Source organism: Embleya sp. NPDC050154, assembly GCF_044460165.1.
In the GTDB taxonomy this organism is placed as follows: Bacteria; Actinomycetota; Actinomycetes; order Streptomycetales; family Streptomycetaceae; genus Embleya.
This window is the reverse complement of the sequence record NZ_JBITJP010000031.1, coordinates 61266-118936: the sequence shown is the minus strand read 5'-3', so window position 1 is coordinate 118936 and position 57671 is coordinate 61266. Positions and strand designations below refer to the sequence as shown.

Here is a 57671-nt window from a genome sequence, read left to right as displayed (position 1 = left end):
GGGACGCGGCACCGTCCGGCGGTCGAACTCCGCGTCGAGTCGCCCCACAACCCTCCCGAGATCGGCCTTCGCGCCCGCATGAAGCCACAGCAACACCGCCTGCAGGAGGTCGCGCGCAAGGGCGCGTCGGTCGGGTGTGTCGCCGCAGGCGGTGTCGACGTGGCATCGCGCGTGGGTGGACGGCGGGGCGGACTCGTTGCGCTCCGCCGGCCCGCCGGGTGCCCGCCGGCGGGTGTCGGACGAGGGATTCGCCGAGGTGGCGACAGTGCTGGAGGCCGGTCCGGAGGCGGCGGGTTTCACCGGGCGGATCTGAACGCTCGCGCGGGTCGGGCGGGTGATCACGCAGGTCACGGGGGTGGTGTACGCGTCCCTGTCAAGCGTGTGGCGGCTGTTGGGAGCGCACGGTTGGTCGCGGCATCGACGACAACGGCCACCAACGCGCCCAGGCATGGAGCCCTACGGGACGTACGCCATGGCGGTGTCCGACCCCGACGGCGACCACCCTGCCTGGACCTGGGGACCCCACGACCTGTGGACACGCCTCGAGGCCGCCACCACCTGGTGGCACGGCGCCGGATGCCCCGCGCCCACCGACTTCGTCTACGCCGTCTCGAGGGAACGACAATTCGTCACCTGCACCACCGCGGACAGCCGGCAATGGGACGTGCCCAACCCTTCGGCAATGTGAACCCCGCCGCCCCACACCGGCATTCGCCGCCGGAACGCCTCCCGTTCAGCCACCGGTGGCCGGCGCGCAAGGACGATCCGTGCCGCTTCGACGCCGAACTGCGGGCCCCGGCACAGATCCCGACATGGGTGACGAGGGAGCGGAGCGGACGGATCCTGTTCCACCGGCTCGCCGGAACCCTGTGCGTCGGCCGGCCGCGATGTTCAATCGGTCTGCGGCCGGCTCCAGGCGCGCAGGGTTCGGGCGACGTCGGTGAGGGTGTGTTTGCGTTCGCGGATGTCGCGGGTGAGCTGTACCCAGCCGCCGGGAGGGACGGTGAGGGGTTCGTCGGAGCCGGCCATGTAGCGGTCGGCGCAGGCGCAGCCGACGACGGCGTTGTAGTCGGCGAAGGGTTCCAGGACGATCATGGAGTGGACGAACGTCGCGGCGCGCGCGGCGGTCTCCTCGTAGTAGAGCTCGCCGCGGAAGCGTTCGTAGCGGTGGCGCTCGACGCAGAACGCGAACGATCCCCAGTCGGTGAGAGGTAGGTTCACCGGGGTGTTCGCGGTCTGGATGTCCAGGACCCAGCCGGCGTCGACGCGCAGGATCAACGCTGCCCCTCGGGGAAGGCGTCCTGGAACTCGGCCAAGTGGTCGGTGACGAACGTGGCGGCGCCGGTGACGAAGTTGCGGCGGGCGGCCTCGGACACGCTCAGGTCGTGCACATGGGCCTTCACCGACTTGCCCCCCAGCTGCGCGGCCTTGCGCACTGCGGCGAGTTCCTCGTCCGTGTACTCGATGTTCAAAGCTGGCATGCCCACCAAGGTACCAGGCAGGTACCACCGGCGGTACCGGACCGGTACCAAAACCGCTGGGGCCCCTGGGAGCCGTCGCCGTCGGCGAACCGAGCAGGGCGCGACCGGACCCCCGGGTGGGTGGCTCCGGCAGGTGAACAGGCCGGCTCGGGCAGGCGGTCGTGGCGAACACTGCGCCGGCCTGCCACGGCGGTCGGTGGAACGCTGCCTCCGGCGTGAACGGACGGCGGGGGCGGAGTGGATTGCCCACGTGGAGGCGGATCCGATCCGGGCGCTGGAGGAATTCGTCACGAGTTGGCGCCCCGTCGGGCACACATCGACCGGCGCGGGCCCGGTTTGGCAGCAGGCTTTACCATCGCCACAAACTGCGGGTTCGAGTCCGGGCGCAGCAGACCGGGGACCAAGTCGTCGAGGCCGACGTGGTGTCCGGGAGTGTGCGGGGCCTCAGGATGTTTCCGCAGGATGTGATCGTGACTGGCGAGCACGTCGTTCTCGTTGGCCTTCGGTCGGGTCAGGGTGCCGGTGTAGGCGGTGCACTCGAGACCGGAGCCGCCGATCAGCTCGACGGCGGCGGGCCCAGGGGTCGCATTCTCGGGGAGCGTGACGGACACGGTGACGGTGGCGATCCGTTCGGGCGCGATCTGCGCGTCATGATGGTCCGGCCACGCCCTTACCTCGTCCGCCTCGATCAGGTTCGGGCCTGCTCGCCACCCGGACCATCCAGGCGGCGGTGTCGTGCCCAGGCGGGACGCGCGCCGTGCATACACCGACGCGCGAGTATCACACCTCTACCCACCGAACCCACCGCCCCTCCGGCAACAGTCGACCAGCAGCGCACCATCGACTTCGGCCTTGTATCTTTCGCATGACAATCGACTCGCCGATCATCTTTGTTGCAGGAGAGCCATGGCATCTGTAGAGGCACGGTCAATCACCACTATAGAAATGCCGCATCATGCCAAATCCCGAGTGCTGCGGTGGGCAGGAAGACGCATACTCGCCTTTCGCACGGACGCGGTTCTACGGGCCCGGGTCATTGTCGACTCGGTTTCCGGCGATGCCACGGAGGCAGACTTCCCGGCGCCGTGGTCCAGGGACAAGAGTGGACAGGACGCGGTGAGCCCGGATCTCACGTATGCCGTATTCGTGGGCCCGCATTCTGTTCGCGTGGTGGAATCGAACGGAAAAACCCGATGGGAGTTTTTCCATCAATGCCGCACCGTTTTCGGACGGGCATTCATCCCGAGCGGTGATATGGAATGTTCCTGTATGCGAACGTCGGATAGCGTAGAGACCGGCTCGTGCCACGTCACTCCCGACAGCCGCCTGATCTGGGCACACGTGGCAACACCGACTGCCCTGGACACACCGGGAACACCACAGGGCGAAGCATGGCTACTCCTGGACGCCTCCGATGGAAGAATCGTGCACCGTATCGACCTCCACGATCTCTATGCGACCAACTCGCGTCACATCCCTCACCCTGATGGACAGGGCATCGCCCTCTGCCTCGGCAGTGATCCAGACGACATCACCATAATCTGGGGTTCCTGGGACGGCCGAGAGGCGAACACTCGACGCGCAGAGACGGAGCCGGGAATCATTCTGTGCGACATCTCACCCGCAGGAAACGAGTATGTCACCCTCACCCCCTCGACTGACGTTCTGACCAGGTATCGGTCGGCTGATGACAGCCCAATCATCGAAATCGACTACGAGGCGCTCACGACCCATCCCGACGCCGACGATCCCAACGACCTCCCCGTTTGGGATCAGATGTGCGGCTATATCGATGGTGACACCATCATTGCCTCGACCTCGGATCTCGACGACCAATGGGGTCGGCATCGTCATTGGACCCTCCACTCCGCCGAACCGTCCGTGCCTGTCGAGATCGCTTACCCGGTTCCTGTGACCGGAGTGCCTACCGCGTTGGGCGACGGTACATGGATCGCACGCTCCGACGCCGAGCCGAATCGCGTTCATCTGTGGGCGAGGAGGATGCCGTGAGTCAAGTGGACATCAAGGTCGCCATGGACTGAAAGGCCGCGGCAGGGAGCTTCGCGATACAAGGTCGCCGCATCCCGCCCACCGCATCGCGCCGCCCCACCGCCCTCGTCGTCACAGAGCACACCCACAGGGACGACGTACTCAACCGAGCGCGTCCACGTACTCAACCGACCGCGCTCACCCCGGCCGTCGTCAGGACCCGCGCGAGGCGCGGCACACGCCGGATGCCGGGCCCGCGCGCGTGAACGCCGGGAGTCGGGGCGGGTGGTCGGCAGGCGGTCTCACGCTGTCGTGCCGGTCGAGAGGGGCTGCCCGGGGAACCTGAGGGGAACGGAGAAGCTGATCGGCGTGCTCAAGGCGACAGTGTTCGGCCCCTCGGACGGCATCCCCGCGTCCCGTGCACACCCAGCACCGTCGTCACGACAGATCGCCTCCGTAGTCCACGGCAATGACGTCCCGTCCGCATCCGACGACGAGCACGCCTGGCGCGGCCAATGTCAGTGCCCCCACAACTTCCGGCATGAGGTAAGTGGCGGCCAGACGGCGGGTCCGCAGGTCCCAGATTCGCACCGTGCGGTCGGTGCTGCCGGTGACCGCGACGGGTCGGCCGTCGAACTGCGTGCACAGGACTGCTCGGACCGGGGACGTGTGGCCGGTGAGCGGTTCGCCGAGTTGTCGGCGGTCGGCCAAGTCCCAGATCCGCACGGTCTTGTCGTAGCTGCCGGTGACCGCGACGGGTCGACCGCCGAGCCGCGTGCACGCCACCGCCCACACTGTGTGTCGGTGGCCGGCGCGGGGCGGGCTGAGGTAGGGGCCACCGGGCGGGCTCCGGTACGGCATTGGGTGGTCCGTGAGTAGTTCGCCGGGGAAGCGAATATCGGCCCAGTCCAGGGCCCCCATGGCATGGCCACGGAGGGGTTCGCCGAGTTGTCGCCCGTCGGCCAGGTCCCAGATCCGCACGGTGTGGTCGGTGCTGCCGGTGACGGCGACGGGTCGGCCGTCGAGCCTGGTGCACACCGCTGAAGCCACCGCGCTCCGGTGGCCGGCAGGGGCTACGCCGAGTTGTCGGCGGTCGGCCAGGTCCCAGATCCGCACGGTCTTGTCGTAGCTGCCGGTGATCGCGATGGGTCGGCCGTCCAGCTCCGTGCACGCCATCGCCCACACTATGTTCTGGTGGCCGCGAAGGGGTTCGCCGAGTTGTCGCCCGTCGGCCAGGTCCCAGATCCGTACCGTGTGGTCGTCGCTGCTGGTGACCGCGATGGGTCGGCCGTCAAGCCGCGTGCACGCCACCGCCCGCACCGCGTACTCGTGGCCGCAGAGGGGTTCGCCGAGTTGTCGGCCGTCGGCCAGGTCCCAGATCCGCACCGTGTGGTCGTCGCTGCCGGTGACCGCCACGGGTCGGCCGTCAAGCCGCGTGCACGCCACGGAAGTCACCGTGTTCCGGTGGCCGGTGGTGAGCGGTTCGTCGCGCGGGCGGCTGTCGGCGAGGTCCCAGATCCGTACCGTGTGGTCGTCGCTGCCGGTGACCGCGACGGGTCGGCCGTCAAGCCGCGTGCACGCCACCGCCCGCACCGCGTACTCGTGGCCACGGAGGGGTTCGCCGAGTTGTCGGCCGTCGGCCAGGTCCCAGATCCGCACCGTGTGGTCGGTGCTGCCGGTGACCGCGACGGGTCGGCCGTCAAGCCGCGTGCACGCCACGGAGGTCACCGGGAATCCGTGGCCGACGAACGGCCGGCCGAGTCGTCGGCCGTCGGCCAGGTCCCAAATCCGCACCTTCTGGTCGGTGCCGCCGGTGACCGCGACCGGTCGGCCGTCCAGTAGCGTGCACGCCACCGCCGGCACCGCGTATTTGTGGCCGCGCAGGGGTTCGCCGAGTTGCCGGCCGTCGGCCAGGTCCCAGATCCGCACGGTCTTGTCGTCGCTGCCGGTGACCGCCACGGGTCGGCCGTCCAGTAGCGTGCACGCCACCGCCAGCACCGCGTATTTGTGGCCACGGAGGGGTTCGCCGAGTTGCCGGCCGTCGGCCAGGTCCCAGATCCGCACGGTGTTGTCGTAGCCGGCGCTGACCGCGACGGGTCGGCCGTCGAGAAGCGTGCACGCCACCGAACTCACCAGGTTCTGGTGGCCGGTGAGCGGTTCACCGAGTTGCCGGCGGTCGGCCAGGTCCCAGATCCGCACGGTGTTGTCGTAGCCGGCGCTGACCGCGACGGGTCGGCCGTCCAGCAGCGTGCACGCCACCGAACTCACCACGTCCTGGTGACCGGTGAGCGGTTCACCGAGTTGCCGGCCGTCGGCCAGGTCCCAGATCCGCACCGGGTGGCCCGTGCCGACGCCGCTGCCGATGCCGGTGCCGGTGACCGCTACGAGGCGGCCGTTGAGCTCCGCGCACGCCACCGAAGTCACCATGCCCCGCTGTTCGGTGAGGGTGTCGCGGAGCGCGGGGTGGAAGGCGTCGCCGTTGGTGGCCCAGCGGGGACGCCAGGGCTGGTCGCGGATGAGGGCGTCGCGGATCGCCCGGTGTCGGTGGCGGCAGGCGTCGACGGCGAGGACCGGACGCCGGTCCTGGGGGGTGGCGGCGCGGTGGCGGTCGATGGAGGCGAGGTACACCGTGCGCGCCCGCCGTGCCTGCTCACTGCCTGCGTGGCGGAAGGCGGCGACCAGGGCGTGGGGTTCGGCGTGGAGGAGGTAGTCGGCGTCGGTGAGCAGCTCGTCGAGGCGGTCGGCGTCGCGGGCGTGGGCGGTGGCGTGGCGCAGCAAGTAGCCGGGCGCGGTGCCCCAGTGGCGGCGGCCGCTGGGGTCAGCGGGCACGTGGGTGGCCAGCAGGTGGTCCAGGACCGCGATCGGCGCGGGTGACGCGGAGCGCGCCCTGGTGTGGGGCTGGCGGGTCAGGTGGTCGGCGAGGCCTTGGTGGAAGAGGCGGTGGTGCAGGACACCGGAGGTGTCGGGGGTGGCGCGCAGGTAGGGCAGCGCGTCGCCGTCGAGGACGTCGCCGGCCTGGCCGACGGTGAGGCCCGGGTCGAACAGGCGGGCCAACGGGAGGGCGACCTCGCGGGGCATGCCGTCGCCGCGGGTCAGCGCGAGGGCGGCCAGGACCGCGCGGATGCGGCTCCCATCGGGGCGGGCGGCCAGGTCCAGGTCCAGCACCCCCGGCAGCCCGACCGGGACCGACCCGCCCAACCGCTCCGCGGTGGGCGGGTCGGCGGGCGGCGGGATGGTCTTGAGGTAGCGGGCGAACACCGCAGCCACCAAGTGCGCGCCCCACTCGGGCCGCACCCGATCGCGCGGACCCGCACCGGTGGCCGGCGGAGCGGGCACGAGGCGGGCGGCGGCCGCGGCGGCGAGGGCGGCGCGGACCGGGCGCATCGCGGGCATGCGGTAGGCGGGCTCCTCACCGAGCACCGTCTCCAGGTAGACGGCCAGGTCCCGGCGCAGGCCGTCCGGGTCGGCGTCGTCCAGGTCCACCACCCCGCCACCGTCGCCGACCGAGCGTGCCTGATCCCACAACGCGCGGAACATCGGCCACGGCCGCGCGCCGACCAGCAGCCGCACCGCCGGCCGCCCGTCGGTCCGGCGCACCGCGGCCAGCGCCACCAGCAAGGCGCACACCCCCGCCGGATCGGCGGCCTCGTCGACGGCATCCACCACCACCGCGGGCACCTCCAGCTCGTCGGCCAGCCGCGCCGCGAGCGCCGCCCCGTCCCACTGCCCGCCGCCGTCGGGCGATGTCGGGTCCAGCTGGCGGGCGACGGCGGCGGCGACATCGGCGGCGGTGCGGCCGCGCGCGTGCACAGCGGCCAAGCGGTCGTTCACCGACGGACACACCCCCGGCCCGGCCGCTGACAACCGCGCCCGCACCTCGGGCACCACACCGGCGAGTTCCGGGTGGGCCGCGCACACCAGCACCCCCAGCAGCGCGGACTTCCCCGCTCCCGGCGCGCCCGTGACCACCCGCAGCCCCCCGGAGTCCACCGCGTCCAACCACGGCCCCAGCAACTCCAGTTCCGCTGTGCGCCCGGTGAACCGTGACCCGGCCTTGTCCCGGAAGTGCGCGGCGTCGCCCGCGTCCAGGAACCCGCGCAGGCTCGGCGCCACGCGCGCGAGCGCGGCGGCGTCCCGGTCGTAATTGCCGTTGGGGAAGAACGGCAGCTCGGGCTCGTCCGCGGCGGCGTCCATCGCCGAGCACACCACGTCCTGCACGAACCACGACCGCGCCTGGACGCGCCGGCGGACCTGCCGGGCCACCTCGGAGAACCGCACGAACGGCTGTCCCGGGTCGGTACCCAGCCCATCGGCGGCGACCTCCTCGAATACCTCCGCCAGCACCGTGCTGAACACCCCGTCGTACGCGAGCTGCTCCGCGCTGCACGCCGCCATCACCCACGCCCCCAGCGGACTGCCCGCCCGGTGCACCAGATGCTCCACCGCCCGCCCCGCGTGGCACAGGTCGAACAGGAACAACGTCGGCGTTTCCAGCTCCTGGGCGTCCCCCACCCACTGCGACGCGCTCGTCCCCGAACCCGGCAACCCGCACGACGGCACCACATCCACCCGGTCGCCCCGCACACCGCGCCGACCGTGCGAAGCCACGAACACCACCGGGGCCGTGCCGACCGCGTCCTGGACCACCGTACGCAGCCCCCGCGCATCCGGGTTCCAACGCAGGTCCGGCGTAAAGCCCAACCGCTCCAGAGCCGCGGCGACCGGAGGAACCACCGCGTCGACGAACGGCAGGTCGTCCCACCCCGCATCCCCGACCGGGACCTCCTCGCCCTCCGGCATCCGCGTACCGAACCGGCTGATCCCCACCACCAACGCACGCCCCGAACCCATCCCACCCCCCGGCGAGCCATCCGCGCCCAGCATCCCACCGCCTGCACGCTGCCGCAGCACATATGGCAACTCTCAACCGCATGCCACGCTGTACGCGCCTGTGCACACCATTGCGCCGACACCGCGAACACAGCGCTGCCGAAGGGGCGTTCGGAAGATCGAGCGCGCGCATCAGGGAGGGGCGCGGGCCTCTCGTCGGGGTGCTCGTGGTGGGTCAACAGTTGTGCGAATACGGCGACGTGGGCGGTCACGCGGTCATCTCAGGGCAGGCCGCGGCGAGTTTGTCTGCCTGGTGGCTGGACGTCTGCGGCCCGGCTCTGAGATCGTCGACGGCCGCGGTCCGCAGCGGCGGGTGGCCCCGCTCGTCCAGCTTGACCTCGGCGCCGAGCCTGTCATCGACCTGCGGGTATCGTGCTCTCGACGGCAGCAGAGAGAGTGTTGGCGTGACGGCCGGGACAGAGGACTTCGATCGCCTGGTCGAGCCGTTCCGTTCGGAGTTGCCGGCGTATGGCTACCGGATGCTCGGCTCGGCTCACGACGCCGAGGACTTGGTCCAGGACACGTAGGACTCGCGACCACCTGATCGCCGCCGAGGTCGACCCGCTGGTGAGACATGCCGATGGCGCGCGGGAAGCCGTGGTCGGACTGCGGCGTGCCGGGTACGGCGCGGAGGCGATGTCGGCACGGCGACCGTTCTGTATCGGGCACGCCGTCGACGGCTTTTGCCGTGGGCGCGATGAGTTCCGACCCCGCCGCCGGTATGTAGTGACGAGTTCGCCGGACTCCCCCGGCGAACCGATCACGAGGGAGATCCGATGTCCGACAGTCGTGCGGAAGACAGGGCCGCCATCCGGGCCGTCCTGGTTGACTCCTACAAGGCGTGGGAGGACGGCGACGCCGAGGGCATGGTCGCCGACTACACCGCGGACGCGACCGCCATCATGACCGGCTCGCTCCGCGACGGCCGTGAGGTGATCCGCGAGAACATGGCCCTGGCGTTCGCCGGGCCGCTCAAGGACAGTTCGACCTACAACAGGCAGCTCAGCTCCGCTTCGTCGGCAGGGACGCCGCGATCGTCGTCAGCGAATCCGGCATCCTGTTCCCCGGCCAGACCGAGGTTCCGGAGGCGGGCAAGGTGAACGCGACCCGGGTCTTCGAGAAGCGGGACGGCCGGTGGCTCATCGCCGCCTATCACAACAGCCCGGTGCCGGCGCCCGGACAGTGACCGCTGCCCTGTAGCCGGCACCGACCGCGCGTCGCGCCGCCATGAACACCATCGCCGGCCGACATGCCGAACACCGGGGCCATCCCCCGGGCGCCTGAGCCGGTCTGGCGTACACCCACGAGGCGCCCGGCCGTAGGGCGGATCCGCAGCCACCGTGGACCATACGCAGCTCGTGCACGCGCTGCGTATGGTCCACGGGCCCAATCCGGTTGCGGCGGCGTCTGCTCACTCCGGCCGGGCCCGGAACTCGTATTGCCACGACGACGTCCCCGGTAGCAAACCTCGTGAGGTTCATGACCGAGCACGCCCCCGCGCTCATCGACGACTTCGTCAAACTCAGGGTCATCGACCCCGAACGCCGGGACCGGCGCCGCGGCTACCTCGCCGCCCGTCGCCGGCACGCGGTCTGCGGCGACCTGCGCGTGCCGCTGGAGGCCATCGACTACGACGCCGAGACCGGCACCAGCCACCCCGTCGGGGCGTGGATCAACGAACAGCGCAGGGCCTGGTCGGCGGGAGATCACGGTGCCGGGTGCGGGCGAGCATGGCTCTGCGCGGTCTCGTCCCGGTGCGATCGTCTCGACGTTTTGCGCGCGTTGGTCCGCCGGATTCGTGTCGGGGGCGCGGAGTCGGCGACGTCGCGTGGGCGATCACGAGGATGCATCCGGGCGAAGCGCAGGCGTGGGAGGTGTCGATCGTGGGCGCGGTCGGGCGATCACCATTCGCCCGGCACCGGTGGTGCCGGGTCCGGTCGCCGTGTCTCACTCGGGGGTGTAGTCGGCGCAGGCGAGTAGAAAGCCCTTGGGGGCTTGGGCGTTGGGGACGGCGGCGGCGATGACGCATCCGCGCGGCAGGACGGGCCGGGTGGGCGGTCGCGGTCGGGTGTCGGCAGGGTCGTCCCGAGTGGTCGCCGCGGCGTACGCCCGGCCGAGTTCGCGTGCCGCCAGGTATTCCGAGCAACTCGGTTGTGACTCGTGGGCGAAGCAGCCGTGATCGGCGGCCTTGACCACTCGGTCGGATCGTGGGTCGAGGCCGCGAGCGCGCAGTATGCGGGCCTTCTCCAAGGCGGCGTTGGTCTCGGCGATGGAGGGTTGGGCGGGCATGCGCGGGATTACCGGTCCGGCAGGGGCGCGGGTCGCACCGGCCGGCGTCTGGGCGTCCTCGACGGCGGGCAATGCGGGCGGCGGCTCGCCTTGCGCGGGAGCACCCGTGCCGGCCGTCGGGGAACCGGGAGTCGTCGCCCCGGACGGTGGGGGGCCGACCGCGTCGGGCCCCGATGTCGGCGGTGTCGTCCCGGTCTCCCGTGCCGCTTCCGCGCGGGCGTGGTGGTCCTGGGTCTGCGTGCACGCGGCCGTCACCAGGACCGCGCTTGTCGCGACGACAACGGCGACGATGCGTCCGGTCACGGCATCGGCGCCGATACGGCCGATGCGTCGCGCCCGGTTCATGCTGTGACTCCTCGATGGATGAACTCGGCGTGTCCGCCGAGGAGATCATGCCGGGTAGGAGCCGAGGAAGCGACCGGGAATCCGCTCCCCACTGTTCATCCGGCTTCCGAAGGCCCCTGCTCGCCGTCGCCGTCGGAATCGACGTCCTTGATCGGGAAGAGCGACGCGCCGTCCGGTGCGAGGGCCTCGGCGGCCGCCGGCCGGCCCGACGACGTCGCGGCGATGACGATCTGAGCTTGTGCGATCGGAGTTGCCTTGCCGGCGGGGCGCGGCCGAGGGCTGGGGGCCGGGATCGGCGGTGCGTGGTCCACGCCAGGGGGCCGCCGTGCGGTGGAGGGAGCGAGGGGAGGCGTGGCCGACGGGCGGCTCAGGGGCGGGGCGGCCGGGGCCTTCGGGTCGGGCGCCGAAGGGGCGGGCGGTGCTTCCGCGGCCGGGTTCGGCTCGCCCGACGCGGTGTCGTCGGGCGCGTCCCGGGTGAACAGGTGCAAGGGAAACGGCGGCGGGAGCGACTCGGCCGGCGCTGGTGGTACGACACCGAGCCCGGGCCAGGTATCGCGGACCTCGTCCAGGAAGTCCCGGTGGTCGGTGCCGTGGGCCGACGCGACGGCGTACAGGGCGTCGAGGGCGGCCTGCAGGGAGTCCGACTCCGCGGCACCGAGCAACGCCGGCAGGGCAAAGGCCTGTTGGAACGCCTTGTGGGTGGTGCCGTCCGGGAGGGTGATCGTGATAAGTGGAGCATTCGGGTCCTCGAACAGGCGCCGCCACGCTGCGCCCGGTTCGTCGAACGGCGCGGGCAGCGGCAGGACCGCGTCCAGGGCCGCCAACGCCGGGGCGATCCAGTCGACGTCGGTCAGCCCCGCCAGGGCGCAGGCGCGGTGCGCCGCCCAGCGGGCGATCTCGCGTTGCGTCCCGTCGTCGACCCGCGCGATCGCGTGGACCAGGTGCACATCCAGCATGCGCATCCCGTGCACGTTCCCGCCCACGCTCCGCAGCCGCTCGGTCGGCAACCGGCCCGCCCACATGCGGAGTTCATAATTCCGGACGGTTTCCGCGCTTGCGCGGGCCTCTTCGGCGCGGGCCGCGCGTGCTGCCGCGGCCCGCTCGCCGGGCGTCGGCGGCGCCGGCAGGTCCCGAGCGATCTTGTGCCAGTAGGCCGCCTGGTCGCTGGTCTGGCGCACCACGCGGTCCGGTTCCGCGGGTGCGGGCCAGAACTGCAGGAGGTAGCGGTCGACCGGCGGCTCGCCGTCGAACACCACGCCGTGGGCGTTGGCCTCGTCCATCCCCACGGCGCAGTAGCGCACGCGATGGTCGACCGGGTCGAGTTCGAACTCGCACGCGATTCCGCCCTCCCACTGCGTGAGCCACACGGTCCGGGTCTGTGGGGTGAACGGTGCCTCGACCACGTCCTCCCACCGCCCGTCCACTACGGGTGCGGTGTCGTGGACCTCGATGGTCAGCCCCACGCAGCCGGTGTGCATGCCGGTGGTCAGCGACAGATACCCCTCCACGGCAGCGGCGCACAGGCCGTTGACCTGTCCCGCCCGGGGGTCGTCCCGGATCGGCACGCAGTTGGCGCGGCTGTCGATGTACATCTGCATGTACGCCACGTGCACGCAACCCTCGAACACCGTCCGCACGAACACTCCCCCGAAACGTCACCGGCCCCGCGTCCTCGACCCGGGCGGCCAGGCGTCATGCTGCCGCACGGCACAGACAACACGAACCCGGGAACGTCCACCCACAGCCGACGAGTTCGCGACTGTGGGGTGTACGACACCGCGGATCCGGCGGAGAACACCCGATCACGACGCCGCCGACAACAGCGGACCGTCCCGCTTCACCGCGTGTCCACGCTCTTCGACGGATCGTTCGACACGCCGGCCTCGCGCGCCAGGACGTCACGGCACATGCGCTGGAGTTCCTCGTCGTCGGCGAGGTTGGCGTAGCGGCCGCTGCGGCGGGGCAGCGCGAGTTCCGCCCGGATGCGGGGCAGGGCCGGAGCGGCTGCCGATCCCATCCGGTTCAGGCAGGTCAGGACGAGGTTCGAGGTCGCGTCGTTTCTCTCCCAGGCGGCCAGCAGGGCAGGTAGGACGAGGTCGGCCTCGGTCTCGCCTGCGATGTCCCACAGCGCCGCCGCGGCGTGGACGCGGGTCCACTCGTGCCCGTCTCGCGACATGGCTCGCAGACGCGGCAGTACGGCTCGGGCGGGCGGGCCGATCCGGCCGAGGACGTCGATCGTCGCGTGGTTTCGTTCGCTGTCGATCAGCTTCTCCAGTCGGGGCACGACGTCGGCCGGGTCGCGTTCGAGCGCCCACAGGGCGGCCGTCGCGGCCGCGCGCACGTTCACGTCCGCTGCGTCGGCCAGGGGACGAACCACCCCCAGGGCCGGTGCGGCAGCGGTGCCGAAGGACGCGAGCGCGTCCACGGCCGAGGCGGCGGTGTTCCACCGCTCATGGCGAACCGCGGCACCGGCGAACGCGGTGATCGCATCGACGGCCGCCGGGTCGCCCAGCTCGGCCAGAGCGTGGACGACGGCGCCCGCGCTCATGGCCGACCGTTGCCGCGCGAGGTCGATGTCGACGAGGCGGCGGGACAGCCGCGGCACCAGTTCGTCGGCGACCGCGCGCAGATGTCCGGCGACCTGTTCGGCGCGCCAGGCGTCCACGTCGTCGTCCAGAGCCGTCAGCAGCGAGGGCACCGCTCGTACGTCCCCCAGGCGTGCGAGTGCCATGACGGCTTCCTGATGGGCGCGGCGCAGCAGTGGGTGCGGATGCGCCCAGGCGGCGGGACCGTGGGTGGTGCGTTGTGCGGTGACGTATGCGGCGAGGGCTTCGCGGGCGGGTTCGGCGACCGGTGCCAGGGCTGCGAGGGTCTCGGCAGCTGCGGCGGCGGTGTACGCGTCGTGGGGCAGCAGGCAGTTCGCGAGCAGCAGGACGAGTTCGCGGTGGTCGCCTCGCCAGGACACGATCAGTTCCCGGGTCATGCGGATCGCGTCGTGGCGGGTGGCGGGATCCGGGCTGCGGAGTTGTTCGGTGAGCAGGGTCGTGCGTTCGCGAACGCGCGCGTCGAGGACATCATGGAAGGTGCGCAGCAGGGTTGTGGTGGGCGCGTGAACGCGATTGTGCCGTTCGAGGTCGGCAAACACGGCGGCGATCTGCGGTGGGACGTCCTCGGCCGTCGGGGTGTTGGCGTCGGTGGTGCACGCGCACGTTCCGGAACGGCCTTGGCATCCCTGGTCGTCGGCGTCGTAGCGCGGTGCGGGGGTGAGTTCGCGCAGGAGGTTCATCGCCGTGGGCACGACGGTGTCGCCGATGTCCGCAGGGGCGCAGCGGGCTCGGTGGACGAGGGCCGCGAGGCGGATGTCGGGGTCTGCGGTCGTGTCGTCCGCGAGGGTGTCGAGCCATGCCATGGCGGGGGTTCGCGCGAGCGGCAGTCGCAGCGCGAGGTCGGCCGTGGTCCCTATGATCCGCAGTCGTTCCTCGATCCCGTTCTCGGCGGGCAACCGTTCCCGCAGGATCGTGAGTGCCCGGTCGGTGTCGTCCAGGAAGAGGCCGAGTGCCTCGATCGCCGCGCCCCGTACCCGGACGTCCGGGTCCGTGGCGTAGGCGACGAAGGTGTCGGCGTGTGCGCGCATCAGCGCGGCGCTGTCGGCGGTCGCCGTCGACAGGGTGCCGTCGGGGGCGATGTAGACGGTGTCGCCGCGGTCGACGGCGGCGCGGCCGATGCTGAGGAGCAGTGCGACGATCGAGGCGCGGTCGGGCGTCGCGGGATCGTCGGCCATGTCGAACAGGAACGGAAGGCTCGCCGCGGTACACGGGTACACGTCGCCCTGATGATGGGCCGCGCCGTAGAAGTCGTCCAGCGCCCTCCCGCGAATCTCGGCGTCCGGCGAGGTCATCGCCCGCAACCACACCGGGACGTCGTCGGCGGGGCCGTAGGCGTGGCCCATAGACGACCAGGCGATGCCGTCCAAGTCGTTGATCATGCGCGGCACCATGCCGCAGGGCACCGACACCGCCCCCACACCCGGACGAACCACGCGGCGTATTCGCGCGGGGACGCGGCGAGTGTCGAATGTCGGTCCTACGGTGTGTGCATGGGCTCCGGGGACTGTATCGCGCGACCGTGTGAGGCTCGTGAGGCTGAGAAGGAGGCCGTCAGCTGCCCCCGGCTCCCCCCGCAGCGGCAGCCCTCCAAGCGGAAGTGACACACCCTTCTTCCCAGTGCCACCACTCCTTGGCCGCCCCGTGCTCCAATAGCTTCCGAATGCGCGGGATGTCCGCCTCCGGCGGGACGTCCAGCGCGACCATGCGGAACTGCTCGATGCCCTCGCCCGTCGTGCCGAGCCGGTGGAACGTCTCCAGCACGGTTTGCCGGGCTGCGGCCGATCCCCCGTCCTTCAGCACGATCAAGCGGATGGTGCAGTTATCCGACGAACGGACCGTTTCCCCGGCCCAACGCAGCCCGTCCTCCTCGATCCCCACCTTGACGATGTCGCCGCTGGCAATCCCGCGCACGAACCACGGGGTGTTGTCGAGTCGCACTGTCCCATCGCCCAGGTCCACCGCCCACAGGCTCTCGACACTCGCTGGAGGCCAACCGTCATCGTCCACGTCCATACGGAAGTGGACCTTCACGTGATCTTCGCTGATATCCGTCACCGCGCCATCATCCTCGCGGGCCGAAACACGGCAGTCGCCGGACCGCCGCAGGTGGCGTCACCGCCTCAACGAGCTGCTCACGATCCGACTGCCCGTTCGGTGTCTCGGGCGGCAGCAAAGAAACAGCCCGTATGTCAGGCCCCGCATCCACGAACACTGACACGCACGTTCCGGCGCTTCCGGGCCCAAGATTCCGCGAACCCGCCCACTTTGTCGACGGGCGGGCAGGTCCAGCACCTCATCAGCGGCTGGAACCACGGCACGCCGCCCTACCCCTACATCGCGGTGATCGACGAGTCGGCCCCGACACGTGAGAAGGGGCGGTTCGGGGCGGACCGTCCGAAGCGCCGGCTCGCTCCGCATTCCGATCCGCGTCGGTTCGAGACGGCCCGGGAGATGCACCGCCTGAGACGGGAAGAACACCTGAAGGGCGGGGACATCATCGCGATTCTGGCGGCAGAGCCCGACCTTTAACCGATCCAGGGCGGCCGGTGGACGTAGGGCCTGGTGGAGGGCCTGCTTGCGAACCCGATTCTGTGGAATCCGAGTCGTCAAACGAGACTCTCCGGGCCTGATCATAAATGAATGGCTGTGTCCCTGAAAGTTCTGGAGAATCCGGGGTTGTGAGTATGGGCATCTCCGGCTTCGAGCCAACCTTCCTCGTCGGACTCGAAGCCGTCCGCGAGAATCACCGACCACGGTTGGCGGAGCTGGGCGGGCGGCGCCTGACCGGGTTCGCGCTGGTGCGCTTTGTTGAGGACGGGGAGTGGTTCGCTGAATGCCCGGTGGTGTTGGACTTTGAGGGCGTGCGAGTCGAGATCTGCCACTGGAAGTTCGATGAGCTGTCGATCGGCTGGAACACCATCGACACCACCGCGGCGATCACCGGCTGGGAGTGGTCAGAGTTCACGCCTGTATGGTCCAGCGCCGACGAACGGCTCGAGCCGTTCGTCGGCCAGGAACTCCGCGAAGCTTCCCTGCTCGAATGGCGTCCGTCAGGACAGGACCTGGCCGATGGCACCATCGCTGTGGAGTTCGCCTTCGATGCGGATCGCTTCCGCATCGGCAACGGCCTCGACGAGAACACCATCGAAGTGGGGGATCCGCATCCAGACTTCGTGAGGCATCGGCTGGGCTGATGCGGGTCGGCTGATCACGTTGGCTTCCGATTGCTCTCGACGACCGGCAGCACGGTTGCCGGGCCGGGACGCGCATGCCTCACCAGCTCCTCGCGCACATCCAGCCACCGTCGTATTGCGGCCAGGGTCGACGCGGACAACGGCAGCACCTCGACGACCGCGGGGTTCACCGAACGCGCCCGGGGGACGGCGGACGACCCGAACCGTACCCGCGTCCTCGTCCAGGTCGTCCAGGCGCAGCGCGCACAACTCGCCCACCCTGGCCCCCGTCTCCAGGACGACGCCGATCAGTGCGAACAGCCGGACCCGGCCCGCGTCGGCCGCCGGGACGGTCGGCGTGCGCGGTCAGCCAGGTCCGGGGCAGCGAGCGTTGGCGGGCGCCCACCGGCGCCTTGAGGTCGGAAATCTGCGGGCGTTCGGGCAGGACGGCCGGGACCGATCCGGCGCGGGCCAGGATCCCGAGGCAGTCGAAGCGGATGCGCACGCTCGCGGCGGTGGAGGCGCCGTTGCCCGCCACCGCGCGGGCGCGAAGTCGGCCCTTTCGCGCAAGGTCCAGGGATCGGCGCACCGGTTCGGCCGACAGCAGCCTCGCGAGCGACGCGCGGGCCTCGGTCGGGCAGTCGTCCAGGGCCAAGGCGCGCCGCATCGCCCGCGACCCCCCGGTGTACGTGCCCCGCGCCCACGACCTGGTGCTGCGCGAGGAGGTCGACCGTGCGGTCGGCGGGGAGAACGTGATGGTCACGTTGGTGGCCGGGTCCTCCACCGGCAAGACCCGCGCCTGCTGGGAGGCGCTCCGGGCTGTGCCGGACGGGTGGCGGTTGTGGCATCCCCTCGCCCCCGGACGGCCTGAGGCCGCCTTGGCCGAGCTGTCGGCCGTCGGGCCGCGCACGGTCGTGTGGTTGAACGAGGCCCAGTTCTATCTGGGAGCTGTCGGGGTCGGCGAACGTGTCGCAGCCGAGGTGCGTGAACTGTTACGCGACCGGTCCCGCGGCCCGGTGCTGGTGCTGGCGACGCTGTGGCCCGACCCCCATTGGACGACCCTGACTGCCATCCCCGCGGCTGGGAAGCCGGATCCGCACGCCCGGGCCCGGGCCCTGCTGACGGGCACCGATCTGCGGGTTCCGGAGGTGTTCACCGGTACCGACCTGGACGCCGTCCGAGCACGCGCCGTGGAGGATCCGCGGTTGGCAAACGCCCTGGCGGCCGGTGACGACGGGTGGGTCACGCAGTATCTGGCGGGGGCGCTCCGCTGCTCAAACGCCTCGAGTGGGCGCCGGCCGCCGCCCGGGCGGTACTCGAAGCGGCGATGGACGCCCGACGTCTCGGCCACGGACCCGTCCTGCGAAAGGCGTTCCTCGAGGACGCCGCCGACGCCTACCTCACGGACCACGAATCCGACACCCTCGACGACGACTGGTTCGAACAAGCCCTCGCCCACACCAGATCGCACCCCTGCCCCGCATCCGACCCCGCAGACGCACCCGCGACGCCACCAGCGACGGACCCACCCACCACCTCGCCGACTACCTCGAACAACACGCACGGCGCACCCGCAGCACCTCGTGCCCTGATACCTCGTTCTGGATCGCCGCCCACGACCACGCCCGCACCACCGACGACACTGTCACTGGGGCGGGCCTCCCACACCGCGTCCGACTCCTTCTTGCTGCGCTTGCGCAACAACTCCGGCAACGGCGGATACCACGTGTGCTCGTACCGAGATCCGGCGCGGGACAGGCGCAGAAGCTCCATCACGTCGGGGATCGCCCGGCGGGCCAAGGCCTCGCTCGCGGCGGTGATGTCTCCCTCGGCGGCCGCGAGTTCCTCGGCGACCGCGCCGGCGATCGCCCCGGGCAGGGGGTCCTCGTCGGTGTCCACCACAACCCTGCGCACCGGCTTCGACGCGGCCTGGGCCTTCGACGCGGTCGACGCCGGGCGGGCGGTTCCGCGTGCGGGCGCGGTCGACGTGCGGGGGGGGGTCGCCGGTGAGCCGGCCGCGGGCCGGTCCTGTCGGGTCTCGGCTCGTTCGCGAGGAGCGGGGATCGGGGCTCGGCGGTGTAGGCGGGCGCCGCGCCCGCGGGCCCGGCAGGGCCAGTCCCGTTCGAGGCGGTCGACGCCGGTGGGAGGTCGGTGAAGCGGACGTGTGCCAGGTCGGCGTGCAGGGTCGCCTGGGCGATTGGGCCCAGGTCGCGTTCGGCGACGATCGCGAACGCCTGCTCGCCTTCGCGGGTCAGATGGATCACCGTGTCGGCCTGGGCGAACGCCGCGCCGACCTCGAGCGGTTCGTCCGCACTCGTCTCCCACACGGCCACCACCGGCACGTCCAGATCCGCCGCCAACCGGCGCAACGCGGCCACACCATGGCGGACATCGGGACCGGCAAGGCCGGTCGTGCCGGGGAGGAGCTGGTTGAGCGGGTCCACGGTGACCAGGCGCAGGCCCGCGATGTCGGCGGCGGTCTCGCGGAGCAAGTCCAGGGTGAGGTCGGCGCCGTCGTCCAGGAGCAGTCCCCCGGCGGCCAGGCGGAGACGCGGCCGTTTCTGCGCCGGCCCTCGCAATTTCGGCCCGACGGGTGGACCATCGCCTGACACAGGGCCGCCAACGAGGTACGACTGCGCCTCGAATGCGGCGGCACCCTCGAGGAGCCTGCCCCCGGATGCGCCGTCGGCGACGACATCGGAGCCCGGACGCAGCGCCCCCGGGGTGCGGCCGTGGGGGCCAAGCTGAAGCCCGGACAGTACGAGCAACTCGACGAACTCGGTATCGAATCCGAACCCGGCTCAGCGGCGGCCGATATCACGGGCCCCGAAAGGACGCGGTCTGCTACCAAGTTGCGACAGCAGACGGCGTTGCCACCACACCTTCGGCCGTTCGGCGCGGATCGAAGGCCGGCCCTCGGCGCCGAGCGGCGGGCCCCGACGAGGTCGTGGTCGAGGGCCTACCAAGCCGGGCGGGGATCGCGCAGTTCCTCCGGGGTCTGCTCGGGCAGGTCCGCGCCCGGGTCGGTCCGCAGCAGCATCCCCGGGGCGGGCTCGAACCGCTCGTCGGGCGGCGCGGGTCGGTGAAACCGCTCCGTGCGCTCGATGGCGACCTCCACGAGCCTGCCGTCCCGGAACATCCACAACCCGAAACAGTCGTCGTCCTGGTCGCGGAGCAGCACCTGCACCGTTCCCGGATACGGCCGCGGCAGCGACTCCAGATGCCTGAGCAGGCCGTGGCGGGCCCGGACCTTGTCGAACTCCAGGGCCCACCCGAAGTCGAAGCCCCACTGGCCCGAGATCGGCACGAAATGGCCATGCCAGGTGCGTTCGGTGTCCTGCCGGGTCAGCGGCTCCATGACCTCGTCCGCATGGCGGGCCAGCACGATGACCTCGGCGTCTCTACTCATGCAGGAGTATCACCGCATCCGCACGACCTGCCGCAACCACATTCTCCGACCGGAGAACACACCGCGGCGGCCCGGTGCACGCGTCGCGCGGAGCGCGTGACGCCACGGGCCCGGGTGGACCTCCGGCGAGCAACCCTCGAGGCGCCCCTGCAGGGGCGCGCCGCCCGCTCGCAGTGGCCGTGCCCGCCCGGGTCCGTGGCTCCGGGCGGGGTCGAGAGCCCACCATGGAGCCTCAAGCAGCGTGAAGTGTACAGTTCCTTACATGAGTGAGACTCTGCCGATCACCGAGGCCCGCGCCAGGTTCGGATCGCTGGTGCGCCGGGCCTCGCACGCCCGCGAACGCATCACCATCACCGACCACGGCCAGGCCGCCGCCGTGCTCATCAACCCCCAGGAACTCGCCGACCTCGAGGACGCCCTCGCCCTCGCCCAGTACCGCGCCCGCCAGGCCGAGCGGGCGACGACGGGCGTACCGCACGACGAGGTGCGTTCGCGGCTCGGGCTGGACCGCGCTTGAGGTACGTGATCGTCTGGGACGAGGCGGCGATCGACACGGCCGCCCGCTTCCTCAAGGACGACCCCGACGGCCTGCGCCAACTCATGGACGCCGTCGACCTCCTCGCCGACGACCCGCGCCCCCACGGCACGTTCGAGTACGGCTCCCCCGACCTGCGGCGCATGCAGGTGGGCCGGTATCGGGTGATGTACGAGATCACCGACACCACCTTGACCATCGTCGTCATCCACATCGGCCGCCTCAGCTGATCGAGCCACACCCCACATGTGTGCCCGAGCGCTCCACTTGGCGAATGTCGCCAGGTGAAACGCTCGGATTCTGCCGCCCTGACGAACTTGGAATGGCGCGAGATCAGCCGAGGTCACCGACCAGTGCACCGTGACGTTGCATGAGCACGTTCGACACCGGAGAGTCCGGGACCGGTACGGGCTCCCCGACGGGCCGGTCCGGTCGGGTTGTGCCTACCCGAGGTACGCCACCAGGGCCGGGAAACTGACCAAGGCCACGACCACCCCCCATGCGGAAGCGGCCTCGGTCGACATCAAGAGCCGAAAGACGCCCTTGAGGGCCCGCAGTCCAAGACCAAACCTCCGCCTCGGCCTCCGCCTCCGCCTCCGCCTCCGCCAGGACGACCTTCCCTGCGGGTTTCAACCTGTCGTCGAAGAACTCGTGGCACCCAGGAGCATGAACGCCGCCCCGAGCAGCACCTCGACGACTCCCACCCCACCTCGGCGGAGGTCGCCTTCAAGGGAGAGGCGACCCGCGGCCTTCGGCACGCTTGATCGCGAGGCGCTGACGCCACTGGGCGCGCACCCGTTCCCGTGGTCGCGCTTCGACGGGTGAGACACGCTCCACGAGCTGCGGTGGGTCGCGCGCCGATCAGGGATCCGCTGCGGCACGGTGGTGGCCGAGGCTCGGGGTCGGGGGCAGGTTCTTTGTCCGCGTGTGGACGGTCACGTAATTCCCCATGGGTGTTGGTCAGGGAATTCCCCATGCGCTGGCCTGGTCTACTCGTCTGAGTTCGCGCCGTCGGACGGGAGATGAGCGACCACGAGGGCGGCGGCTTCCTCTGGTGTGTCTGCTTCGCCGAGCAGGGTGGTGTATCCGGTCGAGTAGACCTTGTAGGGCGGCCCACCGCAGACAATGAACGGCAGGTCGTCGGGGTCCGAGCGATCCCAGGACGGGGCGGATCGCAGGAATTTCAGGGTGCCGTGGCTCGGCCATGGGTAGAGGCTGCGGAGCCTTGGCTCGACATGCGCGGCTTCGACGACCAGCGGGTCGCCTTGCCGGGTTCCCGGAGTGCGCTCCAGTAACTGTCGCCAGGCGGTGGGGATGTCAGGAGCTTCAGGCATGAGGTGATCGTCCAAGATCACGGGGCTGCGGACAAGTAGCGCTGCCGCAGCCCCGTGCCGGCAGGCGGGTGCTATCCGATCGGCGACGTGTCGATCTTGCCGGCGGGGTTCTTCGGCCTCTTGTTGGGCCGGTAGCTGGGTCCGTTCATGACCTGATGGCTGGTGTTGATCAGCCGGTCCAGCAGAGACTCGGCGACGGGGTTGGGGAAGGCCCGAACCTCCCTTCCCCGACCCGAAAGCCGCTCCCACACGCGACCACCCCCGCCACCCCGGTGGGGTGGCGCTCCCCCTGGAGCGGAAAGCCGCGTACCTGCACCCGCTCAACCCGGTCGCGGCGCAGGAGGCCCTGGCCCACACCTTGAAGGAGAACGGATTCGTGATTCGTCCTCTGCCGGGGGTGCGGCCCGCGTCGGACGCGGCCGGTTGGCATGCACCGGCCGTAGGGCACGACGGTAACACCGGAACCTGAACGCGCACCCAGCCCCCGACGCTCCCGCCTCGAGGACGAGATGAGCCCCGATCGTGCTCGGGCGCAAGTCGTTCCGTCACCCCTCGGTCGCGTTCCTGCTGCGGCGCACCGGGACGTCGTGGACGCAACCGAGTGCGCGTACGACAGGGCAATGCCGACATCATCCACCTGCGAACGCCCAGAGCGGCCTTCGAGAGGCCGACGAGACCGTGAGTAGCTGTTTGCAATCCCCGAAGCAGTCGCTGCGGGTCCAACCCACGAGAGGGCGCGTGGTAGGCCGCCGAGCACAGGCCCGATCCGCCCGCACCGAGATGATCACGCGAAAGTAACCCAACGCTGCGCGCCAGGGCGATCGCGTCGCGCCCCCGCGCGAATGGAGCGACGCCACCGGGCCGCCGCAGTTGGCGGGTAGGGTCGGCGATCATGCGACGCCACATACCGTTTCGACGCCTGCACAACTTTCGCGACCTCGGTGGCTACGCCGCAGCCGACGGACGAACCGTCGCCTGGGGACGCCTGTACCGCTCCGATTCGTTGGGCAACCTCGGCGGCGACGACGCGGAACAGTTCTTCGCGCTCGGTGTACGCACTGTCGTCGACCTGCGGTATCCCCACGAGGCCGACCGGCACGGTCGTATCCCCGCACATGCCAGTTTCGTCTACCACAACGTATGCACCGAGCACCGGCCGTGGGACCAGGCGTCACTCGGGCCCGATACCGACGTCGCTCGCTTCCTCGCCGACCGTTACGCCGAGTTGGCCCTCGACGGTGTGGCGCAGATTCGCGAAGTGCTGGACATCCTCGCGGCCGCCGACGCCCCGCCGGCGGTGTTCCACTGCGCGGCGGGGAAGGACCGCACAGGCGTCATCGCGGCACTGGTACTGGCTCTGCTGGGCGTGGACGAGGAGGACATCGTCGCCGACTACGTCCTGACCGAACTCGCCAGGGACCGCCTCGTCGCCGATCGACGGGCCGACCATCCCGACCGGCCGATCACCTGGCCCGGATGGGGCCGCGCACCGGAGGCCGCGATGCGACTGTTCCTGGCGGAGAACGCCGCCGCATACGGGTCGCTCACCCGCTATGCCGCCGAACGACTCGGCGTCGACCATGCGCTCGTCGAGGCGCTCCACCACCGGTACTTGGCCGGCTGAGCACCGGTTGGTCAACTCCGGACGCTGGTTGAAAATCAGGTTCTGGCGTCGCCGGGTTCGTGGGAGGGTCGACGGCATGGCCATTGCGAAAAAAGGCACACGGATCATCGTGGTCGGCGGGGAGCGCTATCGCTGGGTGGTTTCACCCGATAGTGGATACATGGTCCTCCTCATCGAACGCGCGGAAGGGGATGGGCGGCGCGTGTCGACGGTCTTCGAGCAGTCGGCTGTGGTCACGCCGGGAGTGGTTGCCGCAGTGATCGAGGGCGCGCAGCGACTCGGATGGGTTCCCGGGAACTGTGGCACGGAACTTCGGCTGTGGAACCTGGACCGGCATCCGGACCTTGCCGACCTAAGATTGTTCACGCGCGAGATGCTCCCGCCGTGGTCGGAGCGGGAGGGACATCGGATGCCGGCCTCGGAGGCCCGGGTGAATGCCCCGTCGCCGATGTCGTGACCGAGCAGTCGACGCGATACCCCGCCCCCGGCGATGCATGACGGGAACGGTCCTTGATCGGGCCGGGCCGGGTCAACCTCCTCGTCATGAGGGTGATGGCGGCCCACGTGATCAAAGCCTCGCTGTGCTGGGGCAGCCTCTCGTCATCCCTCGCGTGTCGGCGGGCGTGCATGATCCAGCCCAGTGACCTTTCGACCACCCAGCGGCGGGGCAACAGGACGAAACCGACCGCGTTCTTGGGCCGGCTGACGGTCTTGATCGTCAGCCTCAGGTAGGTCTTTGCCCACTCGATCAGGGCGCCGGCGTATGCGGAGTCCGCCCAGACGATAGTGATCTCGGGGTGCATCAACCTGAGCCTGAACAACACTTCCTTGGCCGCGTCGCGGTCGCTGAGGTCGGCCCTGGTGACCATGACCGGCAGGGGAAGCCCCGCGTGTCGACGACCAGGTGCCGCTTGCGGCCGTTGATCTTTCTCGCGGCGTCGTAACCGCGGCTGTCCTTGCCCCCGTTGCGGCGGCCTTGACCGACTGCGAGTCGATGATGATGGCAACCGCCCTCGGCGCCCGACCGGACCGGATTCGAACGCGCGGCGGCGCCGTACTGGACGCACCCGTCCTCCCGGCCCTCGCCGTCCGAGGACGCGTCATGCCACATCGGTTTCGAGCGCAGTGGTGTGGGCGCCACGTCACGGTGTCGGACGGCGACTTCCCGGGTCTTTCGTTCTTCTGTGGTTAGTGTCGTGATCGACGCGGCAACGACAACGGTGCCGTCCACCGGGAGGCGACCATGACTGTTGACCCGTCGGACCCCGAGACCTTCGACGAGGATCCCGACGTGGTCGAGATCGACGTCGAGGTTCCCGAGGCGGACGCGGCGGAACGACACGCCGGCCTCACGCCGCGGCTCGACGACCGACTCACGCGCATCCAACCGGATGCCACGGACGAGGCCGACATGGTCGAACAAGCGCGGGTGGTGGAACCGGACGAGGACGACTACCGCTGACCCCTGCTCCCAGGGGTCTCCCGTTCGCGCGGGCGCGCTGGTCTCGTTCGGTGAAGTGCCCGCACCGGAGGCCAGGTTGATGTAACGGTGGGCGGGTGCCCACCGCGGGTCCACACTTTTTCGCCTCGTGGCGTGTCGTGCGGGCCGTGCCCCACGAAGGATGAACGAGCATGGCTCCGGCCGCGGCAACGCCCGGACGGAGCCGGTCCTGTTCGTGGCGCGGACGGCCGGCGAAAGGAAGAACGGCCGCCCGTGGACGAGTCACCCGGTGTCGCCGCGCCGGATCCGGCCTGCGATTGTCTCGATCCACAGTCTGGCCGGCCCCCGGAAAAAGCCCACGCCGATGCCCCGGCGCTCGGTCCTTTGCTCAGGCCACGCTCGAGGACACGCACCGACGGCGGACCAGGACGGCGCCGACGCCGACGCCGGTCAACGCACCACCCGCGATCAAGGAACGGCTCCCGCTGCCGACCAGGCGTCGTCGTCGTGCGTGACGGGCCCGAAGCCGGTGTCCACACCGCCTGCGGGCGTGCGAGCGGTCACCGCCTCGGCCGCCTCGACGACACCGGTCGGGGCCGGGACGATCGGTGTCGCTCCGCGCTCCGGGCGCGGCAACGGTGTCGGGGGTGGTCGCGGTCGACGCGCCGCCGAGGGCCGAGGGTCGGTCCTCGCCGGCCAAGCCGTCGTTGTCTGCGTCCAGGCGCTCCGGATCCGAGGGGTCGAGATCGAACGGGGCCTGGGCCGGCTCGCGGGCGGCGAAGTCCGCGCGGTCCCGATCCACCGGCGCAGCCCACGCGAAGGAGGCAGTCGGCTACACGGCGACGGACGCCAGGACGGCCGCGCAGGCGACATGACGAATACGCACGACACCACTCCAACACGGAAGGTGATCGAACGGTCACGGCGATCATCCGCCGCCGACCACCACGCCTCCCGAGAAGTTGGGCGCATTCCGGTCGCTCAGAGGCTCGGAAGACCCAGCCCGTACAGGATCAGCATGCAGTCGCTCCTGTTCAGCCACGCCGTGTGGCGCAGATCGTCCAGCTGCACGTCCTGCGCGCGCAGGGTGGCCACCAGCATCCGCGCCGCGGACACCGCGTCCCGGGGCCGGGGGTGCGGGAGATCGAGGATGTGGAATTCGGCCTCGGGGCCGGGCCGCCAGCCCAATCCGGCGAGTGTGGACGGGCTCAGCACCGCGGTGCTCGCCTCCAGGTGCAGCAGCCGACCGTTGCAGATCAACTGCACCGGGTTCGGGTTGTCCTCGTCCGTCCTCGGCCGCATCACCAGGACCAGTTCGTCGTCCAGTCGGCCCATGTCCCCCACCATCGCCGACAGCGTCTCCTCCAACTCCCGGCCGAACTCCTCCCAACTCTGGGCCTGGTGGCCGCCCGGCAGGAACACGTCCTCCATCCCCGCACGGCCGAGCCCAAGAGCCTGCCACACCCCGAGCTCGGCGACCGCGTCGTCGCGTTCGCTCCACCTGGAGACCTGGTACTCGTGGTTCTCGACCACCACCGCCGCCAACAGCGCCAACCGCACCGCTCCCCTGCCCCACTCGAGCTCCAGAAGGGTCTCCTCGCGGCGCCAACGCAACACCGGCCCCGGACCGCGCCGGATCGGCGCCGGCCCGACGCGCGCCTCGACCGCCCTCCTGCCCACCTCGAACACCGCTCCAAGAACGGCCTGATCCTCGGTGCGCGCCAACTCGCACTCCAACAGGGTGAAGCAGCCCTCACGCGGCGAACCGTGGACATGACCTCGATGGGCGAAGGTCCACCCGCCCGACAACGGACCCTCGAACCTCAGCCCCCTATCGTCTCCGGAACGAAGCGTCCACCCCAGATCGGCGGCCGCACGCTCCACCGCGCTCCGGTCCCACTCCCCCAGGTCCAAGGCCTCGAACCGGGGAACCAGATCGTCGATCTCGGCATCGGTCAATCTCACGGTCATGACCGAAGACGCTACCGACCACCACCGACGCCCGAGAGCCGCTCCGATCCACCGCAACCCCACCGACACCCACCGAAAAAGATCGTCACCGCATCACCCGGTCACGACTTGCCAAGTCCGTCCGGCCCGCGCGGCGTCGGCCCTGGCTGGTTGGTCCGGGAAGCGCCCCGGGGTCGGTGTGCCGGCTCCGGCCCCGTTGGGGAAGACAGCTCCGCCGAAGCCCCGGGTCGCAGGTCCGGCTGTGTCGGGTTTCGTTCCGATATCTGTGACTGCACCCGTGCGGCGGGCAAGAAGCCCGCCCCAAGTCCGGCCTCGCCAACACGCTGCGCCGCCGCAGCCGGTTCGATCCGCGGGCCGTCGTCGACTGCGGCAGCCGAGCCGAAACCGCGTGTATGCGCGACGGCTCCGGGCATCAGACGGGCCAATTCCGTACGTACCTCGGCCGCGCTCGCCGGACGGGCTCCGGCGTCGAAGGCCATGAGCCGGCCGACCAGCCGGTGAAGCCCCGCAGGCAGATCCGGGACAACCTGCTCCAGCGGCACGACCGGCGTGGCCAGGCGCTGCTCCCACGTCTGCAGCGACTTGTCCGTGAACGGGCTGCGTCCCGCGAGCATTTCGTACATGACGACACCGAGTGAGTAGAGGTCGCTTTGTGGTGTTCCGCGGTCGGGGATGTCGGTCGCCGTGCGCCATAGCAGCTCGGGCGCCGACGACCTGAGGTTTCTGTGGGTCGGTGCTCGGTCCGGAACGTCTCTGCGCACGCTGGCCGCGAGCCCGAAGTCAAGGATTTTGGCGCTGCCCGATCGGGCCACGATGATGTTGGCCGTGGTCAAATCCCGGTGGAGATACCCCGCCTTGTGCATCGCCTCCAGACCCGAGGCGGCCTCGGACGCCACGCGCACCGCCCAGTCGGCGGAGAAAACACCTCCGCGCCGCACCAGTTCCTCGACGGTGTCACCCGAGGCGACTTCCATCGCGAGATAGGGACGGCGCCGCTTGTCACTGTGGTCGTACGCTCCGACCAGGTTGGGCTGGTCGAGCGAGCGGGCTATCCCGGCCTCCTGGCGGAACGCCGCGTGGGCCTGCTTGCGTTGCGCTCCCTTGAGCTTCTTCAGCCTGGGAATCTTGAGAGCAGCGGCCACACCCCGGACCGTGTCGAACGCCCGCCAGACGTCACCGTTGGCTCCCGCCCCAGAGGGGTCGCCTCCTTGTAGCTTCGAGGCAGTCTGGGGGCCATCGGTGGGTGCCAAGACCTTTCGGGAAAGCATCGCGGGTTCCTCGGCAACGTACGCGCCGAGGGGGCGAGGTCGCGCCGTGCCGCATGCCACGATCGCGCCCCGACGCCGAACACCGGCCCCGGCCACCGGCCGCGGCACCACATTCACAGGAACTTCGAGCGGAGCCCGATCGAAGGACGACCGGAGAGGGCGCGGAGCGCTCGCCGTCAGTCGACTGTTCCGGCGGGGGCAACCCATCGAGTGGGTTGGCCGGTGACGGCGGCGATCATGTCGTAGTCGCCGTCGTAGTGCAGGACCACCCGTAGCACGTGGGTGCAGGTGATCGTGGCCGCGACCTTGGAGGTGCCGCCGAGGTGGAAGCGGACGATATTCTCGGCCCGATGACGGGCCTGAGCGCGGCGCGCTTGACGCCGCCACCGTCGCTGAACAGGACGACGTCGGGCGCGAGCACGGCGAGGAGTTCCTGCGGGTTCCCGGTCTTGAGCGCGCGCTGGAACGACTCCAGTGCCGCCCGGGTCTCGCCCGGGGAGGCCGTCCTTCGGGGTCGGCGGGCGCCGACGTGCCGGCGGGCGCGGTGGGCAATCTGTCGGACGGCAGCGGGGTTCTTGCCGACGGCTCCGGCGATCTCGTCGTACCCGACGTCGAAGACCTCGCGCAGCACGAAAACCGCCCGCCCGATCGGGGAGAGGCTTTCGAGGACGAGCAGTGCCCTCGACATGCTCTCGGCGAGTTCGACGTCCTCGGCAACGTCCGACGTGATGAGCAGCGGCTCGGGCAACTGGCCGACGTACGCTTCCCTGCGGCGCTTCATGGTGCGCAGCCGGTTCAGTGCCGTCCGGGTCGTGATCCTCACCAGGTACGCCCGTTGGTTGCTCACTCGGCCCAAATCCACCTTGACCCACCGCAGCCAGGTCTCCTGGAGGACGTCCTCGCCGTCGGCGGCCGATCCCAGCATCTCGTAGGCGACGGTGAAGAGCAGGTTGCGGTGGGTCACGAAGGCGTCGGTCGCCGGGTCGGTGGCGTGGTCGGTCATAGCTCGGGCCCCTATCGGGGTCACGCTGACGTCGTCGCGCCGCGTCAGGCCATTGGCCGCCATGACACCGGCGTAGCCGCCGCCGATCACGACAACGTCGGTGTTTCCAGTCATGGTGTCTGTCCTCCACTTCTTGGGGTTCGGCCTCAAGACGCTCATCGGTAGCCGTGACAGTGTGTGAGGTGGAGTCACTTCACGCAGTGCCGCTGCTGCAGGCGGGGCGAGGAGGCCGACGCTTCAGCCGGCGGCCGGAGCGGGGTGATCACCGGCGATGTTGTTAGTACGTAGTTACTTCTGTCAAGATGTGGTCATGGGAACGCGCAGCACGGCAGCACAACGACGTATCGAGGCCATCGAGGCCGGCATGCGAGTGTTCGCCGACCATGGGTTGACGACGACGGCGGTGCAACGGATCGCGGACGAGATCGGCGTGTCGCAGCCGTACGTGTTCCGGCTGTTCGGGAGCAAGCGGGCGTTCTTCCTCGCCTGCATCGACGAGATGGAGGCCCGCGTTCGTGAGGTTTTCCGGCGGACGGCGGTGGCCTCCCCGGACGAGCCCTTCGAGGCGATGGGCGCGGGCTTCCGCGGCCTCATCGCCGACGGCGTCATCAGCGGGCTGTGGGTGCAGGCGTGTGCCGCGGCACGCGCCGACGAAGCGATCGCGGCGCGGTGCCGAACCTTCCTCGCCGGCGTGCTGGAGGAAGTCGACCAGGCCACCGAGGCAGACGCGGACGCCTTGGCGCAGTTCCTCGCGACCGGCGCGCTGGTCATGCTGCTGCAGGCGGTGGGCGCGGATCTGACCAAGGGCAGCCGGGGAGCCATCGAGGCGTTGCGTGCAGAGGGGAACTCTGCCGCGTCGATGCCCGACGAGGTGATGGACCCGACATCCGGACCGGACAAGAAGGCGACGCGATGAACCCGTGCTGCTTCCGGTCCTTGCAGCCCAAGCACTGTGGGTGCGTGCCCGCGCCGAGTACCTGCCTCCCCCCGCAGGCGCCGTCACGGGGAGCGCGGGAGCCGAGCATCGCAATCCGCTACGGGTAGCCGTCGCCGGCGAGTCCACCGCGGTGGGCTACGGGGTGGAGACCCACGACGACGGCTTCCCACTCGACGAACGAGTCTGTCCGGGCAGCGAGTTCGCGGGCGAACGCGCCGGGAAAGCCCGGGGGACGCGCGGCGGCGACGGCACCGCCGTATCGCGCCTCACCCGAATTGCCGCGCGTCATTAACGCGGGAGGCATTCGCGACGGGTCGTCTCGCGGCGGTCGCGGACCCTGCGGAGACCGAACGAGGCGGGGGCCGGGCCAGGCGCGGCGCGACTGCGCGGGTGCGGTTCATCCGGCGCTGGAGCAGGCCGATCGCAAGTTCCCGTGCCGCCGGACCACCGGCGCCGTCCGAGAGCACGTCCACGTCAGGCCAGCCCACCCCGATCGGCCGCCTCGGCGATCCCGCGAAGGCATCCGACAGGTCGCCCTCAGCGGGACGAGATCCCCCAGCGTGGGTCCAACCAGGCTGCGGGAGCCTGGAAAGGAGCCTTACGGAAGTCGGGATGCCTTGCTGGTCTCATTCCGGCCCTGGACGTTCACCGAGTTCCCCACCAGCAGGTCATCAACGTTGCCGATGCCGGCACCTTGCACCGCGTCGATCGCCTCGCCGAGTTCGACGGTGACCTGGTCGTCGCTTTCCTTGAGCCGGTCAATGGTCTCCTGCGTGACTTTCTGCGCCGCCGTGACCAAGTCCGCGATAGCCTGCTCCGCGCCCATGGGCCCAATACCTTTCTCAGTGGGGAAGTCGGGTCATTCGTATGATCGAGACAGCCAGGGGGTGTCGGGTATGGCTGCCACCCGTCGTCGTAATTCGTCTCCCCGAGGTTCCCCCGCATGGGCCGAATGATCGGGGAGCCTCCATCGCGGTCCGCCGCGGCCCCGGTGCCCCGGTGCCCGGACGACGACCAGGCAAACGCTCCCCGTCACGCACCCGATGCGCGGCGGGCGGGCCCGCGCGAGGTGGTGGACGAGCCTTCCTCGCCCGTCTCGTGAACCGCGCGCATCGAGCATGGGCGGTACGTCGGACGGCATCAGCGGGGCCGACGCACCACTCCGCAGCGAGTTTGGCGTTCCGCCGCGCGAACCAGCGGCCGATGCGGTGGGTGATAGTGCGGGTACACGGACAAAACGGTGAGCTGGACTGGGCCGAAAAGCGCCCGATCGCGTTTGATGTCATTCGGGAAACAGGGGCCTTCGCATCCCGACTCTCCGGTTGCCGGACGCTCACCGGTCGTACCGGAGCGGGGTTGCACCCCGGGTCCGTTCGTCCGATGGGGAGCCCGGCGGTGTGCGCGGCCTCGGCGAGCACTTGACGCGACATCGCTGGGGTCAGCCGGCCGGTGAACACGTGGCGCTTCACGTGGTAGCAGCCGAACACTGTCACCGCAGCGCCCCTCCCGCCGGCCGCCGGCAAAGTCGTCCGAATGCCGTGGCCGAACGCCGGACGCGGCCGGGGCACGCTCCAGCCGGCCTCCTCCAGGGCCGGGAGCGCGGCCTGCCAGCCGAAGGCGCCCAGCACGACGACCGAGCGTACGGTCGGTTGCATCAACCGGGCCTCCCGGACCAGCCAGGCGCGGCAGGTGTCTCTTTCGCCGGTCGTGGGGCGATTGGCGGGCGGAGCACAGCGCACAGGTGCGGTGACCCTGACCCCGTACAGTTCAAGACCGTCGTCCGATGCCGTCGCCGTCGCCCGGGACGTGAGGCCGAGCTCGGCGTCGCGTACAGGAGGTCGCCGGCCCGGTCGCCGGTGAACGTCCGACCCGTCCGGTTCGCACCGTGCGCGGCGGGCGCGAGACCCGTGATCAACATGGCGGCGTCCGCGGGTCCGAACCCGGGCACCGGCCGCCCAGTACTCCTAGTCGGCGAACGCGAGACGTTTGGGCGAGGGCGGTCTCCTCGCGCCACGCCACAAGGCGCGGGCAGGCACGGCATCGCACCAGCCGCGTTCCCAGTTCGGTCAGTGTGCGGGCATTCGCGGCGGCCCGCGCCGGGTAGTCCGTGGACAATGATCGATCCGCTTTCTCGGTGAAATGCCAGTCGCAGAGGCAGACGTCTTCTGCCTGGAGGAACCCCCGGGAGCACCCTGAATGGGGCCGGGACGTCGGATGCGTGGGGCTCGTACGGCGGGCAAGCAGTCGGCCGGCAGATGAGGCGGGCGATGCAGTGGCATCGGTGAGGCGGCAGGATGACGAACCGTATCTGCACGGTGGGGCATTCGACGCGCGACTTCACGGAGATCTTGGAGATGTTGCGGAGCAATGAGATCACCTGCCTGGTCGATGTGCGTTCGTACCCCTCGTCGAGGAAGTTTCCGCAGTGGAACCAGAGCGCGATCATCGACGCTCTTCCTCCCGATATCAAATACCGGTGGATCCCGAAGCTGGGCGGTCGGCGGCATACCCCCGAGGGCGTGTCGAGCGTGAACGGTGCCTGGCGGGTCAAAGCCTTCCGTGACTACGCCGACTACATGGCGGGCGATTCCTTCGAGAAGGGACTGAACGAGTTGCTCGAACTGGCCCGCCGCGAACGGCCGGCGATCATGTGCAGCGAGGCGGTCCCATGGCGCTGTCACCGCCGGCTGATCACCGATGCGCTGATCGTCAGAGGAGTCGAGGTCGTGGACATCATGTCGCCCACGACGGCGAAGCCGGCGATCCTGAACAAGAACGCGCGGCTCCACAACGGACTCCTGACCTATCCGGCACACCCCTGAGGCCGACTGGGCATCATCGTGGAAGTCCGCGAGCTGATCGTCGCCCTTCAAATGGATCCACGCCGGTGGAACATCGCCCTCTCGACCAGTGCCTCGGCGCCGACTACCCCCCAGAGCAGCGGCTGGCTCAACTTCGCCCCGGAGACGGTGGAAACGGGCGCAAGGTGCCGGGCGTGGCCACCGTGGTGCGCCGGCCCGAGACCGGGGCGAAGGACCTTTTCGACGGGTCGAGCGAGAGCATCTCGGTGACCGGGGCCGACCCGGGCATCGACGCGGTGATGAAGCAGAAGCACACCGATAGGCAGCCCATCCGTGGTGTCATGGGCAAGTTGGTGGAACACACCGGATAATCGTATTTGACAGCGCTTGTCGGCTGCATTTTGACCAATTTGTCGGAAAATCTGGGCACAATCAGATTCCGCTATGATTTACGGACGCAGCTCGGCCCGCAGGCTCAGGCTGAGTTTCCGTGGATTAATCTCCGAGGAGTGGCGGATGTCGTGGCTGATCACTTCCTGAAACAGCCGGACGAGTCGGCGAGCAAGGACAGCATGGCTCGTTATGTGGAAGTCCGGTGTGCCGGGCGGCGTCTACGCGCCAAGACACCCGATGGGCTTCTCGGGCTCCTCATCGAGAGCTACGGGGACTGCACCGATGACGCGCAGCGATTGAGTGCTCGGCTGGATTATGCCTGCCGAGCCCGGGTGGATATTCAGTCGCTGCTGATGGCCGGGGAGATGTTCGAGTACAGCACGCCGGACGAGTCCCGGGTCCTGCGCGACCGCGGACCTGCTCCGGAGCCGCCGCCTGTGTGGCACTGTGCGACGCCGCTCGTTCTTGTGGCTTCCTTTTACGAGCCCGCGGGGGGATTGTCCCGGCCGCGCACGTCGGAACCCGGCCAGGTCTGGTGGATCGATCCCTCGACCGCCTCTTCCCTGCTGATTGCCCTGCACGAAGTGCGTTGGCTGGACATTATCCGGCCCGGCGGAATGCAGCCGCAGGATCGTGGGCCGTATCGGCACCAGGGGAAGAACGGATCGGCCGGATTCTGGCGTCGCCGTTTCCTCGAGATGCCACGCCGCCGGCCTCCGCCCTAAGGCCCTGTTCCCGGCCGGAGACCGTCTCACGCTATCCGGGTGCGAAGCCTGAAGACGTTCGCCGGAATGCGGCCACCGTACGGCGAGTCGGCCTCCGGACCCTGATGGCCGCGTGTAGATAAACGGACGCTCGATGAACCATCCATATTTTTGGTGAAAAGTTTATGGGGCCTGAAAGCCGACGCTTCTCGTCACTTCGCGATGCGCATGAGTTCATGAAGACCGAGGTCGATCGCCCGGTCGAACCCGGTGAGATCACGCTCGACAACGGGTTCAAGTTGGACATGCATCCACACTTCTTTGACGACGGCACGTTCACCAACTCGTACGACCTGAACTGGGCGCCTGAAGACGCCCGGGCGGCGATGCGCATCACGCCACGTCCAGAAAGCATGCTCGTTCACGCTCCAGGTGTTTCAGCCAGCACCTCGGCGACTTTCTTCACCTTTCTGGATGAGGCATCCGCTATTCCCCGGCAGGCCAGCCTCAATCTCATCATCAGTGAAGGCCGAATTCTCGGTATGCCCGTGGTTGATCGGGAGGCCCTGTACATCCGTGACGGAGAACTCGCGATGGACCACATAGCGGCAAGTGGCGAGTTATCGCTCAACGGAAGGACGCTGACCTGGGCAGGTAGTAGGACCGACAGGGATGCGCAGAGTCATGTGTATGGGAACGGCAACATCAGGGTCACCCTGAGACGAGACCCCAAGACCGGTAGCAAAAGGTGCCTGGACGAAAGCTCGCGTTTCACCCCCGTCATGCCCGCCGTAGAATCACGGTCGGACGTCGGGTTCATGGCTTCGGAGGATGGCACGTTCACATCCGTGGCCGTCGCTCCGCAGGGCGGGATGGACATTTTCTCTTATGACCTCGTGGTCCGATGCCCGGAAGAGCACGTCAACCGGAAGGGAGAAAACCGCCTCGCCATCAAGAGCATCGGCTCCTTACGGGCGGATAACCTGCCCGACTTTGCGGTCTCCTCTGGGCCTTCGCTGAAGACACCGGATTTTTTCGCTCATCCCATAAACCAGGATCCGTCTTTGGGCACCAGGCCCGTCTTCGCGGACCTGCAGGCGATCAGGATGGTGGTCTACGGCGGGCTCGACGATCGTACGCACATCCGACTTTTCGACGGGCGGCCGGGCTCTTCGACATTTCCGGGAGTGACACCCGCCCAGACGCGCGACATCATAACGGCCGACATCGGGTTCACCTGGGGCGCCCATGTGGATGGGGGTGGGAGCGCCAGGATATCCATCGTCAAAGACGGTGTTCTTCGGAGTTTTGGAAATCGTCAATATCTGAAATGGCCACGACCGGGTCAAGATTATTTCCTTTGGGAGCGAGAGCCTCCAGGTCGTGATATTCCCACGCGTTTTGAATTGACGGGGCCAGGCAGGGCGCGCGAACCACGAGACCTGGATGTCGGGAAATATCTAGGGCCGGTAGCGGATCTTCGGACGCAACTCGGCGGAGGGTCTCCGCGTAATCGAGCGAATCCGGAAAGCGCCCCCTTGCATCCCTCCGCAGGGCGGGAAAATCTACGCAATCCCCATGGGACCCCCACCAGGAGACCCACCGAGAGGGACAGGGGCATTGGGTTTTCGTGATCCGAGTACGCCTTGCAGGCGCGGAGTTTTACGGGCCGTCGACGACGCGGTCCGCGACGGGACCGCACGGCCGGTATTCCGCGCACCAAGGGCTTGAGCGCCAGGATGTCGTTGGTGTTTGCCGCGGTCGACCGGGTCGGCCCGGTCGGCGCACCCCCCTTTTTTCGCTCGCACCGACGCGGCGTCCGCGATCGCCGAGGTCCAGTCCAGTTCGCTACGGGCACCCAACGGTCGAGCACAGCCCGATGTAGCCGCCGCCACAGCCCCGCTTCAGTCCATGGCGCGAACCGGCGGTGCGCGGTCGCCGGCACCCCGAACGTCGGGGGGGGAGATGCCGCCACGCGCAGCCGCTGGTCAACACGTACACCACGGCGGTGAAGCGTCAGTTGCTCTCTCGTCACAACAGACGATCTACCAGACCAGGACTGCCTTGACGACGAATCCCGCAGATTGATCACGACCCGATACACGCCCAAGTACTGCAACCGCACGGGCCGTGACTGTTGGTCAGGATGTTCGTCGGGCCGTTCGTGGATGGTGTCGTCGGGGTTGGGTTGGCTCGGTCGTGGGCTGCGGGGTTGAACGGGTTGCATGATCGGTTCGTGTCGAGGTTCGCTCATGCGGGGCCGCAGGCGGCGGCGTTGGACTACATGCGCGGGTTGATGTCGCCGTTGGAGCGCAAGAACGGGTGGACGGTCGCCGAGCAGGCCGGGCACGCCCGGCCGGACCGGCTGCAGCGTCTGTTGAACGCGGCCGACTGGGACGCGGACGAAGTCCGGCACGACCTGCGGGAGTTCGTGGTCGAGCGTCTCGGCGACCGGCGTGCGGTCCTGGTCGTGCACGACACCGGGTTCCTGAAGAAGGGCACCGCCTCGGCCGGTGTCCAGCGGCAGTACACCGGCACCGCGGGGAGGATCGAGAACCGCCGGGTCGGCACGTTCCTCGCCTACGCGGCGCCGGCCGGGCACACGTTGATCGACCGCGAGCTGTATCTGCCGAGGTCGTGGACGGACGACCGGGACCGCTGTCGGGCGGCGGCGATCCCCGACGATGTCACGTTCGCCACGAAGATCGAGCACGCCAAGGCCATGATCACCCGCGCCCTGGCCGCGCGGGTGCCGTTCGCGTGGCTGACCGCCGACGAGGCGTACGGGCAGGTCAAGGGCCTGAGGTACTGGTTGGAGCAACGCGGGGTGTTCCACGTGCTCGCGACCGGGTGCAACGACACCGTGGTGACCGGGATGTTCCTCGAGCGTCCGGTGGACGCGCTGGTCGCCTCTCTGCCCCGGCAGGCGTGGAAGCGCCGCTCGTGCGGCAGGGGCGCGCACGGCGAACGCGTCCACGACTGGGCACGCGCGCCGATCCGTCCGTGGCGGGAGGAAGGTGTCGAGCACTGGGTGCTCGCCCGCCGCAGCCTCGCGGACCGCACCGAGATCGCCAACTACGCGTGCTTCGCGCCCGAGGGCACCACCCTCGACACGTTGATCCGCGTCGCCGGGACCCGTTGGACGGTCGAGGAGTGCTTCCAGACCGCGAAGACGCGTACGACACGTCCCAGAAGCGCTGCATCAGCCTCTACGCCCACGCGTACGCCCCGGACCGCACCCGTGTCTGCCTGACGGCTCGCTACGATCCCGGGACCGGCCCGGCCCGGCCCGACCGAGCCCTGGCCCCCGCGCGAGGGGCACTTGGAGATCCGGCTCATGCCGCACGGTGGGCTGGTCCATCGAAATCTCGAGCCGGGCAACATCATCATGGCCGAGGGCGGTCCGCGTGTCCTGGACCTCGGGGTCGCCCGGGCGGTCGCGCCGACCCGGCTCACCTCCACCGGAGCGGCCTTCGGCAGGGGACGCGCGCCGTCGCCGGGCTGCGGCCGCCGAACGGCAGGCGCTTGCCGCGGTCAACCGGGCGTGACGTCGTAGCCCACCAGGCCCGGTCGGCTGCGGCTGTCGATCGCGATCACGAGGGTTCCGGCGGCCACCACCCGCTCAGCCGAGCCGATGACGAATTCCTGCGGGAGTGTGCCGGTCGCGGCGACCGATCCGTCACGGAGTCGACGCTCCTGCACCCGAACGTCCGGCCGGTCGAAAGCGGTCGATGTGCGCTCGATCGTGAATACGGACCCGTCGCGGATCGCCAACACCGCAAATTCCTCTCGGGTGACCAGCGGAAGGTGCCAGCGGACCGTCCCGGAAGCGGCATCCAAGGCCACGATCTCGGTCGCCTCCATGCCGCCGCTCGTGTCGCGCTTGTCGGCCGTTGTGACATAGGTGTCCGCGTCGCCGAAACCCAGTGTGGAAATTGTGCCGAACGGCTGCTTCAAAGGCAGTTCGCGGGTTTTGCCGCCATCGGGCCGCACAAAGACGACACCGTCGGGCTCCGTCTCGTAGGCGAATGTCTCCGCCTTCAGGGTGGAATTCGCCGCGGGCAGGTCGATCCGGCCGCGGACCCTGCCGGTGGCCGGGTCGATGTCGAGTACCCGGTAGGCGAGTGTCAGACGGGGATCCTCACATCGCTCGCGAACGCGCAACGCGGATCGGGAGAGGGTGACGTCCAGCCGTTCGCAGCCCGCCTCGCGCCACGGGAGTCGCCAGCGTTCGACGCCGCCCGAACGATCGAAGCCGCGGATGCCGTCCTCTGCCGCGACGGTGGCCACATCACCGTGCATGGCCGCCAGATTGGGGCCATCCGGTCGGCCGACCGTGTGGTGCCACAACAGGCGACCTGTCGCCATCTCGTAGGCAGCCGCCTCCTCGCACGTGGTCGGGCTCTCGAACGGCTTGCCGAACACGATCACGCCAACCCCATCGCTGGTGGCAGTATTTCCGTCCGACGCGTGGCACGGGACCAGATCGGGTGCCGGCGGTGCGGCGATCCACAACTGCCGTCCGGTCCTCGCCTCGTACCCGCGCACTCCCGCGGCATCGATCCGCACGATCACGTTGTCGTCGCTCCACACTCCCCACAAACGCGTGTCCACGCTCTTGTCGACGTTGTACGCGGTCCAGACCCGGCGCCGGTCGCCCGCCGCAATCACTCCCTCGACGTGCGCGCCGGACGGCTTGCCCGCTTGGGCACCCATGCGCGGCTGCGACCGCTCCTCGTTGTCCGGCCTGATCAGCCACATGCCGGCCAACACGCACAGGATCAACGCGACCACGCCGAAGGCGAGCACACCGGAACGCGATATCCGGGCGGCCCTCTTCTCGTCCGAACCCTCGCGCACCGCGAGTCGCCGGGTACGCGCAGGCGGGAACGGGGCCGACGTGTCGCGATCGTCCGCAACGGGTGTCACCCGCTCGTCGACCGGGGGCACCGCGTCCGCGCCGCCGTTCGACCGCGGTGGCTTCCCCAACCGCGATTGCGCGGCGCGCGCCGCGGCGATGACCTCCCTCGGCGTCGGACGCCGGCCGGGATCCTTGGCGAGACAGGACGCCACGAGATCCCGCAGGGGTAAGGGAACACCGGCCAGATCAGGTGCCTGATGTACCGTCCGGAACACCACCGCGGCCTGCGGACCGTCCCCGAACGGTTCGCGGCCGGTGGCCGCGAACAGCAACACGCCGCCCAGCGCGAACACGTCACCGGGCGCGCCCACCGGCTCGTCCCCGGTCAACTGCTCGGGCGAGGCATACCCCAGGGTGCCCAACGCGGCGCCGGTGCGCGTGAGTTCGTCGTCGTCGGCCGCGCGCGCGATCCCGAAGTCGATCACCCGTGGACCGTCGTCGGCCATCAGTACATTCGACGGCTTGAGGTCACGGTGCACGATGCCGGCGGCGTGGATGACGATCAACGCCTCGCCGAGCGCGGCGGCCAGGGTACACAGCCTCCCGATCGGCAGCGGTCCGTCTCGGCGCACGGACGCGCCCAGGGCCGGTCCATCGACGAACTGCGTCGCCAACCAGGGTGTTTCGGCTTCGGGACCGGAGTCGACGAGTGGCACGGTGAAGTAACTGAGGACCTGCTCCGCCGCGTTCACCTCGCGCCGAAAGCGGGTGCGGAAATCAGGATCCGCCGCGAACTCGGCGTGCACCACCTTGACCGCGACCCGGTGGCCCTCGTCGTCCTCGGCGAGGAACACGCGCCCCATGCCGCCGTGTCCGAGCCGCGCCACCAGCCGATACCCGCCGATCCTTTCGGGATCGCCGGGCTCCAACGGCTGCGCACCGTCGCGCGTCATGGTCGCTCCTCACATCGCCGCACCAGGCACCTACCCCTGCGGTTTCCACATCGTGACCACTCCCGGGTCCGCTGTCCGGCCGGTGACCAACATCAGATTGTTCCCCGCCAGTCGGGCCGCGGCGTAGTTGTAGGAGGCCAGGGAACCGCCTTCGAGCAGCGTGCCCGCAGGGCGGGGCGCGCCGTCTGCCAGGGCGTATCGGGTCAGCCCGCGAGGCTCGTCCGCAGCGAGCGCCAGGACACCTTGGTCATCGACACCCAACACGAACGTCATGCCGCCCTCGGGCCTGCTCCGATGCCAGCGCACCCGGCCGGTGTCGGCGTCGACGGCGGCGATCCCCCTCGGCATGTTCCAGCCGCCCTCGGTGACCAGGACCACGACGGTGTTCTTCCAGCCGAAAACGGCCGGGGCGAGTTGGAGGTTGTTGCGCTTGTCGGGCGCCAGCGCGCCGAAGTCCTGGGAGGTCTGCAGGCGCGGACCGGGCCTGCCGTTCGCGTCGAACACGACGAGCGGTCCCGGATCGCCGCCGCCGGGTCCGGGAAGGCTCACGGTCACCGGTTCCGCGATCTCGATCCGATCGATCGGTACCCCGCCGGGCAACGAACCGGTCCAGCGCACACGGCCGTCCGTGACGTTCACCGAACGGATGGTGCGTGCCCGGGCGGTGTCCGTCTTGTCGCGGGGGTCGCACGTCACACCCTCGGCCACGGTGGACGGCCCCACGACCGCGGTTTGCAGCGAGCAGCCCTCCGCCGCGAGGTCGTGCTCCCATGCGAAAGCGCCGTCGCGCAAGCTCCAGGCCGTCAGCACGTCTCCGGAGCGCAGGACGACCCGGTCGTGGCTGACGCCGACCGGCTGTGCCGAGACATCGTTTTCGAAGTGGTCCGTGTTGCGGCCCGGGCGGGGCTTGTCCCATAACGCTTCGCCGGTCGAGATGTCCACGGCGACCACGCGATCGCATGTGGGTATCCTGTCCACGATCGCGCCGAAGATCACGATCCCGATGTCGCCGTCGAGGTCGCGCGCCGCCTGGCAGGGGTACATGCCCGCCCTCGGCGGGCGCAGTGTCCACAACCGGCGGCCCGTGTCCGGGTCCGTGCCGCGAACATCGGTGCCACCGACACCGACCAGCACCCGATCGGTCAACCACGCGTCGATCGCGTAGGGCCCGTTCGCACTCCCCGGCGGGGTCGTCGTGGAGGCTTGCGGCGCGAACGTCTCGTTCCAGGCGCGCGTCCACGACGCCGGCGACGCCGCCCCGGCGAGCGCGCTCGTGGGGTCAGGGAGCTTGGGAGCCGGCGGGTACGCCGAGGCGGTGGGTTCGGCCGTCTCGATCACGGGCGGCCGAACGGCCGGCGCCGTGGACGTGGTCGACGGGCCACCCACCGCGCCGGGTGCGGCGCCGTCGTCGCCGAGCTTCACCGCAACACCCGCGCCCACCACGACGACCAACGAGGTCACGGCCGCGAGCACGGGTCGCCATCGCCGTACACGCCCGGGTGTCGGTGACGCCGAGGCCCGGTCCCCCTTCGGATCGAGGGACGCGATCACCTCCTCCGGAGTCAACCGCTCGGCAGGGTCCTTCGCGAGACACCCGAGCAGGATCGGAAGAATCCATTCCGCCGCGCCTTCCAGGTCCGGTTCGCACGTGGTGACGCGGTACCCGACGACATGGGCGGGTCCGGCACCGAAGGGGCGACGGCCCGTCGCGGCGAAAGCGAGTACGGCACCGAGCGCGAACACATCGGCGGGCGGGGCCGAGTCCGCGAGGACCAACTGCTCGGGAGCCATGTAGCCGGGAGTGCCGATCAACACGCCCGTGCCGGTCAGCTTCGTCGCGTCCGCGGCGCGCGCGATGCCCAGGTCGATCACCAACGGTCCCTCGTCGGCGTCCATCAACACGTTGGACGGCTTGAGATCGCGGTGCACGAGCCCTGCGGCGTGGATGTCGCGCAGCGCACCCGCGAGGGCAACCCCGAGGCCCCGCAACGCGTAGTCCCCGAACCCACCCCATGCGTCGACCACTTCGCGCAGCGAAGGGCCCTCCACATAGGCCGTGGCCAGCCACTGCTCCTCCGCCTGCGGGTCGGCTGCCACCAACGGGACGAGGTACCGGCTCCGCACCGCCCGCGCGGCAGCCACCTCGCGCGCGAAGCGCGCGCGAAACGACGGGTCGCGGGACAGATGCGGGTGGATGATCTTGACCGCGACCCGTCTGCCCGCCGCATCGTCCGCCGGACGCGCGAGATACACCCGGCCCATGCCTCCCTCACCGAGCGATCGCTCGACGAGATACGGACCTATCCGACGTCCCACACCATGGCGCCGCCCTGTGGGCGGGCTCCCCGTCCCCATCGCAGAGATGCTACAAGAGGGCGTCTGAGAAGGGCCGTTCAGGGATGCGAGGTGGCGAGGAATGCCCTCACGGTCGAGGACCTTGAGGTGGGGCACGCTTGGCCGACAATGGACCGCGGCGCAGCGGCGGGTTGGTGGAGCTGCCGGTGGCGACATGGGCGGAGCATCCACCAGCACATGGTGCTTCCGCGCGGAAGCAGCGCTCTCGAACGGCGCCGCGCCACGGGTCCGAACCCTGTCCCCCGGCTCGCCACGGCGGATGTCGCCGGACCGAGGGGGTCAGCGGCTGAGGTCGAGGACCCGTACTGCTTGTCCGGCCCATCGGTCGGGGGTGGTGGTGGCCACGAACGCGCCGCCCGGACGTTCGAGGGTGGGCCGGGCCGCGTGGCGGGCGTGTGCCGCGCCCCGGGTGTCGTCCGGGGCGATCGCCAGTGCGGCGGACAGGTCCAGTTCGAGGACGCCGACGCCGGGCAGCGCGGCGATGCGCTCGGCGGCACCGGGGCGAATCCGGCCGGCCTCGACCAGGGCGCAGGCCGGAGCGTACGGGAACCAGCCCGGTTGGGCGTGCGCGCGATGCATGAGCCTGGACGCCATGGCGTTCGCGCGTCCCGCGACGACCATGGCGCTCTCGGCCGGCACGACATGCAAGGCGCCGCTCACCACGGGCCCGCCGCCGCGATACGTCGGTCCAACTCCGGGTCCGGGCTCGCCTGTTCGGCCTCGCTGGTGTCGTAGCCGCTCCACTCCCGGGGACGCCGGGCGAGAGCGACGTCGGCGGGTGGAAGTCGGCGACGCTCGGAAGGCCCGCCGGCACGAGGCCCTGGGCCGTACACGGCGCGGTCGACGGGGTGGCTCGGCTCGGGAGTGTGGTTGCCGTGTGATTCGACGTCGGGAACTCCGTGCCGCCGTGGCTCGCGACCAGGAGCAGATCGACACCCTCACCGCAGATCGCCGCACCGCCGTGGACACGCCCGTCCTCCCGGCCCTCGCCGTCCGAGGACGCGCCATGCCACATCGGTTCCGACCGCAGTGATGTGCTCTTCCCGGCCGCGTTCGCGGCGGTGCGGGACGAGGACGCCGGTGCGCGGTAGCCGCCGTCGCCGATCACCCGCGCGGCGCCGACGGCTGCCGCCGCGCCGGACAGGCCCCAGGTCTCGCGGTCGTTGCGGTTGCCGGTGACCGGGCGGCCGACCGCGACGACCAGGCGGGTGTAGGCGTCGATATCGACCTGGTGGTTCGTGAAGTACCGGTAGTTCTCGGAGCGTTCGGCCACCGTGTGGTCGCGGGTCGACACCGGGGTGCCGTCGACGATGAACACGGCGTCCTTGCGGAACCGCTTGGGCGGTTGGATCGCGAGCAAGGGCCCAAAGTGGTCCACACGACGCGGTCCGGCTGCGGTCTTCGACACCCGAACCGTGGTGCGAGTTGGCGCAGCGTCAGGTTCGTGCGCCGGTACGCGGCGACCAGGAGAACCCGGTCCTCCAACGAAAGCGCCCACGGCCGGCCCTTCCCGGCCGGGGTCGGCGCCCTCGCGTCGCAACGCGCTGACCAACGTGCCGAACTGAGTCGATGACGCCGTCGCCTCGGCCGACAGCGTCCTGCCCGTGATTCGAAACCGTGGAAACCCGGGGCTTGTAAACAGGCCGGAATACTAGCCGTTGGACGGCGGCGGTCTGTGGCAACGATCACAGCTCCGATCTCACGAGTGCGCCCCCTTCGGCAAGGTGAGGATTTCGGCGCCGCCGTCGGTGATGGCGATCGTGTGCTCGCTGTGTGCCGTTCGGCAGCCTGTTGCGCTTCGGAGCGTCCACCCGTCGGCGTCGGTGACGAGTTCGGCGGTGTCCGCCATGACCCACGGCTCGCGCCGAACAGCGGGCGGTCACCGGCTGAGTGCCGGACGACGCGATGAAGTCGGTGACGCTCCGGCGGACGTGGGGGTTCTCGCTGACGAGTTGGCACACCACCAGGAAACTCCCCGGACACAGCCGTCGGGCGACCCGGCGGATCAGGGCCTTGGGGTCGTGGCGGTCGGGGATGCAGTGCAGGACGGAGACGAACAGCGCGGCGACGGGCCGTTCGAAGTCGATCATCTCGCGGACGATCGGGCGGTCGAGGATGTCGTCGGTGTCGCGCATGTCGGCCTGCGGGAACAAGTGGGGTGTTTGGCAATCCCGGGCTGCCGTTCAAGGCTGGGGCGGTCATGTCGTTGTGGTGAGCGCCTCCTGCCGCTGCGACAGTCGATGTCACGGCCGAGTGAGAACCTTGCGGCATGCCTCTGCCTCTACCGGATGATCTGACCTCGCTGGTTCTGCGTACCGACTTCGGCGACGAGGGAGCCTGGAACGCGGTGCGAGTCGCGCTCGATGCCGTCGACGAGTATCCCCACGCCACGTGCGTGAGCGACCGGCGTTTCGCCGACGTGGGCGTCCAGGTACTGCTGGATGAAGAGGCGGCCGCAGAAGACGACGACCGGATCTTCCACCTGTTCGTGGCGGACACAACGACGATGGAGGACCCGGTTCACCCGTTTTTGGCCGTGGACCTGTCGGACCAACCCGGGCGGACGTTCCGAGTGCCGGTTCGGTGGATTCCCGATGTCTCGGCCAACCTCAGCATCGGGAACATGGACTTTGCGGAGTTCGCCGAAGCTGCTGATGGATCAGGGACCTTCCGCGGCTTCGACGAGGGCTGACAGTTCACCCCGGGCTGTTGCGGACTGCCCGGGCGGGCTGTGTGCCGCGCCGGTTCAGGGTTGATTCACGGGTGAGGCGTCGGCTCGTCAGGTCGATCATCGCGACGTGGATCATGGCTTCTGAGCGGTGCGGGTGGGTTTCGTAGTCGCGGGCCAGTCGGCGGTGGTGCATGAGCCAGTCGATGGCCCAGGGTGCGTTCGACGATCCACCGCCAGGCAATGACCTTGAACCCGCGTGTCCGGTCGTCGGGGGCGCGCCGGACGACCCGGACGTCGATACCGAGTTCGGCGCCGTGTCCGACGGCCTGGGGGCGGTAGGCGGTATCGGTGAACGCCTTGGCCATGCGCGGGTGACGGGGGGAGCCCCGGGAGAGCAGACGGACACCGCCGGTGTTGTCGGAGACGCTGGCTGCGGTGACCCACACGGTTGGGAGCAGGCCGAGGGTGTCTACGGCAACGTGGCGTTTGCGGCCCGCGATGCGCTTGCCAGCGTCGACGCCCTGGTCGACCGCGTGCACGTTGGCGGAGGTCCTGACGCTCTGGCTGTCCAGGACGCAGGCGCTCGGTTCGGCGTCCCGTCCGACTTGCTGCCGGACGAAGGTCCGCAGCAGGCCGTTCGTCGCCGATGTCATGACCGAGCAGTCGGCGGCGATCCCCCTCCCCGGCGATGCGTGAGGCGAGTGCGTGACCGGCCCGCCATACGCCCCATCGTCACCGACCTCACCCGACGCCACCCGAACGCCGTCGGTGTCCGTGACCTACGGGCCGCCACCGGGGCGCGCTGAAGACGCCGCGCACGCAGGCCTTGTTCATCGTTCGGCTACGCCTTCCCTGCGCGTCGATCGCGCCGCCTACCCCGGCGAGGTGTCGTAGATCCCCACACGTCGTCCATCGCGTTCGCCCCTGTGCGGCGGTTCGTGGCCGCGCAGGCGTCTCCGTCGATCACCATCGTGCGATACCTCACCTGCGGGATTCTTTGTGCCTGTTCCCGCGCGAATCCATGGGCCCGCGACGCCCACATGCGGTCCAGCGCAGGCAGCCTCGGCGCGAACCCGAAGAAAGGTGTTTCGCACATGCCGGCGCGTGTAGGGACGGCGTCGTGCGGTGTCATCGTGGCCGTTGCCCTTGGCAACGCCGCCGGCCGCGAGGAGGAACTGGTGCGCCTGGCCGTGGAGCTCACAGCGAGCGGAGCGTCCCAGAACGCGATTGCCGCAGTCGCGGGGGGAGCAGATCACGTTGTCCGTGCCCGTGAGTCAGGCAGATGGCCGCGCAAGGTGACGCGGGTCGCAAATCCGCGTCGGGCCGACCGTGCCACCCCGCCGCGCGGGTTTTTTCGCCGGCACGGTCGAGTGGCGCCCGACTAGGGTCGCCGGATGACGACTCCGATACCGGGATGGGCCCACCGTGACGCGCGTGGGGTGTGTCCGCATCTTGCCGTGGACGACGCGGCGTTCCTGCGGGTCTTTCATCCGGGCCGGCGCACGTTCGACTACGTCTGCAAGCACTGCGCAGAGCGCTCGACGGCGGAGGGGAACCGTGGGGTCGCGGACCTCGCCGTGGCCTCGGCCGAGGTCGTCGAGCGCCTGGAACGCAGCGGCTTTTGGGATGGGGTCGTGGGATTCCCCGGGGCGATCGACGGTCCGGACCGGCTCGCGCTCCTGCGCCGTCCCGCGGATGTTCGCCTCGACGGCTTTCGGGCCGTGGCCCCGGTCGTCGACGCTCCGGGTGAGCGCTGGATCGTCGCGTGCGACGACGTGTTGCTGGAATTGGACGGTCGTACGGGACGCACGCGAGAGATCGCCGCGATCCCCCTCGGCTCGCACGGCAAGGGCGCGAACGGCGAACTCGTCGTCGCCACCGACCGCGCCGGACGTTTCGTCGCCGTCGCCCAGGCGAAGGGTCGACACGGCGTGGTGCTGGAGACGGCGTCCGGGCGGGTCACGATGCGACTCGACCGCGGCGACTATCACGAGGACGTCTGCGAGTTCCCCGTCGCCTTCGCCGATGTCGCCGGACGCACGGTGCTGGTGCACGCCACCGCGTGGAATCGGCTCGACTGTTCCGACCCGTCGACGGGCGCCGTTCGCACCGAACGCGCGTCCCCGAGCCACCGGCGCGAGACTCCCGTCGATGAGCACTACCTCGACTACTTCTTCTGTGGTCTGAGCGTCTCGCCCGCTGGACGCCGCATCGTGTCGGACGGATGGATGTGGTCTCCGTGCGGTGTCCTCGCGGTGTGGGATCTGCAGGCGTGGCTGAGCGTCAACCCCTGGGAGTCCGAGGACGGCCCCACCCGCCGTGAACTCGCCCCCAGACTCGAGACCTGGGACGCCCCCCGGGTCTGGCTCGACGACCGGCGGCTCGCGGTGTGGGGGTTCGGTGTGGAGGAGCAACTGCACGACGGTGTACGCGTCTACGACGCGGAAACCGGGGCGGAGACGGATTGGTTCCCGGGACCGGTCGCGAACCTCGCCGCCGACGGCACCCTCGTCTACTCCCTCCAACCCCACCTGGCCGTCTACGAGATCGCCACCGGCCGGCGACTGCTCGTCGAACCGGATTTCGCGGCCCGGTCCCGCCACCCTCGCACCGGAAGCCTGCTCGCGATCGACGACACCGGACGCGTCGAGTTCGCCGAGGTGACCGACACCCGGTAGACGCGGTGGCCACCCGCGAAACGTGGCGTCGCGGTTCGCCGGGCTGCCGACGAGCCATCGGCACGATCTCCTCGGCGTGATCACTGCCGGCTGCAAATCCGGTGGACAGCGTCGGGATACTGCCGTCATGGCCGTCACCCAGCAACTCGCCCGAGTCTCGGCGGAGTACATCGCCGCCTGCCGTCGGTCGGCCGAAGAATCACCCGACGGAGATCATCATTGGGATCCGCCGTCCGAGGACTGGCTGGATCTGGACTGGGCGCCCTCCATGCCGGCGCGAGCCTGCGAACTGGCGCGACTGGACACCGTCCGCCTCGAGGCGCTCAAACGCGCGACCGACGGCGACGGCGACATCGATCCGGGCTTTCTCAACGCGCACCCGCATGCGATCGCCTTCTTCGGCAACTCCGCCGCGACGGCCCTGTGCCCGGACGCAGTCGTCCGGGTGTCGGCGCTGCTCGAAGAGATCGACATGCGGGCGATCCTCCGGTCGGTCCTGGACAGCGGCACGGAATCCGAGCTCGGCAACGGGTTCATCGGCGATCCCACCGAATACCTGCTTGGCCACTTCGGCGCACTCCGTGACTTCTACACACAAGCAGCCCGCAGGGCCTTCTCGTCGTGCTGTGGTGGGACTGACCAGGAAGCCTCCTCGACCAACCGACAGCAGTGACCGGGACGGCCGGCTCCAGCCGGCGGGCAGAGCCTCGGAAATTACGTGACCACAGCCCTGGAGTGAGGCCGCCGACTGATCGCGCGAGGCGACGGCGCAAGCCGTCTGCTCAAGGCGACACAAAGGAGTCGGAGCAGCCCGACGGTCGTTCCCCGAGGGGCTGAGTTCGCCGGTGCGGGTGGTTGCGGTGGCCGGAACCTGTCAACGCGATCAAGGCAGATAGGGATGGTTAACGCTGTGCGGGGCGTGTTCCTGGTGGTGTTCGGTGGGCTTGTTGGTCCACGCGTGGGTGGGAATGCGCGGTGATTCGGGAGGTCCGTGGACGAATCATTCGGGATGGTCTCGGTAGGCGTCGGCGAGCGTGTCCGCTTGGACTTCGCGTACGACTTCGGCCAGGCCGTGGTGCATGTCGTGGGGCGTGTGGTAGCCGATCCCGGAGTGCCGGTGGTCGTGGTGGTACCAGTCGAAGAACTCCGCGCCCTACTCGCGCGCGTGCGCGATGCAAGCGAACCGCGTCGGGAAGTCCGGTCGGTACTTCAGGCTCTTGTATTGGCTTTCGGAGTACGGGTTGTCGTTCGACGTCCTGGGCCGCGAGTGCGATCTCGATACTCCGAGGTCGGCCATCGGCTCCGCGACGGACTTCGCGGTCTGGATCGCTCCGCGGTCCGCGTGGATCGTCAGCCGACGAGCGTCCGCGTTCTGTCGGGCGACCGACTCCGTGACGAACTGCCTTGCGAATTCCTTGTGTTCGCGATCCGCGACCATCCAGCCCACCGTGTATCGGGAGTGGATGTCGATCATCGTGTAGAGGCAGAAGAACACCCGCCGATCCGGTCCGCGCAGCTTCGTTACGTCCCACGACCACACCGTGTTCGGGGCCGTTGCCACCAACTCCGGTTTCACGCGGGGCGGATGGGCGGCCTGTCGTCGGCGTTCGCGGACCTCGGCGCGCTCGCGCAGGATCCGATACATCGTGGACTCCGAACACAGGTGGACGGCCTCGTCCAACAGCGTGGTGCCCGGACCTGGGCCGGGGCCGAATCGGCGAACCTCGGCGAGTGCAACGTCGCCACCACCTCCGCCCGCTCGACCGCCGTCAACGCGCGAGGATACGGTCGGCGCGGCCGCTCGGGGCTCGGCGGGACGGGCGAGAGACGGTTCGGGCGATACCAGGTGGCCCGGTTGACGCCGACGGCCGCGCACGCCCTTGCGCGGCCGATCGTCGGCGTCAGGTCCTCCAGAGCCCGTTCACGGGCTGCCTCGAACGCCTCGCCGAACCCGCCGGGCGTGCCGAGGTCGACCGTCAGGCCTTCTCGCCCGTGTTCGTGCCCGGGCTGCCGGTGGCGAATTGATCCAGCAGCGCGGAGAGTTTCCCTGCACCTCGATTACGCTGCGGGCCATACCCAACTCGCCCTTGATCCGCGCGACTTCACGTTCGAGGCGGCAATGTCCCGCTCCCGCGGATCGGCCTTCGGCCGACCCGGCCGGGCCGCGAGCGCCACCCGCGCGCCGTCGTCCCGCTGCTGCCGCCACGCCGAGATCAACGACGAGTACAGGCCCTCCCGCCGGAGCAGGGCACCCTTGCCCTGCTTGTCCAGGCCCTCGTACTCGGCCGGGATCCGCTCCTTGTACGCCGCACTGAAACGACGCGTCACCGATCGGGGCTCCACCTGCGGATCCGGCGTCCCACGGTCTCTGCTGCCGGCCATCGGGATCCTCCTTCTCCGCCCTCGACTCATTGATTTGTGAAGATTACCTGACTCGTCCTACTTTGACAGAAAGGGGCAGTCGTGGAAGTCCGTCCTGAAGCGGGACAACACGTTCAGGGACTCGACGCGGGCGGGATCCTGCAGAAGACTCGTCACAGCGGCCGTTCCTGTTTGCTTCGTTACTCGACATCTCGAAGCTTCCAGGGCGGCCGCGTTGCTGTTCGCCAAACGCACAAACCCCGGCAAGACCAACCTTGCCGGGGTTAAAGATCAAGCTCAGAGCGTCGATGAGGGCGTGGTCCGCAGCCGGCGTGCGGTTGACCAGAGACGGGCGGGCAGGCGAACGCCGTGAGCAGCGCGGCGCGCAGTTGGGGCAGCGCGGGTTCGACTGTCTGCCGGAGGCACCCAATTGCGGCCGAGGTCGGCCGAGTTGCAGCGCCGCGGGGGTTGTTCGTTTGTGCGGTGCGGGTGGCGGAGCGAGCAGGGTGACCACGGTCCCCGCGCTTGTTCGTCCGGCGTCTCACCGGTCGCGTGCGCTGCTACGGTGGGGCACCGTTTCGGCGGCGTCGCCGGAACTTGAAACGGAGGGCGGCGTGAGCGGCGAGTCCCCGAAGGATTTCAAAACGGTGCCCCAACCTCCGTTCCCGGTGTTCCCGTCCGTCTACGACGGTGAACGGGCGGACACCCCGGCGCGTCGCGCCTGGCTGGCGGGCTCGCGGGCGGTCGGGGAAGCCCTGGCGCCGCCGAGTGGCGACTCGCTCAACGGCGCCTTCGAAGCCCTTCGCAGTGGGGATCGAACGCTGCCGCAACGCTCCGGAGGCTGGTCCTTCACGATCGAGGCCGCCGTCGGCTCACCGGGCCGCACCCTCTTCGTCACCGATCCGGCCGGTGCCAGGCGGGAGTTGCTGTATCCGGCCCGCCCACGCTCCGGTGTCGGCATCGGCCGCGGCGGCTGGGTGGTGGGACCTCCCGAGGAGGGTGATCCCCGATATCTGGTGATCTGCGACGTGGGCGAGACCGGAGCCGACTCGACCACGGTCGCGCGCGTCATCGACGCGCGCACCGGGAAAACCGTGGAGGTTTTGGACCCCGCGGTGCATGCCGTGGCCTTCACCGGCCCGCGCGAGTTCGTCTACGAAAGGGCGGTGCGTACGACCGGAGGCGCGAGCCAACACGCCCTGTACCACCATCGGATCGGCTCCGGGACCGCCGACCGAAGACTCGACCTGGGCGACGCTTTCGACCCGGTGTATCTGCACGAACTGGCCGCCTCGGCGGACGGTAGATGGCTGGCGGTCGCCGAATGCGTGGCTCTGTGGGGCATCGGCAACAAGATGGCACTGGTCTCGCTGGAGAGCGGACAGGTCCACGAGGTGAACCACGATCGGGCGCACCTCACCGAGGCGACCTTCGACGCGAACGGAAACCTGTTGCTCCGCGAGCGGGGCCGGGCTGGATACGGGACCCTGTCCCGGGTCGAGCTGCCCGTCTCCGGTGATCGGGCCCACGACATCCAATCCCGCCTGGACCGCCGGCGAACGCTTGTTCCGGAGGAACCCGGCGCCCAGATCATCGACTACACGCCGGTCGAGGTGGACGGCCGGGAGATGATCGCGGTGTCCCGCGTCCGATCCGGTCTGCTGTTCGAGATCGCCGTCGTCGACCCGAGCGGGACGGATCGACCCCGATACGTCGACCTGCCCGGCCCGCCGGTATACGAGGGCGACAGCGAGCGGATCGTGGGCGCCATCGGTGCCGTCGACGGTCTCGCCACGGCGCCCGACGGCGCCCTGCTGTTCACCTTCGGCGCATGGGGCCGGGCGACGGAGACGTACCGGGTGGACCCGGCCGGCGGTGAGCCCGAGGCCGTGACGAACTTCAGTCGCAACGTGCGTGCACGGCTGTCGATTCCGCCGATGCAGGGCCGTCTCCACCACGCCGCCTCGAAGGACGGGACGCCGGTTCCCTATCTCGTCGCCGAACCGCAGGGCCTCACCGGGAAGGCCCTGGCGGTCGTGCGCTCGTACTGCGGCTTCGCCTACCTCAATCGGGCTGCCGGCGACTCCGCGGCCGGGCGGCAATCAGCCGTGGCACTGGCCAGTGGCGGGCGGGCCGTACTCCCGGCGCTGCGGGGTACCGGGGGACACGGGTGGGACTGGTTCCAAGAAGGCCACAAGGCGAACTTCGGGAAGAACACCGAGGACGCCCGGGCCGTCGAACAGGACCTGGTGACGAAGGGCTTGGCCGATCCGAGGCAGATCGTGCAGGTGGTCGGTTCCGCCGGAGCCATGGTCGGCGCCGATCTCGAGCGCCGTCATCCGGGAGGTCGCGGCGGGGTCGTCTTCATCGATTGCGACCTCGACATCCTCGACCCCTCCGTGGCCGACGCCCTGATGCGGCGCCACGCTTACGGGCGACGCGAGGTCCCGGAGGAGGCGGCTGTACTGCACCGGCGCAATCCCATCACCGCGCTGCTGGACATGACCGTCCAGTCGAGTGCGGGCGTGCGGAACTGGTATATCACCCAGTCCGTCACCGAAGACCGCGTTGCGCCACGAGGGGCGTTTCAGTTCGTGCGCACCGCGAGCGCCGCGCTGCGACAGGGGCGGCTGTCCGGGCGCGTGGTGTTCCGCCCGACGAAGGGTGCGCATTCGGGCTCGCTGTCACCACGTGACCAGGCCGACATCTTCCGCTACATGGCGCAGACGACCGGGCACGGCGGGAGGCCGCTCCTGCGCGAGGCACCCGGCGCCGGCAAGGACCCGGCCAGGGGACCCGACGTGGTTCGTGCCGCGCTGAGCCCGATCGTGCGCCGCGCGGTCGGCGTGGCCCGGCGGTCCGGCAGAGCCCCCCGAGTCGAGGCGACAACGAGCGCGCGGCCCACCGGTCCGGTGGCCTTCCTCCGGGCCAAGGAAGCGGGATCTGAGCCGTGACCGGCCTCCGACACGCGTTGGCGGCAGGGGTCGTGGAGCCAGGAGCAGCGCGCGGCGAGGCGCTCCCATCCGGCCGAGGGCCGCGCACCCGTGGCGGACGCCGCGTGGGTCGGCAGTTGCTCCCACCGTTCGCCGCACGGGGCGGCGTCCGCGGCCGCGCGATCCGCCCACTCCTCCCCCGGGTTCAACGCCGGCCCCGCGTATCCGTCCAGGAGGCGCTTGATCCCGGCGCAGCGGTAGTGCACCAGGACGGTCCGGCGGAGGACCGCGGCGCGGGCCCGGTCCATCGGCCGCCCGGCCGCGACCTCCGCCTCGGCCGGTTCCCACAGCCGATATTGCACCAGGTGGACGTACTGCCCGCCGAGTTCGCGCAGTCGGGAGCGGCGTTCGTCGGCCAACAGGTGTGGATCGAGTCCGCGGACGACGCTGCTCGCCACGATCGGCAACTCGCAAGGAAGACCCTCGTGGTGCCTGTCGTGGGGCAGCGCGGCCAGGCGACCCAGGTTCGGGCGAGTTCGCATGGGTGGTCGCCTCGGCCGTCCTAGCGTGTGGTGGATGCGTTCGGGAGAGGCTCCGGGCGCTCCGGTCGGTGCGCCCGGCTCCGGGTCCGGGCCGGGTGGCCGGTTTGTCCGCCGGAGGGGTGCGTTCCTCTGGTTCGAATGAACTACCCGCGCCGGGGGCCGGTTTGGGGCGAGGGTGGGTGGGTGCCCTTCGTGGGGTCCACACTTTTCGCCTCGTGGCGTGTGCTGCGGGCTGCGCCCCGCGAAGGAGACGAGGCAATGGCTCCGGCCGCGGCAACGCGTGGCCGGAGCCATTCCTGTTCGTCGCGCGGGCACTTCGGTGGAGGGGACGACCGGTCGGTGCCCGTGGACGGGTCAGCGTGTCTCGCCGCGCCTGATCCTCTCCGCGATGGTCTCGATGTGTTGGTCGAACATGCGGTTGATGGTCTCCATGAGTTGCGGGTCCGGGTCCGGGTGGAGCAGGCCGGGGACCAGGTCGTCGAGGCCGATGTGGCGGCCGGGGGTGTTCATGCCTTCGAGGCGCTCCGGGACGAACGCGTCGAGGTTGCTGTTGAGCACCGCGTTGAGGGGTCCGAGCGCGGGGTCGGGGGGCTGTCGGGCGAGGAGTTCGAGGCGGCGGTGCATCGCGCGGAGTTCCTTGTCGGAGCGGGCTGCGGCCTCTTCGCTCATGACGGCTTTGCGGGTGTGGCCTTCGTCGTCGGTCCATTCACGGATGACCCACACGTGACCTCCCGGGATCGGAACCGGGAACCGTACTCGCCCGATCCGACAAGGAAAAGAGGGATCGCATCGCGGGTTGCCGGGGCCGTCGGTGCTCGCGGTGCGGGCCTGTGGGGGTGGGGGTTGCTCTGAGGATGGCGGGTGATGGTGATATTCGTGGCGGTGTTCGCGGCCGGGGCCGGTCTGGGATCGTTCGTGCGCTCGGTCGTCTTCCGGTACGCGGTGCCGCGGGCGAACCGCTTCGGCGGGCCTGCCCCGGCTGTGGCGGGGCGGTTGTTGTGCCGGGCCCGGTCGCGGTGCGGCCGTTGTCCGCGCGGGGGCGTTGCCGATGGTGTGGGATGCGGGTGGGTCCGGCGCCTGGGGTGCCGGAGGTGTCGACGGGGCTGGGTTTCGTGGGCGCGCTGGCCGTGGCGGCTCCGCCGTGGACCGCAATCGCATGGTGCTGGTTGGTGCCGTTCGCCGTGGCGTTGGCGTTGGTCGACGCCGCGGTCCACCGGCTTCCCGATCGGCTCGTCCTTGATCGCCGGCATCGGCCTGGTCGTGATCCTCGCGGGCGTCGCCGCGGCGCAGGGCCGCCCCGGCGCGCCTGTACGTGGACCGCACCGGGGTCCAGTGGCGCTACCTGTCGCACGACTTCCCACCCTTTCTGTGGAATCAAGAATGTCAAGCGCTGTGCTTATGGATCACGCCGAGGTAGTGGCGTTCACGATGGGGCACGTGGTCGTCGCGGCCAGGCGTGAAGAACACCGCGCAGACGTTCGCGGGGTGGGTAAGGATGCTGGATTGCTCTCCGAACGTGAGACGGCCGTTGACATCGTGGCGACAATCGACGGCATCAAGGCTGGCGATCAGGTCTTCTCGGAGCACTGTCGCCGAGTTGGACTCTGCGTCTGGCAAGACCAAGGGCGGCAACGTGGTCGTCGAGCCCGGCCGGAGCCTGATCCAAAGTTCGCTTACGACGCGTTGGGTGATGACCAGTTCCAGGCCGTTCCAGGCGTAGGGGTAGCCGTCGATGTCCGGTCTCATCCGGATGGCGGGGTGCGGGCGTCCTGGACCCAGGAGATCCTCGGCCACGGTCAGCGGCATGCCGCAGTGGAGCGGGCCGATACGGCCGGTCCGGGCGAAGTCGACGAGCACGTTCATCAAGGTCACGACGGTGACTCTGGCATCTTCTCGTGCTGGCCCATGGTGGTCGGTCGCCGCGATCGGGCCGATGTCGGTGGCGGCGGTTCCGCGCCGGTCGGCGGGCCTGCCCAGCGCCTGCGGTGCTTCGGGGGCGTCCACGGGGTGGTTGAGCCATCCCTCTCGATCAAGGTGCTGCAGATGGCGGGCTGCGACTGACCGCGAGCCGGGCGGCCCCGGCCTGCCGTGCTCGCTCCGGGCCGGGAGTTGGGCTTCACCGGCGAAATCGCCTGCAAAGGCGCCCCCGCCCCGATCCAGGCCGGCACGAGGTGGGTGGTGGAACGGAGCCGCGCGTGGATGAACGGCTTCGGCAACCTACGGCGCTGCACCGACAAGCGCGCCCGCGTCGTGGACTTCTGCCTCTACCTGTCCGCCGCGATCGTCACTGCGAATGCTCATCCGCCGCTCCACCCCCGCGCTACCGCTGGGACAACCGCCCCACCACCGAGCGACTCAAGTGACACCTACTGCCGGGCTCTCTTCGTGGTCGGCGGCAAGGCCGGCCCGGGCAGGAAGTGGCCACCCTTTCGGGGGACTTTGCTCCCCCGATTCCGTGACCGGCATCGTCCGGCGCGCGAGTTCGGCGGCACGCGAGGGAGCGTCGGCCGCGCCGGCGAAAGGTGTGTCCGCAGCCGGGGCCGCGTGAGAACAAGATCACGGCGGCGCTGCCCACGAGCACGCGGTGATGCTGCTCGGGATCGCCGGGACTGTACTGCACGCCGTCATCTACGGCGCGTGTTCAAGGTAGCGTCGGACGCTCCGCCCGCGCCGGCACCACCACGGTCTCGGCGTTCCAACTGGGCATGGACCTTGTTCCGGTGCTCGCAGGGATCTCACGCGACGCGGGGGTCGAGGTCACGTCTGCGGCCTGGCTCGGCGCCGGGACGGCGGCAGTCACGGTGTGGGTGGTTCTCCTCGATCAGGCGCCGTTCGCGTGCGAGGCCACGAGCCGGTACGACCCGAGTGAACCCGCGCTCGGTCCGGGCTCCTGGGCCGTTCGGGAACTCGGGATCACCGATTCGAGTGCCGATCGGCTCAGGGGCCACAAGCCCTCATCGCCAACGAGGCCTGGTACGCGATTCGGCGCAGGATCGGGGCGAAGTGGTCTGGTTGGAATCGCAGGTCGGTGCTGGCGACGGAGAGGGCGGCGACGGCGCGGCCGGTGCTTCCCATGATCGGGGCGGCGACGCAGGCAAGGCCGAGTACGGCCTCTTGGCGATCGTGGGCGATGCCCTCCTGCCGGATGCGTTGGAGCTCGGCGCGGAACCGGGCCGGGTCGGCGAGGGTGTGCCGCGTGTGCGCGGGGAGACCCGCCGCGATGGCCAGTTCCGCGGCGTCGTGGTCGAAGGCGAGCAGGGCCTTGCCCACACCTGTGCAGTAGGCGGGCAGTCGCGCGCCGATGCGAGACGGGGAGCGTGCGGCCCGGTGGCCATGGAGTTTGTTCACGTACACGATCTCGCTACCATGCAAAACGGCGAGGTGGACGGTTTCATGCGTCAGTTCGTAGAGCTCCGCGAGGTGGGGCAGCAGGCGTTCGCGAAGCAAGGCCAGGGTGGGGCCGTACACGCGGGAGCCCATTTCGGAAAGCCGCGGACCCAGACGGTACTTGTTGCCCGCGCGCTCCACGAATCCGTTGCGTTGGAGGATGCCCAGCAGCCGGAAGGCCGTCGACTTGCTCAACCGGGTCTGCCGCGCGAGTTCGGTGACCCCGACCTCGCCGTCCTGTCGGGCGAGTGCCCGCAGCAGAGCCAAGGCCTTGTCGACTGCCGTCAGTTGGTCCGGGTCACCGAGAGGTTCGAGCCAACCGTCGTTGTCGATGGGCCGCGGGATGAAGTCGTCGAGGGTCATTGCGGTCTCCTGAAGGCCGACCAAAATGCACATTCGGGATATTTTGCGCATTCTAGGGAGGTGATCCGCCCCTGGGAAGAGCACGACCAAGGAGCGGACTCTCCGCTGTGGCGCCGTTCCGACCTGCGCGAGCAAGGCGCACTTCGAACACGAACGCAGGAGCGCGCTGGCGCACCGAAGCGGATCTGTGCCACCAGGCGGCAGGCAATCGACGGCCTGACAAGCAGGTGACGGCAGGGGGCGGGGGGGGGGCCCCCCCGGGGGGGGGGGGGCCCCCCCCGGGTGGAAATAAAGAACCCGGTGCGGGGGGTGCCCCGTCCCGCCCCCCCCGCGCGCCCACACGCGGCCCGCCGCGCGTCCACCCCCCAAAACGG

44 protein-coding genes and 13 pseudogenes (1 of these 57 only partly in view) are annotated in these 57671 nt (G+C 69.8%); 24 read left to right on the top strand and 33 right to left on the bottom strand.

Annotation, left to right across the window (positions count from 1 at the left end; all coding sequences use genetic code 11):
• Positions 1-351, bottom strand: the 5' portion of a protein-coding gene (locus ACIBSV_RS42970) for a hypothetical protein (protein ID WP_395872924.1). Its footprint begins 69 nt before the window's first position; 351 of the gene's 420 nt are visible here — the first part of the coding sequence; its start codon is at positions 349-351; its stop codon lies beyond the left edge, outside the window.
• 97 nt (positions 352-448) lie between these two features.
• Here ACIBSV_RS42970 and ACIBSV_RS42965 point away from each other — a divergent pair, with 97 nt between their 5' ends.
• Entirely contained in the window at positions 449-688 is a 240-nt protein-coding gene (locus ACIBSV_RS42965) for a hypothetical protein (RefSeq protein ID WP_395872923.1), read from the top strand.
• A 203-nt stretch (positions 689-891) separates the two neighbouring features.
• Here the strand turns inward: ACIBSV_RS42965 and ACIBSV_RS42960 are convergent, their stop codons facing one another.
• From ACIBSV_RS42960 to ACIBSV_RS42950, 3 genes are all read right to left on the bottom strand, one after another.
• A complete protein-coding gene (locus tag ACIBSV_RS42960; RefSeq protein ID WP_395872922.1) occupies positions 892-1278 on the bottom strand; it encodes a hypothetical protein in 387 nt (128 codons plus the stop codon).
• The gene (locus ACIBSV_RS42955; RefSeq protein WP_395872921.1) at positions 1275-1481 is read right to left on the bottom strand and encodes a hypothetical protein; all 207 of its coding nucleotides are present in this window, start codon (positions 1479-1481) and stop codon (positions 1275-1277) included. The genes ACIBSV_RS42960 and ACIBSV_RS42955 overlap by 4 nt, the downstream gene beginning before the upstream one ends.
• A 287-nt stretch (positions 1482-1768) precedes the next feature.
• Entirely contained in the window at positions 1769-2248 is a 480-nt protein-coding gene (locus ACIBSV_RS42950) for a hypothetical protein (protein WP_395872920.1), read from the bottom strand.
• Positions 2249-2387: 139 nt separating this feature from the next.
• Between ACIBSV_RS42950 and ACIBSV_RS42945 the strand changes: the two genes are divergently transcribed.
• Positions 2388-3491: a hypothetical protein gene (locus ACIBSV_RS42945; RefSeq protein WP_395872919.1), complete on the top strand. Its 1104-nt coding sequence runs from the start codon at positions 2388-2390 to the stop codon at positions 3489-3491.
• A 417-nt stretch (positions 3492-3908) separates the two neighbouring features.
• Here ACIBSV_RS42945 and ACIBSV_RS42940 read toward each other — a convergent pair whose 3' ends face one another.
• The gene (locus ACIBSV_RS42940; RefSeq protein ID WP_395872918.1) at positions 3909-8321 is read right to left on the bottom strand and encodes a hypothetical protein; all 4413 of its coding nucleotides are present in this window, start codon (positions 8319-8321) and stop codon (positions 3909-3911) included.
• Between the two features lie 443 nt (positions 8322-8764).
• On the opposite strand from ACIBSV_RS42940, the gene ACIBSV_RS42935 reads away from it, so the two are divergent.
• The 3 genes and pseudogenes from ACIBSV_RS42935 to ACIBSV_RS42925 all read left to right on the top strand — a co-directional run.
• Positions 8765-8887 carry a hypothetical protein gene (locus ACIBSV_RS42935; RefSeq protein ID WP_395872917.1) on the top strand — a complete coding sequence of 41 codons (123 nt, stop codon included), beginning with the start codon at positions 8765-8767 and terminating at the stop codon, positions 8885-8887.
• A 249-nt stretch (positions 8888-9136) separates the two neighbouring features.
• Positions 9137-9286 (top strand): annotated as a pseudogene (locus ACIBSV_RS42930) (DUF4440 domain-containing protein); the annotation flags it as partial.
• 92 nt (positions 9287-9378) lie between these two features.
• Positions 9379-9546: pseudogene (locus ACIBSV_RS42925) on the top strand (SgcJ/EcaC family oxidoreductase); the annotation flags it as partial.
• A 761-nt stretch (positions 9547-10307) separates the two neighbouring features.
• Here the strand turns inward: ACIBSV_RS42925 and ACIBSV_RS42920 are convergent.
• The 4 genes from ACIBSV_RS42920 to ACIBSV_RS42905 all read right to left on the bottom strand — a co-directional run bounded on the left by ACIBSV_RS42920 (position 10308) and on the right by ACIBSV_RS42905 (position 15655).
• Positions 10308-10994: a hypothetical protein gene (locus tag ACIBSV_RS42920; protein WP_395872916.1), complete on the bottom strand. Its 687-nt coding sequence runs from the start codon at positions 10992-10994 to the stop codon at positions 10308-10310.
• Between the two features lie 95 nt (positions 10995-11089).
• A complete protein-coding gene (locus tag ACIBSV_RS42915; protein WP_395872915.1) occupies positions 11090-12631 on the bottom strand; it encodes a hypothetical protein in 1542 nt (513 codons plus the stop codon).
• Positions 12632-12831: 200 nt separating this feature from the next.
• Positions 12832-14979 carry a HEAT repeat domain-containing protein gene (locus ACIBSV_RS42910; protein WP_395872914.1) on the bottom strand — a complete coding sequence of 716 codons (2148 nt, stop codon included), beginning with the start codon at positions 14977-14979 and terminating at the stop codon, positions 12832-12834.
• 172 nt (positions 14980-15151) lie between these two features.
• A complete protein-coding gene (locus ACIBSV_RS42905; RefSeq protein ID WP_395872913.1) occupies positions 15152-15655 on the bottom strand; it encodes a DUF4265 domain-containing protein in 504 nt (167 codons plus the stop codon).
• Here ACIBSV_RS42905 and ACIBSV_RS42900 point away from each other — a divergent pair.
• Positions 15632-16129: a hypothetical protein gene (locus ACIBSV_RS42900; RefSeq protein ID WP_395872912.1), complete on the top strand. Its 498-nt coding sequence runs from the start codon at positions 15632-15634 to the stop codon at positions 16127-16129. The two genes, ACIBSV_RS42905 and ACIBSV_RS42900, sit on opposite strands and share 24 nt — an antisense overlap.
• 155 nt (positions 16130-16284) lie before the next feature.
• Positions 16285-16794 carry a hypothetical protein gene (locus ACIBSV_RS42895; protein ID WP_395872940.1) on the top strand — a complete coding sequence of 170 codons (510 nt, stop codon included), beginning with the start codon at positions 16285-16287 and terminating at the stop codon, positions 16792-16794.
• Positions 16795-18168: 1374 nt separating this feature from the next.
• Here ACIBSV_RS42895 and ACIBSV_RS42890 read toward each other — a convergent pair.
• Complete coding sequence (locus ACIBSV_RS42890; protein ID WP_395872911.1) at positions 18169-18672, bottom strand: hypothetical protein; 504 nt, start codon at positions 18670-18672, stop codon at positions 18169-18171.
• A 263-nt stretch (positions 18673-18935) separates the two neighbouring features.
• On the opposite strand from ACIBSV_RS42890, the gene ACIBSV_RS42885 reads away from it, so the two are divergent.
• Complete coding sequence (locus tag ACIBSV_RS42885; RefSeq protein ID WP_395872910.1) at positions 18936-19382, top strand: hypothetical protein; 447 nt, start codon at positions 18936-18938, stop codon at positions 19380-19382.
• A 350-nt stretch (positions 19383-19732) separates the two neighbouring features.
• On the opposite strand, the gene ACIBSV_RS42880 is transcribed toward ACIBSV_RS42885, so the two are convergent.
• Positions 19733-20182, bottom strand: a complete 450-nt coding sequence (locus ACIBSV_RS42880; RefSeq protein ID WP_395872909.1) for a hypothetical protein — start codon at positions 20180-20182, stop codon at positions 19733-19735.
• 262 nt (positions 20183-20444) lie between these two features.
• Between ACIBSV_RS42880 and ACIBSV_RS42875 the strand changes: the two genes are divergently transcribed.
• Positions 20445-20699 carry a type II toxin-antitoxin system Phd/YefM family antitoxin gene (locus ACIBSV_RS42875; RefSeq protein WP_395872908.1) on the top strand — a complete coding sequence of 85 codons (255 nt, stop codon included), beginning with the start codon at positions 20445-20447 and terminating at the stop codon, positions 20697-20699.
• Positions 20696-20947 (top strand): type II toxin-antitoxin system RelE/ParE family toxin, encoded by a 252-nt coding sequence (locus tag ACIBSV_RS42870; protein WP_395872907.1) that lies wholly within the window; start codon positions 20696-20698, stop codon positions 20945-20947. Before ACIBSV_RS42875 ends, ACIBSV_RS42870 begins: the two co-directional genes overlap by 4 nt.
• A gap of 759 nt (positions 20948-21706) precedes the next feature.
• Here ACIBSV_RS42870 and ACIBSV_RS42865 read toward each other — a convergent pair.
• Together ACIBSV_RS42865 and ACIBSV_RS42860 are read right to left on the bottom strand one after the other, a co-directional pair.
• Entirely contained in the window at positions 21707-22051 is a 345-nt protein-coding gene (locus ACIBSV_RS42865; RefSeq protein WP_395872906.1) for a DUF6193 family natural product biosynthesis protein, read from the bottom strand.
• Positions 22052-22122: 71 nt separating this feature from the next.
• On the bottom strand, positions 22123-22302 hold the full coding sequence (locus ACIBSV_RS42860; protein ID WP_395872905.1) for a hypothetical protein: 180 nt from the start codon (positions 22300-22302) through the stop codon (positions 22123-22125).
• A gap of 641 nt (positions 22303-22943) precedes the next feature.
• Here ACIBSV_RS42860 and ACIBSV_RS42855 point away from each other — a divergent pair.
• Both ACIBSV_RS42855 and ACIBSV_RS42850 read left to right on the top strand, forming a co-directional pair.
• Entirely contained in the window at positions 22944-23675 is a 732-nt protein-coding gene (locus tag ACIBSV_RS42855; RefSeq protein WP_395872904.1) for a tyrosine-protein phosphatase, read from the top strand.
• A 76-nt stretch (positions 23676-23751) separates the two neighbouring features.
• Entirely contained in the window at positions 23752-24132 is a 381-nt protein-coding gene (locus ACIBSV_RS42850; RefSeq protein ID WP_395872943.1) for a hypothetical protein, read from the top strand.
• Here the strand turns inward: ACIBSV_RS42850 and ACIBSV_RS42845 are convergent.
• A pseudogene (locus ACIBSV_RS42845) lies at positions 24038-24719 on the bottom strand (transposase); the annotation flags it as partial. The gene ACIBSV_RS42850 and the pseudogene ACIBSV_RS42845 overlap by 95 nt on opposite strands.
• 199 nt (positions 24720-24918) lie before the next feature.
• Between ACIBSV_RS42845 and ACIBSV_RS42840 the strand changes: the two are divergent.
• Positions 24919-25137 (top strand): hypothetical protein, encoded by a 219-nt coding sequence (locus ACIBSV_RS42840; protein ID WP_395872903.1) that lies wholly within the window; start codon positions 24919-24921, stop codon positions 25135-25137.
• Positions 25138-26097: 960 nt separating this feature from the next.
• Here ACIBSV_RS42840 and ACIBSV_RS42835 read toward each other — a convergent pair.
• The 4 genes and pseudogenes from ACIBSV_RS42835 to ACIBSV_RS42820 form a co-directional block, all read right to left on the bottom strand.
• Positions 26098-27087, bottom strand: a complete 990-nt coding sequence (locus ACIBSV_RS42835) for a DUF6301 family protein (protein ID WP_395872902.1) — start codon at positions 27085-27087, stop codon at positions 26098-26100.
• 101 nt (positions 27088-27188) lie between these two features.
• Entirely contained in the window at positions 27189-28355 is a 1167-nt protein-coding gene (locus tag ACIBSV_RS42830; protein WP_395872901.1) for a protein kinase, read from the bottom strand.
• A 176-nt stretch (positions 28356-28531) separates the two neighbouring features.
• Positions 28532-28621: pseudogene (locus tag ACIBSV_RS42825) on the bottom strand (VapC toxin family PIN domain ribonuclease); the annotation flags it as partial.
• A 59-nt stretch (positions 28622-28680) separates the two neighbouring features.
• Positions 28681-29358, bottom strand: a pseudogene (locus ACIBSV_RS42820) (sigma-70 family RNA polymerase sigma factor); the annotation flags it as partial.
• Between the two features lie 310 nt (positions 29359-29668).
• On the opposite strand from ACIBSV_RS42820, the gene ACIBSV_RS42815 reads away from it, so the two are divergent.
• The gene (locus ACIBSV_RS42815; RefSeq protein ID WP_395872900.1) at positions 29669-30274 is read left to right on the top strand and encodes a TetR/AcrR family transcriptional regulator; all 606 of its coding nucleotides are present in this window, start codon (positions 29669-29671) and stop codon (positions 30272-30274) included.
• Positions 30275-30893: 619 nt separating this feature from the next.
• Here ACIBSV_RS42815 and ACIBSV_RS42810 read toward each other — a convergent pair.
• Both ACIBSV_RS42810 and ACIBSV_RS42805 read right to left on the bottom strand, forming a co-directional pair.
• Positions 30894-31121: a hypothetical protein gene (locus ACIBSV_RS42810; RefSeq protein ID WP_395872899.1), complete on the bottom strand. Its 228-nt coding sequence runs from the start codon at positions 31119-31121 to the stop codon at positions 30894-30896.
• 556 nt (positions 31122-31677) lie between these two features.
• Positions 31678-32410, bottom strand: a pseudogene (locus ACIBSV_RS42805) (uracil-DNA glycosylase); the annotation flags it as partial.
• Between the two features lie 179 nt (positions 32411-32589).
• On the opposite strand from ACIBSV_RS42805, the gene ACIBSV_RS42800 reads away from it, so the two are divergent.
• The 4 genes from ACIBSV_RS42800 to ACIBSV_RS42785 all read left to right on the top strand — a co-directional run bounded on the left by ACIBSV_RS42800 (position 32590) and on the right by ACIBSV_RS42785 (position 35827).
• Positions 32590-33117, top strand: coding sequence for a DUF488 family protein (locus ACIBSV_RS42800; protein ID WP_395872898.1), 528 nt, complete (start codon positions 32590-32592; stop codon positions 33115-33117).
• Between the two features lie 65 nt (positions 33118-33182).
• Positions 33183-33467: a hypothetical protein gene (locus tag ACIBSV_RS42795; protein WP_395872897.1), complete on the top strand. Its 285-nt coding sequence runs from the start codon at positions 33183-33185 to the stop codon at positions 33465-33467.
• A gap of 150 nt (positions 33468-33617) precedes the next feature.
• A complete protein-coding gene (locus ACIBSV_RS42790; RefSeq protein ID WP_395872896.1) occupies positions 33618-34214 on the top strand; it encodes a hypothetical protein in 597 nt (198 codons plus the stop codon).
• Between the two features lie 215 nt (positions 34215-34429).
• On the top strand, positions 34430-35827 hold the full coding sequence (locus ACIBSV_RS42785) for a hypothetical protein (RefSeq protein WP_395872895.1): 1398 nt from the start codon (positions 34430-34432) through the stop codon (positions 35825-35827).
• 5 nt (positions 35828-35832) lie between these two features.
• On the opposite strand, the pseudogene ACIBSV_RS42780 reads toward ACIBSV_RS42785, so the two are convergent.
• Positions 35833-36200 (bottom strand): annotated as a pseudogene (locus ACIBSV_RS42780) (transposase); the annotation flags it as partial.
• A gap of 139 nt (positions 36201-36339) precedes the next feature.
• Between ACIBSV_RS42780 and ACIBSV_RS42775 the strand changes: the two are divergent.
• Positions 36340-37365: pseudogene (locus tag ACIBSV_RS42775) on the top strand (IS701 family transposase); the annotation flags it as partial.
• Between the two features lie 362 nt (positions 37366-37727).
• Here the strand turns inward: ACIBSV_RS42775 and ACIBSV_RS42770 are convergent.
• From ACIBSV_RS42770 to ACIBSV_RS42745, 6 genes and pseudogenes are all read right to left on the bottom strand, one after another.
• Positions 37728-40007 (bottom strand): protein kinase, encoded by a 2280-nt coding sequence (locus ACIBSV_RS42770; RefSeq protein ID WP_395872894.1) that lies wholly within the window; start codon positions 40005-40007, stop codon positions 37728-37730.
• A 30-nt stretch (positions 40008-40037) separates the two neighbouring features.
• Positions 40038-42362: a protein kinase gene (locus ACIBSV_RS42765; RefSeq protein ID WP_395872893.1), complete on the bottom strand. Its 2325-nt coding sequence runs from the start codon at positions 42360-42362 to the stop codon at positions 40038-40040.
• Positions 42363-42641: 279 nt separating this feature from the next.
• Positions 42642-43022: a hypothetical protein gene (locus ACIBSV_RS42760; RefSeq protein ID WP_395872892.1), complete on the bottom strand. Its 381-nt coding sequence runs from the start codon at positions 43020-43022 to the stop codon at positions 42642-42644.
• A gap of 377 nt (positions 43023-43399) precedes the next feature.
• Positions 43400-43971: pseudogene (locus ACIBSV_RS42755) on the bottom strand (transposase family protein); the annotation flags it as partial.
• 90 nt (positions 43972-44061) lie between these two features.
• Positions 44062-44223: pseudogene (locus ACIBSV_RS42750) on the bottom strand (type I methionyl aminopeptidase); the annotation flags it as partial.
• Positions 44177-44506 (bottom strand): annotated as a pseudogene (locus ACIBSV_RS42745) (SAM-dependent methyltransferase); the annotation flags it as partial. The pseudogenes ACIBSV_RS42745 and ACIBSV_RS42750, both read right to left, overlap by 47 nt.
• A 125-nt stretch (positions 44507-44631) precedes the next feature.
• On the opposite strand from ACIBSV_RS42745, the gene ACIBSV_RS42740 reads away from it, so the two are divergent.
• On the top strand, positions 44632-45054 hold the full coding sequence (locus ACIBSV_RS42740; RefSeq protein ID WP_395872891.1) for a DUF6924 domain-containing protein: 423 nt from the start codon (positions 44632-44634) through the stop codon (positions 45052-45054).
• A 4-nt stretch (positions 45055-45058) separates the two neighbouring features.
• On the opposite strand, the pseudogene ACIBSV_RS42735 reads toward ACIBSV_RS42740, so the two are convergent.
• Positions 45059-45671, bottom strand: a pseudogene (locus ACIBSV_RS42735) (transposase); the annotation flags it as partial.
• Positions 45672-46427: 756 nt separating this feature from the next.
• Between ACIBSV_RS42735 and ACIBSV_RS42730 the strand changes: the two are divergent.
• A complete protein-coding gene (locus tag ACIBSV_RS42730; RefSeq protein ID WP_395872890.1) occupies positions 46428-47711 on the top strand; it encodes a hypothetical protein in 1284 nt (427 codons plus the stop codon).
• A 127-nt stretch (positions 47712-47838) separates the two neighbouring features.
• Positions 47839-48384: a DUF1877 domain-containing protein gene (locus ACIBSV_RS42725; protein WP_395872889.1), complete on the top strand. Its 546-nt coding sequence runs from the start codon at positions 47839-47841 to the stop codon at positions 48382-48384.
• A gap of 480 nt (positions 48385-48864) precedes the next feature.
• Here the strand turns inward: ACIBSV_RS42725 and ACIBSV_RS42720 are convergent, their stop codons facing one another.
• Both ACIBSV_RS42720 and ACIBSV_RS42715 read right to left on the bottom strand, forming a co-directional pair.
• Positions 48865-49356 (bottom strand): transposase, encoded by a 492-nt coding sequence (locus ACIBSV_RS42720; protein WP_395872888.1) that lies wholly within the window; start codon positions 49354-49356, stop codon positions 48865-48867.
• Between the two features lie 413 nt (positions 49357-49769).
• Complete coding sequence (locus ACIBSV_RS42715; RefSeq protein ID WP_395872887.1) at positions 49770-50093, bottom strand: hypothetical protein; 324 nt, start codon at positions 50091-50093, stop codon at positions 49770-49772.
• A gap of 626 nt (positions 50094-50719) precedes the next feature.
• Between ACIBSV_RS42715 and ACIBSV_RS42710 the strand changes: the two genes are divergently transcribed.
• Positions 50720-53026 (top strand): prolyl oligopeptidase family serine peptidase, encoded by a 2307-nt coding sequence (locus tag ACIBSV_RS42710; protein WP_395872886.1) that lies wholly within the window; start codon positions 50720-50722, stop codon positions 53024-53026.
• 875 nt (positions 53027-53901) lie between these two features.
• Here the strand turns inward: ACIBSV_RS42710 and ACIBSV_RS42705 are convergent.
• Together ACIBSV_RS42705 and ACIBSV_RS42700 are read right to left on the bottom strand one after the other, a co-directional pair.
• On the bottom strand, positions 53902-54270 hold the full coding sequence (locus tag ACIBSV_RS42705) for a hypothetical protein (protein WP_395872885.1): 369 nt from the start codon (positions 54268-54270) through the stop codon (positions 53902-53904).
• 660 nt (positions 54271-54930) lie between these two features.
• Entirely contained in the window at positions 54931-55551 is a 621-nt protein-coding gene (locus tag ACIBSV_RS42700; protein ID WP_395872884.1) for a hypothetical protein, read from the bottom strand.
• A gap of 102 nt (positions 55552-55653) precedes the next feature.
• On the opposite strand from ACIBSV_RS42700, the pseudogene ACIBSV_RS42695 reads away from it, so the two are divergent.
• A pseudogene (locus ACIBSV_RS42695) lies at positions 55654-55910 on the top strand (IS5/IS1182 family transposase); the annotation flags it as partial.
• 574 nt (positions 55911-56484) lie between these two features.
• Here ACIBSV_RS42695 and ACIBSV_RS42690 read toward each other — a convergent pair.
• Complete coding sequence (locus ACIBSV_RS42690; RefSeq protein WP_395872883.1) at positions 56485-57297, bottom strand: IclR family transcriptional regulator; 813 nt, start codon at positions 57295-57297, stop codon at positions 56485-56487.
• Positions 57298-57671: the final 374 nt, after the last annotated feature.

Coding starts and splice junctions, on each gene's coding strand:
- ACIBSV_RS42965 (WP_395872923.1), top strand. CDS start 449: ATGGAGCCCTACGGGACGTACGCCATGGCGGTGTCCGACCCCGACGGC.
- ACIBSV_RS42955 (WP_395872921.1), bottom strand. CDS start 1,481: ATGCCAGCTTTGAACATCGAGTACACGGACGAGGAACTCGCCGCAGTG.
- ACIBSV_RS42945 (WP_395872919.1), top strand. CDS start 2,388: ATGGCATCTGTAGAGGCACGGTCAATCACCACTATAGAAATGCCGCAT.
- ACIBSV_RS42940 (WP_395872918.1), bottom strand. CDS start 8,321: ATGGGTTCGGGGCGTGCGTTGGTGGTGGGGATCAGCCGGTTCGGTACG.
- ACIBSV_RS42920 (WP_395872916.1), bottom strand. CDS start 10,994: ATGAACCGGGCGCGACGCATCGGCCGTATCGGCGCCGATGCCGTGACC.
- ACIBSV_RS42910 (WP_395872914.1), bottom strand. CDS start 14,979: ATGATCAACGACTTGGACGGCATCGCCTGGTCGTCTATGGGCCACGCC.
- ACIBSV_RS42895 (WP_395872940.1), top strand. CDS start 16,285: ATGGGCATCTCCGGCTTCGAGCCAACCTTCCTCGTCGGACTCGAAGCC.
- ACIBSV_RS42880 (WP_395872909.1), bottom strand. CDS start 20,182: ATGAGTAGAGACGCCGAGGTCATCGTGCTGGCCCGCCATGCGGACGAG.
- ACIBSV_RS42875 (WP_395872908.1), top strand. CDS start 20,445: ATGAGTGAGACTCTGCCGATCACCGAGGCCCGCGCCAGGTTCGGATCG.
- ACIBSV_RS42865 (WP_395872906.1), bottom strand. CDS start 22,051: ATGCCTGAAGCTCCTGACATCCCCACCGCCTGGCGACAGTTACTGGAG.
- ACIBSV_RS42855 (WP_395872904.1), top strand. CDS start 22,944: ATGCGACGCCACATACCGTTTCGACGCCTGCACAACTTTCGCGACCTC.
- ACIBSV_RS42850 (WP_395872943.1), top strand. CDS start 23,752: ATGGCCATTGCGAAAAAAGGCACACGGATCATCGTGGTCGGCGGGGAG.
- ACIBSV_RS42840 (WP_395872903.1), top strand. CDS start 24,919: ATGACTGTTGACCCGTCGGACCCCGAGACCTTCGACGAGGATCCCGAC.
- ACIBSV_RS42835 (WP_395872902.1), bottom strand. CDS start 27,087: ATGACCGTGAGATTGACCGATGCCGAGATCGACGATCTGGTTCCCCGG.
- ACIBSV_RS42830 (WP_395872901.1), bottom strand. CDS start 28,355: ATGCTTTCCCGAAAGGTCTTGGCACCCACCGATGGCCCCCAGACTGCC.
- ACIBSV_RS42815 (WP_395872900.1), top strand. CDS start 29,669: ATGGGAACGCGCAGCACGGCAGCACAACGACGTATCGAGGCCATCGAG.
- ACIBSV_RS42810 (WP_395872899.1), bottom strand. CDS start 31,121: ATGGGCGCGGAGCAGGCTATCGCGGACTTGGTCACGGCGGCGCAGAAA.
- ACIBSV_RS42800 (WP_395872898.1), top strand. CDS start 32,590: ATGACGAACCGTATCTGCACGGTGGGGCATTCGACGCGCGACTTCACG.
- ACIBSV_RS42785 (WP_395872895.1), top strand. CDS start 34,430: ATGAAGACCGAGGTCGATCGCCCGGTCGAACCCGGTGAGATCACGCTC.
- ACIBSV_RS42770 (WP_395872894.1), bottom strand. CDS start 40,007: ATGACGCGCGACGGTGCGCAGCCGTTGGAGCCCGGCGATCCCGAAAGG.
- ACIBSV_RS42765 (WP_395872893.1), bottom strand. CDS start 42,362: ATGGGGACGGGGAGCCCGCCCACAGGGCGGCGCCATGGTGTGGGACGT.
- ACIBSV_RS42740 (WP_395872891.1), top strand. CDS start 44,632: ATGCCTCTGCCTCTACCGGATGATCTGACCTCGCTGGTTCTGCGTACC.
- ACIBSV_RS42730 (WP_395872890.1), top strand. CDS start 46,428: ATGACGACTCCGATACCGGGATGGGCCCACCGTGACGCGCGTGGGGTG.
- ACIBSV_RS42725 (WP_395872889.1), top strand. CDS start 47,839: ATGGCCGTCACCCAGCAACTCGCCCGAGTCTCGGCGGAGTACATCGCC.
- ACIBSV_RS42720 (WP_395872888.1), bottom strand. CDS start 49,356: ATGTATCGGATCCTGCGCGAGCGCGCCGAGGTCCGCGAACGCCGACGA.
- ACIBSV_RS42715 (WP_395872887.1), bottom strand. CDS start 50,093: ATGGCCGGCAGCAGAGACCGTGGGACGCCGGATCCGCAGGTGGAGCCC.
- ACIBSV_RS42690 (WP_395872883.1), bottom strand. CDS start 57,297: ATGACCCTCGACGACTTCATCCCGCGGCCCATCGACAACGACGGTTGG.